The organism is Mesorhizobium sp. M0408 (genome assembly GCF_040321495.1).
Taxonomy (GTDB): domain Bacteria; phylum Pseudomonadota; class Alphaproteobacteria; order Rhizobiales; family Rhizobiaceae; genus Mesorhizobium.
In genome coordinates, this window is the sequence record NZ_JAMYRO010000013.1 from 1 (window position 1) to 56,383 (window position 56,383).

Here is a 56,383-nt window from a genome sequence, read left to right on the forward strand (position 1 = left end):
CTACGACCCTGTTTTCCTGTCCATCGCCCGCTCGGCGATCGGCGGCCTGTGTGTTTTCGGCTGGTGCCGCTGGCGCGGCATTGCGCTGTTCACGCCCGACAAAACCCTCGTCGCTGGCATTCTGGCGGGTGCGCTTTTTGGTCTCGAGTTCCTGTTTCTCTACGTCGGACTCGAGCACACGACGGTTGTGCGCAATACCTTGCTGGTCAACACCATGCCGTTCTGGATGCTGGTTGGCGGTCATTTCCTGCTGGGCGAAAGCATCACGGCACGCAAGCTCGTTGGTCTTCTGCTCGCTTTCGCCGGACTGATCGCGGTGTTTTCCGATAAACTGAGCGCCAATGGCGGCGCAACATTGGGCGGCGATTTGCTCAGTCTCGGTGCCGGCATTCTGTGGGCCGTGACCAATATCGTCATCAAGCGGTCGAAGCTGGTGACGGCCAGCGCCGAAAAGCTGCTGCTCTATCAGCTGGCCGGGGCCGCCGTCGTCGGCATTTTGGTGATGCCTTTTGCCGGGCCGCCCGTCCGCAACTTTACCGTCTTGCCAGCCTTGGCTCTGCTGTTCCAGGCCGTCTACGTTGTCGCGTTCACCTATGTGCTGTGGTTCTGGCTGCTGCGGCGCTACCCTGCATCTGGACTGTCGAGCTTCACCTTCCTGTCGCCGGTGTTTGGTGTTTTGTGCGGCGCCGTGTTCTTGAACGAGCCGCTGACCGTTCGTATCTTCCTGGCACTCGGCCTCATCGCCGCCGGACTCATCATCGTCAACCGGCCGGCCCGAAAACAAAGTCCCGGATGAGCATGCGCGATATATTGAACGACCTCGAAGCTGGAAAGCAGCTCTCTGATCCGGACCCGGTGCGTCGCGCCCAGATCCAGATGAAGACGCCGCTGCCGAAGCGCTTCTACAAGACCGTCGCGGTAGCACCGGTCGAAGACGGTTTTGCCGTCCATCTCGATGGCAAGCCCGTCCGCACGCCGGCCAAGGCGCTGCTGGCGCTGCCGACCGAAAAGGCGGCTGCTCTCGTCGCCGAGGAATTCGCCGCACAGGAGGAGACCATCGATCCGGTGACGATGCCGGTGATGCGTCTGGTCAACACCGCGATCGATGGCGTCGCCAGTGATCCCCAGGCGGTGCTGGAGGACATCCTGCGCTTCGCCGCATCCGATCTGCTCTGCTACCGCGCTGATGCGCCACAGGGCCTGGTCGACCGGCAGAACGAGCATTGGGATCCGGTCATCGACTGGGCGCGCACCGCGCTCGGCGCCCGGTTCCATCTCGCCGAAGGCGTGATCCATGTCGAGCAGCCGCGCGAGACCATCGCGCTGCTTGGGCAGCATCTTGCCCAGCGTGCCGATCCGCTGCGCCTTGCCGCCATCCACGTCATGACGTCGCTGACCGGATCGGCGCTGCTGGCGCTGGCCGTCGACTTCGGCGAGCTCGACGGCGAGGCGGCCTGGGCTGCCGGTCATGTCGACGAGGACTGGCAGGCCGAGCAATGGGGCCATGATGCCGAGGCCGTCGCGCACCGCGCGGCCCGCAAGCGCGACATGATGGCCGCAGTCAGGCTGCTCGAAGCTCTCAAAGGCTGACGGCACCGCCTGCGATTTCGCACTGCACATTAGACCAAAGTCATAATCCCAAAGGCGGTCTGCCTCTGGGCACTGCTTTCTGTCATTTTTTGCACCGATGGCTGCACTGAGTCTGCGTTGCGAGGAAACGCGGACGATGAAGTGCCGCATCGAGGACTGACAGAATCACACGGGAGGATACGCTCATGGCAATGGCATCGACCGCCGGCAAAACAAGCCGCGGCATGACGCGCGAGGAGAAGAAGGTCATCTTCGCTTCCTCGCTCGGCACCGTTTTTGAATGGTACGATTTTTATCTCTACGGCTCGCTGGCAGTGTTCATTGGTTCGACTTTTTTCAGTCCAACCATTCCGGAAGCGACGCGCAATATTTTCGCGCTGCTGGCGTTTGCCGCTGGCTTCCTCGTGCGCCCGTTCGGCGCATTGCTGTTCGGCCGCATCGGCGACCTTGTCGGCCGTAAATACACTTTCCTTGTCACCATGACGATCATGGGCCTGTCGACCTTCCTGGTCGGCTTGCTGCCTGGCTATGCGACTTTGGGCATCGCCGCTCCCGTGATCCTGATCATCTTGCGCATGTTGCAAGGCCTGGCGCTCGGTGGCGAGTATGGCGGTGCCGCCACCTATGTCGCCGAGCATGCACCCGACGATCGCCGCGGCTACTACACGTCGTGGATACAGACGACGGCAACGCTCGGCCTGTTCCTGTCGCTGATCGTCATCCTGATCGTCCAGGGGTCGATGACCAAGGAAACCTACGCCGCCTGGGGCTGGCGCATTCCGTTCATCGTTTCCTTCCTCCTCCTCGGCATTTCGATCTGGATCCGGCTGTCGCTTTCTGAATCGCCGACCTTCCAGCGCATGAAGGACGAAGGCAAAGGCTCCAAGGCGCCGCTGTCAGAAGCCTTCGGTCAGTGGAAGAACGCCAAGATCGCGCTGCTGGCGCTGCTCGGCCTCACAGCCGGTCAGGCCGTAGTTTGGTACAATGGCCAGTTCTACGCGCTGTTCTTCTTGCAGAACGTGCTCAAGGTCGATCCGCAATCGGTCAACATCATGATCGCGATTGCTTTGGCTGTTGGCTCGATCTTCTTCGTCGTGTTCGGCTGGCTCTCCGACAAGATCGGCCGCAAGCCGATTATCATGGCCGGCCTTGCACTGGCGATCGTCTGCACCTTCCCGTTGTTCAAGGCGCTGACCTGGGCAGCCAACCCGGCGCTCGCCACCGCGCAGCAGAACACCCGTGCGACGGTGACCGCGGCACCGGGAGACTGCAAGTTCCAGTTCAACCCGGTGGGCACGGCGAAGTTCACCACGTCCTGCGATATCGCCACCTCGTTTCTGACCAAGAACTCGGTGCCTTATGACGTAGTGGCCACGGCAGCGCCCGGCACTGCTGCGTCGGTCAAAATCGGCAACGAGACGGTTGAGTCGTATGACGCCACCGCAGCCGGCGATCAAGCCAAGGCCAAGGACGCTGTTTTCGCCAAGGCGGTAAACACGGCGCTTCAGGACGGCGGCTATCCGCTGAAACGGGCAGCGGCGAAGGTGCCGGATCAGAAGCTCGAAGCCTTCATCGCGGCCAATCCCGAACTGAAGCTCGATGCGGCCGCCATTCGCGCCGGCGAGAAGGCCATGGTTCCGGCCGACCAGGCGATCAAGGACAAGCTGCTGACTGCCGATGAGGCTGCGGGAGCTCCCGAGGTCACCGTCTACGCCGTACCGGGCGGCGGTCCCTTCGCCATGTTCGCCGACCCGGCGGCGGTCAACTGGCCGATGACGATCGGCATCCTGCTCATCCTCGTGATCTTCGTCACGATGGTCTACGGGCCGATCGCCGCGATCCTGGTCGAGATGTTCCCGACCCGCATCCGCTACACCGGCATGTCGCTGCCCTACCATATCGGCAATGGCTGGTTCGGCGGGCTGCTGCCGGCGACGGTGTTCGCGCTCAGCGCCTACAAGGGCGATATCTACTACGGACTCTGGTACCCAGTGGTGATCGCGGCGATGTCGCTGATCATCGGCATGATCTTTGTCAGGGATACGCTCGGAACGGACCTGCACACCAAACAGTAGCCGGCCTGTCCGGTTCAAAGCAAAGCCCGGTGCGAGCGATCGCGCCGGGCTTTTCCAATCTATCGACTACATGGAGGGGAAGGGCTTAGCTCTTCCGATCCTGGTTCGCTTCCTCGATCGCTGCTTCATGATACCAGGCACTTCCGAAATCCGTTCGGTTGCGCAAAGAAGCAAGTTCTGCCGCGAACTTAGCCTTTCCGCTTAAATTTGAGGCAGACACGCGCGCTGCCACCGGGAACATCAGGATTTTGGCCGACTGACGAGTGGAAGTGATTTCCATTGTCGGTTTCCTTTCTTCGACAGAACCTAGCCGATTCAACCTTTCCCCAAGATAGGTTCAGCAATCGAATTAGGCAATATGATTATAAAAAGATCACTAGTTGCACATTATTTATGCAAACTATGCTTGTGAGTGATCCCAGCGCACCTTGCAGCGGCCCGGCAATTTTGCGCCGATGCGACCTCACTTTGCCGCACCCGTCGCCGGCGAGAATGGCACACGAATTGCTTTTTGATAATCCGGCAGGTCGGCTGCTGGATAGGCCGGCCTGCTCCGGCGCCATCCAGGGTTCGGTGATCAAGCAACGAGAGGCTAGAATGACGAAATACAAGCTCGAGTACATTTGGCTCGATGGATACACCCCGGTTCCCAATCTTCGCGGAAAGACGCAGATCAAGGACTATGCCGAGTTTCCGACGCTCGACCAGCTTCCGCTGTGGGGCTTCGACGGTTCTTCGACCATGCAGGCCGAGGGCCACAGCTCCGATTGCGTTCTGAAGCCGGTCGCCGTCTACCCGGATCCGGCCCGCACCAATGGCGCGCTCGTTATGTGCGAGGTCATGATGCCCGATGGCGTGACGCCGCATGCCTCCAATAAGCGCGCCACCATCCTCGACGACGAGGGCGCCTGGTTCGGCTTCGAGCAGGAGTATTTCTTCTACAAGGACGGCCGCCCGCTCGGCTTCCCCGAGAGCGGCTATCCGGCGCCGCAAGGCCCGTACTATACCGGCGTCGGCTACAGCAATGTCGGCTCAGTCGCCAGGCAGATCGTCGAGGAGCATCTCGACCTTTGCCTTGCCGCCGGCATCAACCATGAAGGCATCAACGCCGAAGTGGCCAAAGGCCAGTGGGAATTCCAGATCTTCGGCAAAGGCTCCAAGAAGGCCGCCGACCAGATGTGGATGGCACGCTATTTGATGCAGCGCCTGACCGAGAAATACGGCATCGACATCGAATATCACTGCAAGCCGCTCGGCGACACCGACTGGAACGGCTCCGGCATGCATGCCAACTTCTCGACAGCCTATATGCGCGAAGTCGGCGGCAAGGCGTATTTCGAAGCGCTGATGGCGGCCTTCGACAAAAACCTGATGGATCACATCGCCGTCTATGGGCCGGACAACGACAAGCGTTTGACCGGCAAGCACGAGACGGCGCCGTGGAACAGGTTCAGCTACGGCATCGCCGACCGCGGCGCCTCGATCCGCGTGCCGCATTCTTTTATCAATAACGGCTACAAGGGCTATCTCGAGGATCGCCGGCCGAACTCGCAGGGCGACCCCTACCAGATCGCCTCGCAGATATTGAAGACGATCGCCTCCGTCCCGACCAGCGCCGAGGTTTCGGCCGCGGCTTGAGCATTCGTCATGGCGTGGACCTCAGGTCTGCGCCGTGACTTTCTCTCCAATCGCATCACAATAAAAACCCCGGCGTCTCTGCCGGGGTTTTTTCTATTGGCTGCAACGATCCGGATCACACCGAATAGTACATATCGTATTCGACCGGATGCGGCGTCATTTCGAAGCGCATCACCTCGGCCATCTTAAGCTCGATGTAGCTGTCGATCTGGTCGTCGTCGAAGACGCCGCCGGCCTTAAGGAAGCCGCGGTCCTTGTCGAGGCTCTGCAAAGCCTCGCGCAGCGAGCCGCAGACGGTCGGGATTTTCTTCAATTCCTTCGGCGGCAGATCGTAGAGATCCTTGTCCATCGGCTGTCCCGGGTGGATCTTGTTCTTGATGCCGTCGAGGCCGGCCATCAGCATGGCGGCGAAGGCGAGATAGGGGTTGGCGCCCGGATCGGGGAAGCGGACCTCGACGCGCTTGGATTTCGGCGACGAGCCGAACGGAATGCGGCACGAGGCCGAGCGGTTGCGTGCCGAATAGGCGAGCAGCACCGGCGCTTCATAGCCCGGCACCAGGCGCTTGTAGGAGTTGGTCAGCGGGTTGGTGAAGGCGTTGATCGCCTTCGCATGCTTGATGATGCCACCGATGTAGAACAGGCAGCTCTCAGACAGGCCGGCATATTCGTTGCCGGCGAAAGTCGGCTTGCCTTCCTTCCAGATCGACTGGTGGACATGCATGCCCGAGCCATTGTCGCCGAACACCGGCTTCGGCATGAAGGTGGCCGTCTTGCCATACGCATTGGCGACCTGGTGCACGACATATTTGTAGATCAGCATCTTGTCGGCGTTGCGGACCAGCGTGTCGAACTTGATGCCGAGCTCGTGCTGGGCGGCGGCCACTTCGTGATGGTGCTTTTCAACGCGCACGCCCATTTCGGCGAGCACGGTGAGCATTTCCGAGCGCATGTCCTGTGCCGAATCGATCGGCGGCACCGGGAAATAGCCGCCCTTGATGCGCGGCCGGTGACCGAGATTGCCGGTCTCGTAGTCGGTGTCGTCATTGGACGGCAGTTCGGTGGAATCCAGCCTGAAGCCGGTGTTGTAGGGATCGGCTTTGTACTTGACGTCGTCGAACACGAAGAACTCGGCTTCAGGACCGACGAAGATCTGGTCGCCGATGCCTTCGGCCTTCATGTAGGCCTCGGCTTTTTTAGCGGTGCCGCGCGGGTCGCGATTGTAGGATTCCCCGGAGATCGGATCGAGGATGTCGCACAGGATGACCATGGTCGACTGCGCGAAGAACGGGTCCATATGCACCGTATCGGAATCCGGCATCAGCACCATGTCGGACTCGTTGATCGCCTTCCAGCCTGCGATCGAGGAACCATCGAACATGACGCCATCGGCAAACATGTCTTCCTCGACCTCGACGACATCCATCGTAACGTGCTGCAGTTTGCCCTTCGGATCGGTGAAGCGCAGATCGACGAACTTAACGTCGTTGTCCTTGATCTGCTTCATGATGTCTTTGGCTGTCGTCATGTCCCTGCTTCCCTATGTGATGACGTTTTGAACATGGCCTTTTAACGGGAAAATTCAGACGGCGTCCATGCCGGTTTCGCCGGTGCGAATGCGCACCACTTCCTCGATATTGGAGACGAAGATCTTACCGTCGCCGATGCGGCCGGTCTGGGCCGCCTTGCGGATGGCTTCGATCGCGGCTTCGACCGCATCGTCGCCGAGCACGACCTCGATTTTCACCTTCGGCAGGAAGTCGACGACATATTCGGCGCCGCGATAAAGCTCGGTATGGCCCTTCTGGCGGCCAAACCCTTTGGCCTCGGTAACGGTGATACCTTGCAGGCCGGCCTCCTGAAGCGCTTCCTTCACTTCGTCTAGCTTGAACGGCTTGATGATCGCTTCGATCTTTTTCATGTAAAAAGTGGCCTCCACTGCCAAAAAAGACGGGTTGTGAGCCCCGCTTGCGCCTCAATCAAGCACGAACTGTGCCAATTGATGGGGCGCCGAACGGCCTCACATGATTTGGATACCATGCCACGCGGGAATGTACATTCGCGTCATTCGCAGCGTTGGATGCGCCATGAATGCCGCGAGCCTACACACCGCCGGTCCTGCCGTCCGCACAAAAATTGGGCAGATCGGGTATTTCATGGGCAGCTGCGCGCCGTCGTCCCGAACGATGTACGCCGCCAAATTGCTTGGGGACCTTCGTTGTTTGCGTCGGATCAAAAACTGGACAATGCTTGGGGATGTGCATGTCGCCCGCATGAGCAATGAACTTCTGTCTCCGTCCGACATGGCCGAGGCCGACCGGCTGGCGATTGCCGCTGGTCCATTCGACGGCATCGGCCTGATGCGCAATGCCGGTGCTGCGGTTGCTGCCGTAGTACTCAAGCGCTACCCGAACGCAACGCGCGTCCACGTGCTTTGCGGCCCCGGCAACAATGGCGGCGACGGCTATGTCGTGGCGCGCATCCTTCGGGAGAGCGCCGTCGACGTTTCGGTATGGGCGTCCGGATCGCCTAAAGGAGGCAGCGATGCAGCAGTCGCTGCCTCGGAGTGTCCGGTTGAAGCTCGGCCGCTGTCGGATTTCGTTGCCGAGACGGGCTCGATCGTGGTCGATGCGCTTTACGGGGCGGGGCTGTCCAAGCCGCTTTCCGGCGACCCCGCCAAGGCGATCGACAATGTGGCGGAGTTGAATTTGCCGGTCGTCGCGGTCGACCTGCCGTCGGGCGTCTCTGGTGAGAGCGGCAATGTCCTCGGTCAGGCTTTCCGCGTCCGAATCACCGTGACCTTTGCGCGAAAAAAGCCAGGCCATCTTTTGTTGCCGGGGCGCGAGCTGTGCGGCGAAATCATGCTCGCTGATATCGGCATAAGCGACAGTGTTGTAGCGCAGCTTGAACCACGAACATTCGAGAACATTCCGGCGCTCTGGCTTGGCCGCTTTCCGGTTCCGGCCGTCGACACCCATAAGTATAAACGCGGCCATGTCGGCGTCTTTTCCGGCGGGCCGTCGGCGACGGGTGCTGCGCGGCTGTCGGCGCTTGCCGCGGCAAGGAGCGGGGCAGGGGCCGTCACCATGTTGTCGCCGGCGAACGCCATCCATGTGAACGCGGCGCATCTGACCTCGATCATGCTGCGCAAGGTAGACACTGTCGCGGATGTGGACGAATTCGTCGGCAGCCGCCGGCCATCGGCCTTCGTGCTCGGCCCGGGATTTGGCATTGGTGAGAAGACGCGCGAATTCGCCCTGGCCGTGCTGAATGGCGCCCATGGGCAGGGCGGCGGGATTGAAGGCTTGGTGCTCGACGCCGACGGCGTCACCTCGTTTCGCGACGCGCCGGATGCCCTGTTCGAAGCCGCCAGCCGGCCGAGCGCGCCGGCTCTGGTGATGACGCCGCACGACGGCGAATTCGCCAGGCTTTTTTCAGATATCGCCGAGGACAAGGACCTGTCCAAACTCGCCAAGGCACGCGCCGCAGCCGAACGGGCCAACGCCACTCTCGTCTACAAGGGTGCCGACTCGGTGATCGCGGCGCCGGACGGCCGGGCGGCGATCAACGCCAATGGCGCGCCTTGGCTGGCCACCGCCGGTTCGGGCGACGTGCTGTCGGGCATCATCGCCGCGCTGCTGGCGCAGGGCATGCCGGCCTTTGAAGCGGCCTGTGCGGCAGTCTGGATCCATGCCGAGGCCGGCAGCCGTTTCGGACCGGGGCTGATCGCCGAGGACCTGCCGCTGGCGCTGGTGCCGGTCCTGCGCGAGCTTATCGAAAGTCGCGGGATAGCTGCCGAATGAACCGCATGTTCACGCTGCTCGTTGCGATCGTCAGCGCCGTATTCATGGCGCAGGCTGCGAACGCCGAAACTCCGCTGACGATCGTCGACGACCCGGCCGTTCTCGCCGCCCTCGACAGCAACGGTTACGGGTTCGCCCGCATTTTCGGCGTCGATGGCAAGGCCGATTTGAAGACGCTTTACGACAAGGCGCCGGCCTATCACGCGATCGTCGAAACGATTGCAAGCGACGTCGCAGCATTGCGGGCCGAGATGAAGGCCGGCGGGCGCACGCTCTACGAGGTGACCGACGGCAATGTTGGCCGTGTCATGGACATGCGCTGGCTGAGGACCGATGCCGCGCGCTTCCGCCTCGTCGGCATCGTCAACCGGCTCGACCGGCGCGACCTCGCCGCGCTGCAAGGCGATACGAGTTGCGGCGAAGTGCGCTTCGTCTATCGCTTATCCTATAGTTTCAAGAAAAACGGCAAGGTTTTGGCCTCGCGCCTGCCGTTCAATTTCAGTGCCGTCTACGATGCCGCGCCGGATGCCGACGGCGGCTGTGTCGGCGTCGCCGGACGCTGGGCACCACAGCTCGACGAGAACGTCGATGCTGGCTGGCTGACCGGTGGCCCGCTGGAAATGTCGGCGCTCACCTTCAAGCAGCTCGAGCTCAATGCGCAAGTGGTGCGCTTCCCGTCCGGCCAGGAGACCGAATTCGGCGGGCAGGCTGCCTATCTCATGCGAATTTTCGGCATCGATGGCGTGGCTGCCAGCGAAATGCCGCTGGAAAACACGCCCGATGCGGCACGCCTTGCCGAAGACGCCGCGCTGAAGGCAAGACTTGCGGACTATGTCCGCACCAGCGTCGCGGCGGTCGATCTCGGCGTCTACCAAATCCCCGATGAATTCTTGGCAAGGAAGGTCATTTCGTGGTCGACCTTCGGCAGTGCAAGGCAGGCCAACCACCCGTTCACGCCACTGTTCCAGCCCGCGGATTTCGCTGGTGTCGATTTCTCCGCGCTGAAGCTGGTGCGCACGCCGGAGGCACTGGTCGAGCGGCTGGACAACGGCGCCTGCCAGGGCTGCCATCAGGCGGGCTCGACCGCCGGCTTCCATTTCATCGGCCTCGACGACAAGACGACCTCGCCGCTCAACCGCATCGAGGTCGGCATCTCGCAGCATCTCCACGCCGACATCCCGCGCCGCGTCGCCTGGCTGCACGCGACTGCCGACGGCAAGGAACCGAACCGCTTCCGCCCGCTGTCCTTCGCGCCGCCGGCGACATGGAACGATGCCGGCGAAATTGCCTATTCGCCGGCCGAAATGGCGATGCCGTGCTTCATGCCGGAAGATGCGGCCCGCTTCGGCGCGACATGGCAGTGCGGCGGCGGCACGGTCTGCACGCAGCTGGCGACCGCGTCCGGCGTACGCACCAAGCTGGCGCAATGCCTGTTGCCCAAGGACAGCGAAGACATGTTTTCCGGCCACCCCTGTTTAACGGGATCCATCGCCAGCAACCCGGCACAGCCTTTCAATGACCGCTATACCATCACCAGTCAGTTCGCCGCGTTCGCACCAAGCATTTCGCGCGCCGCCTACACCTGCCGACCGCCGAAGATCGGTGTGCCGGCGGGTATCGCCTATCGCGGCTGCGACGACCGGGATCGCAGCTTTGCCGCCTTCAAGACGGGCAAGCCGATGCCGAACGAGATTTGCGGGCTGGTCGGCGGCAAGAAATTCGACACCTGCGTGGCGACCAATAATTTCGACCAGTGCCTGGGCGGCGCCGTCAATCGCGGCAATCGTCCTGCCTGCTCGGCCGACCATTTCTGCCGCGAGGATTACATGTGTCAGTCGCTGCCGCCCGATACACCCGGTATCGGCAAAGTGAAGGGCATCGGCTTCTGCTCGCCGACCTATTTCATCTTCCAGATGCGCATCGACAATCACGCCACGCCGTGGTCGGGCGCCGTCCGCGCGACGATGGGAGCCGGGTTCGGCGCGGCGGAAGCGGAATAGGCTGCCGACTCTGGCATTGGCCACAGTAGTTCAAGATGGACAGCTATCGTTCAAGAGCGTCGGCGATGTTCGATGTCCATTCACCATCGAAATGCCGGACGCGTTCGGCGACGATCTCATCGCTCAGCAGGCTCGACAAGGCGGAAACCAGAACTGGTTCTATCTCTGGAGCCGAGCTAAATCCAAGAGCAGTCAAATGTTCGGACCAGGGCGGATGATCCGCGCTTTCGTTATCTGGCGCGTCCCAGGCCTTTTGCGCATATTCTTGCAGGATGGGAAGCCTCGACAGGTGACTGGCGTGTTTGCCGGCAATACTCTCCCAGACAGCCCACAATTTCGGGGCTGATTCCCGAGTAATCCCGTCCACCTTGCTGGGTCCAAAACCGGCGAACAATGTCCCGATCAACAGAACGATGGCCAGCATCGCAGCTGGGATCGCAACAACGCCAGCCGCGATGACGGCGAGCGGATGCCGGTCGAGAAACCAGAACCATAAGACTATTGGGCAGAACAGCGGCAGGGCGAAAAGCAGGACGGCAAACCTGCCGAAACGCGCTCCTACATAGAGGACCAGGCGCGACATCCACCCCTCACAGCGGAATGTTGTCGTGTTTCTTCCAGGGGTTTTGCATGTCCTTGTTGCGCAGCATCCTGAGAGCGCGCGCAATGCGGCGGCGGGTCGAATGCGGCATGATCACCTCGTCGACATAGCCACGCTCAGCGGCAACGAAGGGGGACAGGAAGCGATCCTCGTAAGCTTTTGTGTGCGCTGCGATCTTTTCCGCGTCACCGATGTCCTTGCGATAGATGATCTCGACCGCGCCCCTGGCGCCCATCACTGCAATCTGCGCCGTTGGCCAGGCATAGTTCATGTCACCGCGCAAATGCTTTGACGCCATGACGTCATAGGCGCCGCCATAGGCCTTTCTGGTGATGACGGTGATCTTTGGCACGGTCGCTTCGGCATAGGCGAACAGAAGCTTGGCGCCGTGCTTGATCAACCCACCATATTCCTGCGCGGTGCCCGGCAGGAAGCCCGGCACGTCGACGAAGGTGACGATCGGGATCGCGAAGCAGTCGCAGAAGCGCACGAAACGCGCCGCCTTGCGGCTGGCATCCGAATCGAGCACGCCGGCCAGCACCATCGGCTGGTTGGCGACGAAGCCGACGGTGCGGCCCTCGATACGGCCGAAGCCGGTGACGATGTTTTTCGCAAAATTCTGCTGGATCTCGAAGAAGTCACCCTCGTCGGCAACTTTAAGGATCAACTCTTTGATGTCGTAGGGTTTGTTGGCATTGTCGGGGATCAGCCTGTCGAGCGACAGATCGTGATCGGTGACCGACTGGTAGCATTCGATCTCGGGAATTTCCGCCGTGTTGGAAGCGGGCAGCAGATCGACCAGCCGGCGCATCTGCAGCAGCGCCTCGATGTCATTGTCGTAGGCTCCGTCGGCGATCGAGGACTTCGTCGTGTGGATAGAAGCGCCGCCGAGGCTTTCGGCGGTGACCGTCTCGTTGGTGACGGTCTTCACCACATCCGGCCCGGTGACGAACATGTAGGAGGTTTCGCGAACCATGAAGATGAAGTCAGTCATCGCCGGCGAATAGACATCGCCGCCGGCGCAGGGGCCCATGATCAGTGAGATCTGCGGGATGACGCCGGAGGCCAGTACATTGCGCTGGAAGATCTCGGCATAGCCGCCGAGCGCCGCCACGCCTTCCTGGATGCGGGCGCCGCCGGCGTCGTAAAGGCCGATGATCGGCGCGCGATTGCGCAGCGCCATCTCTTGGACCTTGACCACCTTTTCGGCATGGGCCTCGGACAGCGAGCCGCCGAACACGGTGAAATCCTTGGCGAAAAGATAGACCGGGCGACCGTTGACGGTGCCCCAGCCGGTAACGACGCCGTCGCCGGCGATCTTGGTTTTCTCCATGCCGAAATCGGTCGAGCGGTGCTCGACATACATGTCGAACTCCTCGAACGAGCCCTCGTCGAGAAAGACGTCTATGCGTTCGCGGGCGGTCAGCTTGCCCTTCTTGTGCTGGGCGTCGATGCGGGCCTGGCCGCCGCCCATGCGGGCGATCTCGCGGCGGCGCTCGAGTTCCTTCAGCACGTCCTTCATGACCGGTCCCCGAAACGGAAAGCTGCATTGTGGTAATCATGCCAGCGAGAGAGCGCAAGCGCCGCTTCCTTATGGCTTTTGCTGCGCTGCAGCATCGGGCCCCTTGCATTTCGATGGGAACTGGGCCATATGCGGCGGCATAGGCGCTTGGGCCGGGATAATCCGGCCTTCTCGACGAATGAGACTGGTTGCGTCTGTTTTCCCTCTTCCCGACAGATCGGCAAGGTGGCGAAAAAGCCCCGTGGCATGATGCCTGCGGGCACGACAGCGCAGCCGTGCGGACGATGACGTCCGCCCGCCTTGTCGTTTCATGACAATTTTCGACGGCAGGTTGCGCCCTGCCGCCCATTGATGTTTGCGGCCAGGAGCCGCATGAAAGAAGAATATTTTGACCAATGAAAACACTTTGATCGGTAAGGACGCTGGGGAACTGAACGGTTTCGCCGCACTTGGAATTACCGGCGCACTGCTCAAGGCCACCAATGCCGCCGGCTTTACCGATCCGAAGCCGATCCAGGCCCAGGCGATCCCGCCGCAGCTCGAAGGCCGCGACATTTTCGGCATCGCCCAGACCGGCTCGGGCAAGACGGCGGCGTTCGCGCTGCCGATCCTGTCGAAGATCATCGCACTTGGCACCAAGCGCCGGCCGAAGACGGCCCGCGCGCTGATCCTGGCGCCGACACGTGAACTCGCGGTGCAGATCGAGGAGATGATCAAGCTGCTCGCCAAGGGCGCGCATGTATCGACCGCGCTCGTGCTGGGCGGCGTCTCGCGCTTCAGCCAGGTGAAGAAGGTTGCGCCCGGCGTCGACATCCTGATCGCAACGCCCGGTCGGCTGACCGACCTTGTGCGTGAAGGCGACCTGATGCTTGCCGACACCAAATGGCTGGTGCTCGACGAAGGCGACCGCATGCTCGACATGGGCTTCATCAACGACGTGAAGCGCATCGCCAAGGCGACGGCGCCGGACCGTCAGACGGTGCTGTTCTCGGCGACTATGCCGGCCGAGATCGCCGAACTGGCGAAAGGCCTGCTGAAGAACCCGATCCGCGTCGAAGTCGCTCCTCACAGCACCGCGGCAGCCGAGATCGTGCAGGGTGTCGTCTTTGCCCGCACCAAGCAGAAGCGCCAGGTGCTGGCCAACATGCTTGCCGATGAGGCGATGAAGTCCGTCATCATCTTCTCGCGCACCAAGCATGGCGCCGACAGGGTGACCAAGGATCTCGAGCGCGACGGCTTCAAGGCCGCCGTCATCCACGGCAACAAGTCGCAGAACGCCCGCCAGAAGGCACTCAACGATTTCCGTGAGGGTTCGGTGCGCATTCTCGTGGCGACCGACATTGCTGCACGCGGCATCGACGTGCCCGGCATCAGCCATGTGGTGAATTTCGACCTGCCGGACGAGGCGGAGAGCTATGTCCACCGCATCGGCCGCACCGGCCGCAACGGCATGGACGGCATCGCCATCACACTCTGCGACCCGTCTGAAAACAGCAAGCTGCGTCAGGTCGAGCGCATCATCCGCACCAAGCTGCCGATCGTTGCCGACCATCTCGGCAGCCCCGATCCGCAGCGCAATCCCGCCGAGAAGAACGAGCGCAGCTTCGAACCGGCCAATGATCGCAACGACCACAATGGCCGTCGCGACGGCAGGCGGCCCGGCGGCGCAAACAACGGCTTCGGCAAGAAGCGGTTCGGCGACAAGCCGGCCTTTGCGGGCGAGCGCAAGCCGGAAGGCGCCAAGCCCTTCAAGGGCAATAACAAGCGCCGCTTCGGCGGCAAACGGCCAACAGCGCGGGCCGCATAATCTGACCGTGTTGCGGTCGGCCAAGCCTGGCTTGGTCACACACGATTGAAGAGGGCGACCGGAGCGATGCTTCGGTCGCCCTCTTGCTTGGGGACCTTTGGTTCACCTTACCACCGCCTCGATCCACACGACGGTCCGCTACGCGAGGAAAGCCGTGGTCGATGGCGACAGCGCGTCGCCGGCAATGACGTGGTTGTCCGGGTCGCCGGTATCGTCGACCGGCACCAATTCATGTGCGGCGCCCCAGCGACCCGCAAACACGATCGCTCGCCCATCACCGATCCTACTCGACTGGCGGCTTGCGGTCGAAATTCAGTGGCCGCGCATTCCAGCGGGTGACCGTGCTGATCACCCATCGGCAGAACGGCCTCGGCAGCATCCTGAGCAACTTCAGCGTCCAACTCAGGCGGCGTGGGAAAGTGACTTCGAAGCCGCCGTATTCGATGCCTTGCGCGATGCGGCGCGAGGCCAGATTGACCGGCATCAAGCCCGGCATCGGCAGGAAGTTCTTTTCGGTCAGCCGCGTGTCGACAAAGCCCGGATTAATCACCTGGATGCGGACGTTCATCTTGTCGAAATCGTATTTCAGCGACTCGGCCAGGATATTGACCGCCGCCTTGGTGCCGCCATAGGCGGCGGTGGTGGGCCAGCCGAAATAGGCGGTAACCGAACCGATCAGCACGACATGGCCGCGCGAGCGCACGCGCATGCGTTCGATGACTGGCAGCAGGCCATTGATGATGCCAAAATAATTGACTTCGAAAGACCGACGGAAATTGCGCGCCACAAGATCCTCGCCCGGCGTTGCGATATAGCTTCCAGCGTTGAACACTGCCAACACGATCGGACCGAGATCTTTCTCGATCGCTGCAACCGTCTTCGCCATGCGTTTTTCGTCGGTCACGTCGCAAGGATAGGCTGCGACACGGCCCGCCATCTGCGCCGTTTCGACGATGAGAGTATCGATCGGATGGTCATCTGGCGCAGTCACCGCGACGACATAGCCCCGAGCGGCAAGATCCTTGGCCAGCGAACGGCCGATACCGCTGCTGCCGCCCGTAATCCAGGCGACGCCATGCTTCGGATTGGCCCGATAGAGTGTCATGTTGCGCCCCGCCGGCTCTTCTTAGCCTGTGCTCTACCGGTGAAGAAATCGAATGAAAAGAGTGCTTTTCGGTACATGGTTGAAATGAATACCGGTAGGGCGCTCCTGGCTGCAGGAATTGCAGTGTGCGAAATGCGACTGGACCAGGCAAATTCTTGCCTTGAAACCGAAGCTTCGGGTTTCTAGGGTTTCGCCGCACCCACAAAGGAATCTCCATGCCCCGTTCTGTGATCGACGTGATCGGCAACACGCCCCTGATCCGCCTCAACAAGGCCTCGGAAGCAACCGGCTGCGAGATCCTGGGCAAGGCCGAATTCATGAATCCCGGGCAGTCGGTAAAGGACCGCGCCGGCCTGTTTATCATCCGCGATGCGGAGCAGCGCGGGCTGCTGCGGCCCGGCGGCGTCATCGTCGAGGGGACGGCCGGAAATACCGGCATCGGATTGACACTGGTTGCCAAGGCGCTCGGCTACCGCACGGTGATCGTCATTCCCGACACCCAGAGCCAGGAGAAGAAGGATACAATCAAACTGCTCGGCGCCGAGCTGATCGAAGTGCCCGCCGTGCCTTACAAGAACCCGAACAACTACGTGAAGCTGTCGGGCCGGCTGGCCGAGCAGATGGCGAAGAGCGAGCCGAATGGCGCGATCTGGGCCAACCAGTTCGACAATGTCGCCAACCGTGACGGCCATATCCGCACCACGGCCGAAGAAATCTGGAACCAGACCGACGGCAAGGTGGATGGTTTCGTGTCGGCGGTCGGTTCCGGCGGCACTCTGGCAGGCGTCGGTTTCGGGCTGAAGGCCAAAAACAACCAGGTCAAGATCGCGCTGGCCGATCCGCTGGGGGCAGCGCTCTATTCCTTCTACACCAGCGGCGAGCTGAAATCCGAGGGCAGTTCGATCACCGAAGGCATCGGGCAGGGGCGGATCACCGCCAACCTCCAAGGCTTTACACCCGATTTTGCCTTCCAGATCCCCGACGAGGACGCGCTGCCGATCGTATTCGACCTGATCCAGGAGGAGGGGCTTTGCGTTGGCGGTTCGACGGGCATCAACATTGCCGGCGCCATTCGCCTGGCGCGCGAGCTAGGCCCCGGCCACACCATCGTGACCATGCTTTGCGACTACGGCACGCGCTACCAGTCGAAGCTGTTCAATCCTGAATTCCTGCGCGAAAAGAAGCTGCCGGTGCCGGGCTGGATGGAGCAACAGAGCACGATTTCGGTACCGTTCGAAAGGGTTGCGTGATGGCGCACAAGACCGAAGCGCTGTTTCGTGACGACGCCTATCTGGGGACGGCCGACGCCACCGTCGTCGCAGTCAATGATCGCGGCGGCATCATTCTGGACCGGACGGTGTTTTACGCCACATCGGGCGGGCAGCCGGGCGACACCGGCAGCCTCGAACGCGCCGACGGCACCGGCATAGCGATTGCCGCTACGATCACCGGCGAAACCAAGGACGAGATCATCCATGTGCCGGCGCCGGAGCAGGCAGTTCCAAAGGTGGGCGAGCGCATGAGGCTCGCCATCGACTGGCCGAGGCGGCAGTTGCTGATGCGCATGCATTCTGCCTGCCACCTGCTTACCGTCGTCTGTCCGTTCCCGATCACCGGCGCCGCGGTTTCCGAGGACGACAGCCGTATCGATTTCGACATCCCGGACGCCGGCTTTACCAAGGAAGACGTGACGGCCAGACTGATGGAGCTGGTGCGAGCCGACCACCCGATCTTCACCCGGCTCATTTCCGACGAGGAACTGGCATCCAATCCGGGCTTGGTGAAATCCAAGAATGTGCGGCCCCCGGCCGGCACGGGAAGGATCCGATTGGTCTGCATCGGCGAGAACGCTTCGATCGACAGCCAGCCTTGCGGCGGCACCCATGTAAAGAGCACCAGCGAAATCGGCGAGATCCATATCGGCAAGATCGAGAAGAAGGGCCGCGAGAACCGGCGCTTCCGCATTCGCTTTGGTCCTATGCCGCCAGCCTGATATAGGACTGCGACGGACGGGACAGGAGAGAAAAGATGGCCGACGACAGTCCTTTCACCATCGATGCCGATTGGTTACAGAAGCGGCTCGGCGAACCCGGCCTGACGATTGTCGACGCGTCCTGGTATCTGCCGGCGCAAAAGCGTGACGCGCGCGCCGAGTACGACGTAGCGCATATTCCAGGCGCCCGCTTCCTCGACCAGGATGCGGTTTCGGACCCCGACGCGGCTCTGCCGCACACGCTGCCGTCGCCGCAGCATTTCGCGCAATATGTCGGCGCGATGGGTATTTCGGCCGATGACACGATTGTTGTCTATGACGGGCCAGGGTTCTTTTCTGCACCGCGCGCCTGGTGGTTGTTTCGCGTCATGGGCGTGTTCCAGGTCTATATACTCGACGGCGGCTTCGATCGTTGGAAAGCCGCCGGACGGCCGGTGACTGCGGAGCCGACGAAGATCGCGCCTTGCGTGTTTTATGCCAACTTCGATGCCGCCCGCGTCGCCAGCCTTGCCGACATGCGCCGGATCGTCGAGACGGGGGAGAGCCAGATCGCCGACGCGCGCTCGCCTGGCCGTTTTGCCGGCACCGAGCCGGAGCCGCGCCCCGGCATCCGCTCCGGCCATATGCCGGGCGCGCACAACGTGCCGTTTTCGGCGCTTTCGGAAAACGGCGAATTGTTGCCGAAGGACAGGCTGCGCAAAGTGATCGAAGGAGCCGGCATCGACCTGTCGAAGCCGGTCGTCACCTCCTGCGGGTCGGGCGTCACCGCGGCAGCCGTCACGCTAGCTTTGGAGACGCTTGGCCATGCCGACAACAGGCTTTATGACGGTTCATGGACCGAATGGGGCGGGCTTTCCGACACGCCTGTCGTGACGGGCAAGGACTGACGGTGATGGAAGACGGATCGCTGGAAGACATCGATGTCACCGTGACGTTTCTCGAAATGCATGTGCCGCCTGCCTATTCGCCGCCGCTGCCGTACAACCGCCAGATCGCGCTGCTCAAGACCAAAGACATTCCCCTGCATTTCTACCGCTATTTGATGGATCGGGTCGGCCGCAAATGGCACTGGGTCAATGTTTTGAGGCTGAGCGACGAGGAGCTTGCGGCGGGCATCCACCGCGAGGACCGCGACATCAGGGTGCTTTATCTGGATGGTGCGCCGGCCGGCTTCTTCGACCTCAAGCCGCATTTGCCGGAGGAAGTGGAACTCGCTTATTTCGGAATGATGGAGCACGCGACCGGGCAAGGCATCGGCCGCTGGTTCCTCGGTGCGGCAATCGCCGCAGCCTGGTCGCACGGGCCAAAGCGGGTGACGGTGCAGACCTGCACCCTCGATCACCCAGCAGCACTGCCGCTCTATCAAAAACTCGGCTTTACGCCAGTGGCGCAAAAAAAGGAGGTCGTACATCCGATGTCTTTTGCCGAGCGCGCGGCCAGCGTCATGCGGCCCTGATTTTCAGGCCCGTTCATCCGAGCTTCAGCTTGTCTTTGCAATGTCCCAGAGTCTCTGGATCAACACTCAAAGGCGAGCCCGACTTGAATGAGCTTGGCTCTTTCCATATCGCTATCGTCTAAAAACCGATGGGTGATGGAGGATCGCACGATGGCAATACGCGTGGTAATGGCCGGCGCGACCGGCTGGGTCGGCAAAGCGCTGGTTCCGGCGATCGGGGCGCAAGGCGACATGGCGCTGGCCGGGGCTGTATCACGCAGCGGCGCGGGGCAGGATTCCGGTCTGCTGGTTGGTATGCCGGCTAATGGTATTGCCGTTTCGGCCTCGCTGGCCGAGGCGCTGGAGGCGCCGTCGGACGTGCTGGTCGACTTCACCAAGCCGCATGTCGTGAAAGACCATGTGCTGCTCGCCATCGACAACGGACGGCACACGGTGATCGGCACGTCGGGACTGGGAGCTGCCGACTATGCCGAGATCGACGCCGCGGCGCGCGCCAATGGCGTCGGCGTTGTTGTCGCTGGCAACTTTTCCATCACCGCCACGCTGATGAAGCGGTTTGCACTTATGGCGGCAAAATACGTGCCGGATGTCGAGGTCATCGATTATGCTAGTGCAAAGAAGCCCGACGCGCCCTCCGGAACCGCACGAGAGCTTGCTGAAGCGCTGGCCGACATCCGCAAGGCCTCAACGGCAAAGCCGGTCTCCGAGGTCTCCGGCGTGCCGGCCACACGCGGTGGTGCGGTCGGCGCAGGCGAGGGGGTGCAAGTGCACGCGCTTCGCCTGCCGTCCTACATCCTGTCCTGCGAGGCGCTGTTCGGTCTGCCAGACGAGCGGCTGACCATACGCCACGACGCCGGCTCGTCCGCGGCGCCTTACGTGGCGGGCACGCTGCTCGCCATCAGACGGGTACAGCAGATCAAAGGTCTGGTTCGTGGTCTCGACGCGCTGATGGATTGATCCATTTCGGCAGGAATCGGGTGGGAAGCTCTGCCTTGCGAGCATAATTTCCGGTCGACGACACCGGAGATTTTGCCATGACGCTAAAATTCAAAGCATTGCCAACCAATGCTGTCCGGGCACTTCAGCGCGGCGGGCCGGATGCTTATGGCTTGAAGCCAGAGCGGCAACTTTCGGATGGCGACGGCGTGCCTTGCCGTCATTGCTTGAAAAATATTGCTGTGGGAGAAGCCTATCTTGTTTTGGCCTATCGGCCTTTTCCGGAGCTGCAGCCTTATGCCGAAACGGGGCCGATCTTTCTGCATGCGAAAGAATGCGAACGCGCCGCCGAGGGGAAAATGCTTCCCGAAATGCTCGAAAGCAGCGATTACATTGTGCGCGGTTATGGCAAGGACGACCGCATCGTTTACGGCAGCGGCGGCGTCATTCCGACCGACGCAATTGCCGCACGGGCAGAGACGTTGTTCGAACGCGACGACATCGCTTACGTCCACATCCGCTCGGCGCGCAACAATTGCTATCAGTGCCGGATCGACCGCGCGTAACCGGACAGGCTGCACCGGCTTGGGGCTGTCGTACTCCCGTCGCATACAAGCGGTAGAAACACACTGTCGATCGATTTGCCGACCGCGGATGAACCGGCGGGAATTTTCGACAACCGAGGAAGCGGGGCTTTGGCTCCGCTTTTTTGTTGTCCGGTTATTCCGCGCGCCCGACACTTTTCAGTTTTTCGACATAAGAAAAAACCCGTCGGACGAATCCGACGGGCACTGGAGAGGCAGATTCGGACAGCTCAGGCGGCGAGAACGGCCTTCGGCTCGACCAGGTCGTAACCGAGCGCTTCGGCCACTGCGCGATTCGTGATCTTGCCCTTGTGGACGTTCAGCCCGTTGCGCAGATGGTGGTCGTCTACCAGCGCCTTGAGGCCCTTGTCGGCGAGCTGCAGGCCATAATGCAGCGTCGCATTATTGAGCGCGTGGGCCGAGGTGACCGGCACCGCACCCGGCATGTTGGCGACGCAATAGTGGATGACGCCATCGACCTCATAGGTCGGCTCGGCATGGGTGGTGGCGTGCGAGGTCTCGAAGCAGCCGCCCTGGTCGATGGCGACGTCGACCAGCACGGCGCCTTTCTTCATGCCCGACAGCATTTCGCGCGTCACCAGCTTGGGCGCTGCTGCCCCCGGGATCAGCACGGCGCCGACGACGATGTCAGCCGAAAAACATTCTTCCTCCAGCGCCTCGACGGTCGAGTAGCGGGTGTGGACGCGGCCGCCAAAGATGTCGTCGAGCTGACGCAGGCGCGGGATCGAGCGGTCAATGATGGTGACGTCGGCGCCAAGGCCGGCGGCCATCCGTGCAGCATGCAGGCCGACGACGCCGCCGCCGAGCACAGTGACCTTGCCGGGGAGCACGCCGGGCACGCCGCCAAGTAGCACGCCGCGGCCACCATTGGCCTTTTGCAGCGCCGTTGCGCCCGCCTGGATCGACAGGCGGCCGGCGACTTCCGACATCGGTGCTAGCAGCGGCAGACCGCCGCGCTCGTCGGTGACCGTCTCGTAGGCTATCGCGGTCACGCCGGAGGCCAGCAGGCCCTTGGTCTGCTCCGGATCCGGGGCAAGATGCAGATAGGTATAGAGGATCTGGCCGTCGCGGAGCTGAACCCATTCGTTGGGCTGCGGCTCCTTGACCTTCACGATCATGTCAGACTTGGCAAAAACGTCGGCGGCCGTTTTGGCAATCGTGGCGCCGGCGGCGCGATACGCGTTGTCATCGGCGCCGATGCCGGCGCCGGCGCCGGTCTCGATCAGCACTTCATGGCCATGCGCGACATATTCACGGACCGAACCCGGTGTCAGGCCGACGCGGTATTCATGGTTCTTGATTTCCCGGGGGCAACCGACGCGCATCTTTTTCTCCTGATCCGGCCCTTTGGGGCTCGTTCCCTGTCTAGAGATAGTGAACCACGAATCGTTCGGCAAGTGTTTGCGAATGCGCTTGCCAGAGAGGCCACTGTTCGATAATCGTTGCGCAAAACATTAGAATTATCGCAGGAACCCGCAAAAATGCCGCTCGACAGGATTGATATCGCCATTCTCGAGACGCTGCAGAAAGACGGGCGGATACCCAACGCAGCGCTCGCCGAGAAGGTTGGCCTGTCGCAGTCGGCCTGTTCGCGGCGGCTGGACAATCTGGAGAAATCCGGAACCATCCGCGGCTATCACGCACGGCTGTCCAACGCTGCACTTGGGCACCAGATGACGGCGATCGTACATATATCGCTGTCCGGGCAATTCGAGAAGACGTTGTCGGATTTCGAGGCAGCGATAAAGCGCTGCCCGAACGTCCTGTCCTGCCATTTGATGTCGGGCGAATATGACTACATCCTGCGCATCGCGGCAAAGGATCTCGTCGACTACGAACGCATCCACAAGGAGTGGCTGTCGGCAATGCCGCATGTGACGAAGATCAATTCGTCTTTTGCCTTGCGCGAAATCGTCGATCGCACGGCCGTGGGAATGAAGCCTGAACTCGCCTAGGCCCCGAACTCGCCTAGGTGTTGACTGCCTCGGTCACCACACGGTCCATCCGAATGTCGTGCGGCTGCGGGTAGATGGTGACGATGCGCTGCAGTTCGTAGCCGACGCCGATGACCAGCGGTTTGAAGGGCATCGCGGCAAGCGTGCGATCGAAGAAGCCGCCGCCATAACCCAGGCGAAACTGCCCGGGATCGATGCCGACGATCGGCGAAATGACGATGTCGGGCAACACCGGATCACCCTCGGCCGGTATCGGGATATTCCAGACGCCCTTCTCCAGCCGGTCTCCGTGGGTATAGGCGCGAAAGACAAGCGGCCGGTCTTTCTCGACGACGACGGGCAACGCCGTGCGCCCGCCCCGCGCGTTAACGGTTTCCATCCACGGGCGCAGGTCCGGCTCGCCGCGAAACGGCCAGTAGAGGCTGACCATGCGGCCGGCGATGTCGCCGATCACCGCGTCGAGCCCTTCGGCAATGCGCTGCGACATAGCTGCGCGCGTGTCGGCCGAAACGGCAAGGCGGGATACGATCAACCGCTCGCGCTCGGCCTTGCGCCAGCGCCTTACGTCGGTCCAGTCGGATAGCGGCGCTTGGAACTCCGGATCAAGCTCGTGCATAAAACAAGGCGGCGAGGCGTACTGCGCTGAGTCTTCATCTTCATTCCTAGCCATGCTTCACCTGCAATATACTGTTCCGACCAAGTCGTATCCGGGACGTAAGCTATATCCGGGAATGAGTCTGCAGCATGCGTATTCACGACATCAAGAGACGAGTCCCAGGCAGTTGCAGCGCAGGCATTGCTGCACTGCACAAGGATACTTACATCAGCCTTGGCGAGAGGGATGAGTGAGATGAACATAGCCAACCATCACGTCGTCGTCGTAGGCGCCGGTTTCGGCGGCCTCGAATTCACCCGCGCACTTGCCGGCGCGCCGGTGCGCATCACCATGATCGATAGGCGCAATCATCACCTCTTTCAGCCGCTGCTCTACCAGGTGGCGACGACGGCCCTGGCCACCTCCGAAGTGGCTTGGCCGATCCGCCATCTCCTGCGCAGGCGCAAGGACGTGACGACGCTGCTTGCCACTGTGACTGGCATCGACCGCACCGGCAAGCGGGTGCTGCTGCAGGACGGCGGCACGGTCGCTTACGACACGCTGGTGCTGGCCACCGGCGCGCGGCACGCCTATTTCGGCCATGACGAATGGGAGCCATTCGCCCCGGGCCTGAAGACGCTGGAGGACGCCACGACCATTCGACGGCGTATTCTTTTGGCTTTCGAGCAGGCCGAGCGGGAAACCGATCCCGCCCAGCGCCAGGCATTGCTGACGCTGGCGATCGTCGGCGGCGGGCCGACCGGCGTGGAATTGGCCGGCACCATTGCCGAACTGGCGCACGACACGCTGCGCGGCGAGTTCCGCAACATCGACACGCGGCAGACGCGTGTGGTGCTGATTGAGGCCGGCGACCGCGTTCTTGCCAATTTCGCGCCGGAACTCTCCGATTATGCAATGAAGGCGCTCGAACGGCTCGGCGTGACCGTCGAACTCGGCCGAGCGGTTACGCGCTGCGATGCTGAGGGTGTCGTCTTCGGCGACAGGCATTTGCCGGCCAGGACAATTCTTTGGGCGGCGGGCGTAGCCGCTTCGCCGGCCGCCGAATGGCTCGGCGCGGCAGCGGACCGCGCGGGCAGAGTGCTTGTCGAGCCCGACCTGAGTGCGCCGGGAAACCCGGAGATTTTCGTCATCGGTGACGCAGCGCACGTCCTGCGGCCGGATGGCCGGCTGGTGCCGGGCGTCGCGCCCGCCGCCAAGCAGCAGGGACGGCACGTCGCCACGGCGATCAAGGCAAGGCTTGCCGGTGACGCGACACCGCGTCCTTTCAGCTACAGGCATGACGGCGATTTGGCGACGATAGGCAAGCGCGCGGCGGCCATCGATTTCGGCTGGATCAAGCTTACCGGCCGGCTTGCCTGGTGGCTATGGGGCTTGGCGCATATTTACTTCCTGATCGGCTTTCGTAACCGGCTTGCGGTTTCCCTGAGTTGGCTATGGATCTACTTCACCGGTCAGCGCAGCGCGCGGCTGATCACCCAGGGCGACGACGATAAGGGCTGATTGTTCGCTGCCGGACATTCATCGGCGCGTCACCTCCTCTTGATGGAATCGGCTTCTGGACTCGGCTGGATTTCGGCGCGAAGCTTTGCTTCGGGCAGGACTTGTCACGTCGTGGAAGGAAGAGAGAACGAATGTCCCAATTGCGCCACCTCGTCTCACGCCGCGATTTCCTCGCCGGCGTTGCCGCCAGCGGAGCGCTGATCATGCTGCACCCGTTCTCCGCCCGGGCTCAAGCCAATCAGGCGCATCTGAGGATTATGGAGACGACCGACATCCACGTGAATGTGCTGCCTTACGACTACTACGCCGACAAAGCTAACGACACGATGGGGCTGTCGCGAACGGCATCGTTGATTGAAGCCGTGCGCAAGGAAGCAACCAACGCGATGCTGATCGATAATGGCGACCTTCTGCAAGGCAACCCGATGGGCGACTACATCGCCTACGAGAGGGGGATGAAGGATGGCGATCTGCATCCGGTCATGAAGGGCATGAACCTGCTCGGCTACGAATGCTCGACGCTCGGCAACCACGAGTTCAACTATGGCCTGTCGTTCATGGACAAGGTGCTGGCCGGTGCCAATTTCCCGTTTGTCTGCGCGAACCTGATCCGCGGCACGGAGCTCGCCGCGAACCCGCGCGACGACAAGCTTTATCTCAAGCCTTACGTCATCCTCGAAAGGAACATCAAAGACGGGTCGGGCGCCGAGCAACCGATCAGGATCGGCATCATCGGCTTCGTGCCGCCGCAGATCATGGTCTGGGACCTGAAAAACCTCGAGGGCAGCGTCAAGACGCGCGACATCGTCGAGGCGGCCAAGGCGTGGGTGCCGCAAATGAAGGAAGAAGGCGCCGACATCGTCATTGCGCTCTCCCATTCCGGCATCGATGTGAAGCAAAGCGACATGATGGAGAATGCCTCCTTCTTCGTTGCCGGTGTCGAAGGTATCGATGCGGTGTTCACCGGCCACCAGCATCTGGTCTTCCCCGGCAAGAAGGACTTTCAGTCGCTGGACGCCGTCGATACGGCGAAAGGCACATTGCAAGGCAAGCCCGCCGTCATGGCCGGCTTCTGGGGCTCGCACATGGGGCTGATCGATCTGTTGCTGGAGCGCGACGGATCGACGTGGAAAATCGTTTCGACGACCTCTGAGGCCAGGCCGATTTTTGAGCGGGTCGACAAGACGAACAAGCCGACCGTCGCGGACGACCAGCGCATCGTCGACGCGCTCAAACAGGACCACGAGGCGACGCTTGCCTATGTGCGCCGGCCGGTCGGCAAAACCTCGGCGCCGCTCTATTCCTATTTTGCGCTGGTCGCCGACGATCCATCGGTGCAGATCGTCAGCCAGGCGCAGACCTGGTACTTGAAGGACATCCTGAAGAACACAGAGTGGAAGGATATGCCGCTGTTGTCGGCGGCGGCACCGTTCAAGGCGGGCGGGCGCAACGGCGCCGACTATTACACCGACGTGCCGGTGGGCGATATCGCCATCAAGAACGTCGCCGACCTCTACCTCTATCCAAACACGGTGCGCGCCGTCGAAATCACCGGGGCAGAGGTGAAGGAATGGCTGGAAATGTCGGCCGGCATCTTCAACCGGATCGAACCGGGCAAAGCCGACCAGGCGCTCATCAACACCGACTTCCCGTCTTATAATTTCGACGTGATCGACGGCGTCACATACAAGATCGATCTGTCGCAGCCACCGAAATATGATTCGAAGGGCGGGCTGGTGAATGCTGGCTCGACCCGCATCATTGACTTGATGTTCGACGGCAAACCAATTGGCCCCATGCGGAAATTCGTCGTCGCCACCAACAACTACCGAGCCGGCGGCGGGGGCAATTTCCCGGAGATCAATGCCTCGAAGATCATCTACGAAGCGCCCGACACCAACCGCGACGTGATCGTGCGCTATATCGTCAGCGAAGGCACCATCAACCCGTCGGCGGATGCTAACTGGTCGTTTGCGCCGCTGCCGGAAACCAGCGTCGTGTTCGAGACCGGCGCCAAGGCGAGAGAGTTTATTGCGCAAGTGAAGTCGCTGAAGATCGAGCCGGCGGGCGAGGGCGAAGCGGGGTTTTCCAAGTACCGCATCACTCTTTGAGGCGAGGATTTGAGCGTCGGCTCCAACTGTCTCAGGGTTAAGACAGTGTGCCGATACGGCCAATCCGTTTGAGACAGGGGGCCTCTTCAAGCAGGTGGTGCGAAACGCCGCTTGACGGCAGGCATGACCAGATCCAGCGCGTCCGTCGAAATCCCACCGGAATAATCGTGTGGCAGTTGGTCGATCGAGGCGGGAAGCGGTCGTCGAAGCCGAGCGGGGTTATCTTTCCAAGGCGCCCTGCAGCGGTAGCGCCATTCTGGCCAGCAAGCATCGCAGCGGACAGACCAAAGGCCGTTAAATTCGGGGAGAGTCCCAGCAGGGCCGGAATCGCTATGGTTGCAACCGTCCATATGCGCTAGTTTTAGTCATGCGTTATGTCATCGTCATCACGACCGTCACCTTTTTCCTGATCTGGGACGGCATTTACAACCAAGGCCGCTACCTCGACAGGACGGTCAGGGAGGTGACCCGCATCGTGCACTATGTAACCAGCATGGTGTAGTTTCTCTTCGCTGCTACGGTTCGCAGACGCGACAAACCTGCCGATTGACGGCACGCTCCCGCTGACACAAAAGAACGCCGGTCCAACGGTCGAGGAGGCTGGGTTGATCCGGCATATCGTTTTCTTCAGCGCACGGCACAAAGCGGATGTCGAGGCAGTGCGCACGGGCCTCCTGGCGCTTGGCAAGATACCTCATTCGCGTCATTTCGAGGTAACGCTCAACACCAAGGTCGACCCGCTCTCGGATGAGATCGATGTGGTCGTCTACGCCGAGTTCGAGGACGAAGCGGCGCTCGCCGCCTACAAGGCGCATCCGCTCTATGCAGAGACGACCAGCCGGGTCAAACCTCTGCGCGAATTGCGTTATTCGGCCGACATCGTTGCAAGTTGACGAGCCGCCGTCCCCTACGGGCTGAGGTGGTCTTGCCGCTGAGACGTCGGCCAAGCCCTTGAACCATTTTCAGGAATGAGGCACATCGCGCGGGACATGACCGAGAACACCCCCGCAAGGCCTCATCCGCTCGATCACCTGGTGCTGCCGACAGCGAGCCTCGATGTTGCGCGGGCGCGCTTGACCTCGCTCGGCTTTACCGTTGCGCCGACAGGTATCCACCCTTTCGGAACGGAAAACTGCTGTGTCTTCCTCACCGACGGCACCTATCTCGAGCCGCTCGCTGTCGCCGACAGACAGACTGTGGCAACGGCGATCGCGAACCGCAATGTCTTTGTCGGGCGTGATCTCACTTATCGCGAAAAAAACGGCGATGAAGGATTTTCTGCCGTGGCGCTGGGCACCGACAGCGCCGCCGCGGACCACGCGCGCTTCATCGAAGCCGAACTGTCGGCGGGAGACATGCTCAGTTTTTCGCGCGCCTTCGCTGATGCGACAGGAAAGAGCGACACCGCATCGTTCAAACTGGCCTTCGCGGCTACAGGCAAGACAACGGACGCTTTTCTCTTCGCCTGCGAGCGGATCAATGCGCCGAACGTCGACCGTACTGCGTTGCAGGCCCACGCCAATGGCGCAACCGGCATTGTCGAAATCGTGGCAGTCAGTGGCGAACCTTTCGAACAAGGCCATTTGATTTCGATCGTAGCCGGAATCGAGGCGCAGGGCGGCGGCACTGTCTATGAGTTGCCGAATGCCGTCGTGACCGTTCTGGATCCTGCAGCCTATTCGGCACGCTTTGGCATTCCTGCCGAGGCGCAATCTGAACTCCGCTTTGCTGGGATCGTCTTTTCGATTAGGCATGGCGATGCCGTCGCCAAGTTGCTTGCAGCCAATTCCGTCGAACACCACATGCGCGGCGGTGATACCATCGTGCCGCCGGCGCCAGGGCAGGGCGCAGCCTTCATTTTCCGGGAGATCGCATGAACAAGCTCAATCCCCTGATGCCGAACTCTTCCGTTGCGGTCGGCAAGGTCATTTTCGGCAACAGCGCGCCCCTGTCGCTGATCGCCGGTCCATGCCAGTTGGAATCGCGGCAGCACGCTTTCGACATGGCCGGTGCGCTAAAGGAACTGACCGAAAGGCTCGGCATTGGGCTCGTCTACAAGACCAGTTACGACAAGGCCAATCGCACCTCGCTTGGCGGCACGCGCGGTGCGGGACTTGAAGCGGCAATGCCGATCTTCGACGATTTGCGCAAGAATTTTTCGCTGCCGATCCTGACTGACGTCCATACCGAGGAACAATGCGCGATCGTCGCGCCGCATGTTGATATCCTGCAGATTCCTGCCTTCCTTAGCCGGCAGACCGATTTGCTGATTGCTGCGGCAAGAACCGGCAAGGTGGTCAATGTGAAGAAGGGGCAATTCCTCGCGCCGTGGGACATGAAGAACGTCGTCGCCAAGATCATCGGCTCCGGCAACGCCAATGTCTTGGTCACCGAGCGCGGCGCATCCTTTGGTTACAACACCCTGGTGTCCGACATGCGGGCGCTGCCGATCATGGCCGAGATCGGCGCGCCGGTGATTTTCGATGCCACCCATTCCGTGCAGCAGCCGGGTGGGCAGGGCGGTTCGTCTGGAGGTGACCGGCGCTTTGTCGAGACGCTGGCGCGCGCGGCCGTCGCGGTTGGCGTAGCCGGCGTCTTCATCGAGACGCACCAGGACCCCGACAACGCGCCTTCCGACGGTCCCAACATGGTGCCGCTGAAGGATCTTCCCGCATTGCTTGAACGGCTGATGGCGTTCGATCGCATCGCCAAAAGCGTGGGTTGAACCAGCAGTTGCGCCACAGCAGCGCGGCCAAGAAAACTTTGAAGAATTTCGAACCCGCCTGGAACCTTAGCCCGCGGCCCTCATTGTCAAAATCTAATGTCAACGACGACGAGGAGCACACCATGACGACCCAGACGGGACACACCGAAGCCATCGCCGCTTCGCGGGTTATCGGCACATCGGTCTACAATACGGAAGGCACTCATATCGGCGACATCGAGGATGTCATGCTCGACAAACTGTCGAACGGAATCATGTTTGCCGTGATCGGTTTTGGCGGATTTCTCGGCATCGGCGAGAAATACCACGCCATTCCGTGGGCGAGCCTTGACTATGATGAGAACAAGGGCGGCTATGTCGTGCCGTTCACCAAAGACCAGCTGATGGCCGCTCCTTCCTATTCGATCAACGAGCTGACCGGCGCCGACGGCGAGGCCGCGCGTGACGCCTCATACAACTACTACAAGGTCGAGCCTTACTGGCACTGACCTTACTGGCACTGACTAAGTCTCCTGGAATCAAAAAGGCCCCCGGGAAATCGGGGGCCTTCGATGTGGCGGGATGCTACTGCGCAATCTGCACGGCCGGCAAAGGCGACGATCCCTGCGGGGGTTGCTGATTGTCGCACGACGTCAGGAACGCAGCCGCGATCAGGAACAAACTCACAATACCGCTCAACTGGGACATGGCGAAACTCCTCCTGTTTCGCCCCGCGCGACAACAGCCATAAACCAGAAACCGGCATGCCGCGTATGACAAATGATGACAGCGCTTCGTGCTTCGTGAATCCCGTAGCGCACGGGCAATATTTGCAAGTGCCCCGATTGCGTTTTGCGGCGCTTTGGCTAAGAGGTGCGCGACGCTTCAATCGATCAATCGGGGACATCGCAATGACGGCCATCATCGACATTGTCGGGCGTGAAATCCTGGACAGCCGCGGAAATCCGACCGTCGAGGTCGACGTCGTGCTCGAAGACGGCTCGATGGGTCGCGCCGCGGTGCCGTCCGGCGCCTCGACCGGCGCGCATGAGGCGGTCGAACTGCGCGATGGCGGCCCCCGCTATCTCGGCAAGGGCGTGCTCACGGCGGTCGAGGCGGTGAACGGCGAGCTGTTCGAGGCGATCGGCGGCATGGAGGCAGAGAATCAGATCCATATCGACCAGACCATGATCGAGCTCGATGGTACGCCCAACAAGAGCCGGCTCGGCGCCAATGCCATCCTCGGCGTGTCGCTGGCTGTGGCCAAGGCCGCGGCCGAAGCGGCCGACCTGCCGCTCTATCGTTATGTCGGCGGCACCAAGGCCCATGTGCTGCCGGTGCCTATGATGAACATCATCAATGGCGGCGCGCATGCCGACAACCCGATCGATTTCCAGGAATTCATGATCCTGCCGATCGGCGCGCCGACGCTGCGCGACGGCGTGCGCTGGGGCTCGGAGATCTTTCATACGCTGCGAAAGAAGCTGAAGGACGCCGGCCATAACACCAATGTCGGCGACGAGGGCGGCTTTGCCCCCAACCTGAAGAGCGCGCCGGCCGCGCTCGACTTCATCATGGAATCGATCGAGCAGGCTGGCTTCAAGCCCGGCGAGGAGGTTGCGCTAGGCCTCGACTGCGCGGCGACCGAATTCTTCAAGGATGGCAACTACGTCTATGAAGGCGAGAGGAAAACCCGCGACCCGAAGGCGCAGGCCAAATATCTAGCCAAACTCGCTGCCGACTACCCGATCATCACCATTGAGGACGGCCTGGCCGAGGATGACTGGGACGGTTGGAAAATACTGACTGATCTCATCGGCAAGCAAACGCAGCTGGTTGGCGACGATCTGTTCGTCACCAACACGGCGCGGCTGCGCGACGGCATCCGCATGGGTGTCGCCAATTCGATCCTGGTCAAGGTCAACCAGATCGGCTCGCTTACCGAAACGCTCGACGCCGTCGAGACCGCGCACAAGGCCGGCTATACCGCGGTGATGTCGCACCGCTCGGGCGAGACCGAGGATTCGACCATCGCCGACCTCGCCGTTGCCACCAATTGCGGGCAGATCAAGACGGGCTCGCTGTCGCGCTCGGATCGCATGGCCAAGTACAACCAGCTTATCCGCATTGAGGAGGAGCTCGGCAAGCAGGCGCGATATGCCGGCAAGTCGATCGTGAAAAGCTGATTTCGAGAGAAAATCCGTGGCGACGAGGGCGGGGACATTCCCGCCCTTTTTTGCTTCCAGGCTCTGAATCCAACAGGCTGTAACCGTCCATTAAGCACAATCGGGCGACAAAGGCGGCGTAGAGGATTCGGACCATGTGGACACGCCAGCACAAGCAAAGAAACACCGGCCGGCTGATCATCCCCTCGCTCTGCGTGGTGTTCCTGACTTATTTCGGTTTCCATGCCTATCATGGCGAGTTCGGCATCTATTCCAAGTATCAGCTCGAAGCTGAGACTGCCGAATTGCAGGGCAGGCTCGATGCCGTCAGGGCGCGCCGGATCGATCTCGAGCGCCGCGTTCAGCTGATGCATGAGGGCACGCTGGAGAAGGACATGCTGGACGAGCAGGCGCGCAAGGCGCTTAATCTGTCCCACGCCGACGAGATCACCATCATGCTGCCGGTCGCAAGATAACCTGATCTCAGTTAATCAGCGATATTTGCAATGATTTTAATTGCTTAGATGCATGACAGCCATGCGTTTTCGGCATGGCGAAAGCCTTCCCTGCATGTTAGCCTGCCTCAAATCGGTGGGAGAACTGATCTCCCTCGCTGTCCGCCAAGAGACGCCAACAGGGAGTGATGCATGGCCACCGCCACCAGAAAAGCGCCTGCCAAATCCAAATCAGACGGCAAGATGCCGGGCCTTTCCACCCCGAAGCCTGTTGAATTCACCAAAGACCAGGAGCTTGCCGCCTACCGGCACATGCTGCTCATCCGCCGCTTCGAGGAAAAGGCCGGCCAGCTTTACGGAATGGGCTTCATCGGCGGTTTCTGCCACCTCTACATCGGCCAGGAAGCGGTCGTTACCGGCATGAAGATGGCGCTGATCGACGGCGACCAGATGATCACCGCCTATCGCGACCATGGTCATATGCTGGCCATGGAGTTGTCACCGCGCGGCGTCATGGCCGAACTGACCGGGCGCCGTAGCGGCCTGTCGAGAGGCAAGGGCGGCTCCATGCACATGTTCTCCAAGGAGAAGCATTTTTACGGCGGCCACGGCATCGTCGGCGCGCAAGTGTCGCTCGGCACCGGCATTGCCTTCGCCAACCGCTATCGCGGCAACAACAATGTGACGCTGACCTATTTCGGCGATGGCGCGGCGAACCAGGGCCAGGTCTACGAAAGCTTCAACATGGCCTCGCTGTGGAAGCTTCCGGTGATCTACATCATCGAGAACAACCGCTACGCCATGGGCACCTCGGTCTCGCGCTCGTCGGCCGAGACGGATTTCTCGCACCGCGGCGCGTCCTTCAAGATTCCAGGCATCCAGGTCGACGGCATGGATGTGCGCGCTGTAAAGGCAGCCGGCGACCTCGCCGCCGAATGGTGCCGCGCCGGCAACGGGCCGCTCATTCTCGAAATGCAGACCTATCGTTACCGCGGCCATTCGATGTCGGATCCGGCAAAATACCGCTCCAAGGAAGAAGTGCAGAAAATGCGCTCCGAACGTGACCCGATCGAGCAGGTCAAAGCGCGGCTGCTCGACAAGAAATGGGCAAGCGAGGACGAGCTCAAGGCCATCGACAAGGAAGTCCGCGACGTTGTCGCCGACGCCGCAGAATTTGCCCAGAACGACGCGGAGCCGGATCCGTCCGAGCTCTGGACCGACATCGTACTTTAACGAGAGGGCAAGGACATGCCGATCGAAATTCTCATGCCCGCCCTCTCGCCGACCATGGAAGAGGGTAATGTTTCCAAGTGGTTGAAGAAAGAGGGCGACAAGGTCGCGGCGGGTGACGCCATTGCCGAGATTGAGACCGACAAGGCAACGATGGAAGTCGAAGCCGTGGACGACGGCACGCTTGCCAAGATCGTGGTTCCTGCCGGCACCGAAGGTGTCAAGGTCAACACGCTGATCGCTGTGCTGGCCGTCGATGGCGAAGACATCGACGAGGCAGGCGAAGGTATCGGCGAGGAGGCTGTTGAGGCGCAAGCAGCAGCGCCCGCTGCCGCTCCGGCCCCCGCGGCTGCTGCGGCCAAGAGCGAAGCGGCAGCACCTGTTGCCGCTGCGCCCAGGTTGGAAATTGCCGCCGATCCGGACATCCCGGCCGGCACCGAAATGGTCTCGACCACAGTGCGTGAAGCCTTGCGCGACGCAATGGCGGAGGAAATGCGCCGCGACGGCGACGTCTTCGTCATGGGCGAGGAAGTCGCCGAGTACCAGGGCGCCTACAAGATCACACAGGGCCTGTTGCAGGAATTCGGTCCGAGACGCGTGGTCGACACGCCGATCACCGAGCACGGCTTTGCCGGCGTTGGTGTTGGCGCGGCGATGGCCGGCCTGAAGCCGATCGTCGAATTCATGACCTTCAACTTCGCCATGCAGGCGATCGACCAGATCATCAATTCAGCCGCCAAGACGCTCTACATGTCCGGCGGCCAGATGGGCGCCCCGATCGTCTTTCGCGGCCCGAACGGCGCTGCTGCCCGCGTCGCCGCGCAGCATTCGCAGTGCTATGCCGCCTGGTACAGCCATATTCCTGGATTGAAGGTGGTGATGCCTTATACCGCCGCCGACGCCAAGGGTCTGCTCAAGGCGGCGATCCGCGACCCGAACCCGGTCATCTTCCTCGAGAACGAAATCCTCTACGGCCACTCCTTCGACGTGCCGAAGATGGACGATTTCGTGCTGCCGATCGGCAAGGCGCGCATTCACAAATCCGGCAAGGACGTGACCATCGTCTCGTTCGGCATCGGCATGACCTACGCGCTCAAGGCGGAGGCGGAGTTGCGCGGCATGGGCATCGATGCCGAGATCATCGACTTGCGCACCATCCGCCCGCTCGACTTCGACACCATCGTCGCCTCGGTCAAAAAGACCAATCGCCTCGTGGTGGTCGAGGAAGGCTTTCCGCAGAACTCGGTCGGCGACCATATCGCCAATCAGGTCTCGCAGCGCGCCTTCGATTTCCTCGATGCACCGGTCATTACAATTGCCGGCAAGGACGTGCCGATGCCCTATGCGGCGAACCTCGAAAAGCTGGCGCTGCCCAATGTCGGCGAGGTCGTCGAGGCGGTCAAAGCCGTCACGTATCGCTGAGCAGGGCGGGAGGACAAAATGCCGATCAACATCACCATGCCGGCGCTGTCGCCCACAATGGAAGAGGGCAATCTTTCCAAGTGGCTGGTCAAGGAAGGCGATAAAGTTTCGCCCGGCGACGTGATTGCCGAGATCGAGACCGACAAGGCGACGATGGAAGTCGAAGCCGTCGACGAGGGCACGGTCGCCAAGCTGGTGGTTCCGGCCGGCACAGAAGGCGTCAAGGTCAATGCGCTGATCGCGGTGCTGGCTGCCGAGGGCGAGGATGCTGCTTCTGCCGCCAAAAGCGGTGATGGCGCTGCGCCGGCCAAGGCTGAGGCTCCGAAAGCGGAAGCCCCCAAAGCTGAAACATCAAAGCCCGAAGCGTCGAAGCAGGAGCCTGCCGCACCTGCGCCTAAGGCGGAAGCGGTGCCGGTCGCCAACGGCCACGCAAGCGGTGAGCGCATCTTCGCCTCGCCGCTGGCCCGGCGCATTGCCAGGGAAGCCGGCGTCGATGTCGCGGCGCTGACAGGCTCCGGCCCCCGCGGCCGCGTAGTAAAGGCCGATGTCGATGCCGCAATTTCCAGTGGCGGCGCCAAGGCGGCACCAGCAGCAAAAGCGGCGCCCGCCGGCGCTCCGGCACCTGCGGCCGCAGCACCCAAGGCGATGTCGGACGAGCAGGTGCTCAAACTGTTTGCCGAAGGCTCCTACGAGCTGATCCCGCACGACAATATGCGCAAGACCATTGCGAGGCGGCTGGTCGAAGCCAAGACCACCATCCCGCATTTCTATCTGACGCTCGACTGCGAGCTCGACGCACTTCTGGCCCTGCGCACGCAGATCAATGCGGCCGCGCCGGTGAAGAAGACCGAGAAGGGCGAAACGCCGGCCTACAAGCTGTCGGTCAACGACATGGTCATCAAGGCTCTTGCCATGGCGCTGATGGCGGTTCCGGATGCCAATGCGTCGTGGACAGAAAACGCCATGATCAAACACAAGCACGCCGATGTCGGCGTTGCCGTATCGATCCCCGGCGGCCTGATCACCCCGATCATCCGGCGTGCTGACGAAAAGACGATGTCCGTCATCTCCAACGAGATGAAGGATCTTGCCGGCCGCGCCCGCAGCCGCAAGCTGAAGCCGGAAGAATATCAGGGCGGCACCACGGCGGTGTCCAATCTCGGCATGTTCGGCATCAAGGATTTTTCTGCCGTCATCAACCCGCCGCATGCGACGATCCTTGCGGTCGGCGCCGGCGAGCAACGCGCAGTGGTCAAGAACGGCGAGATCAAGATCGCCACAATCATGTCGGTGACGCTGTCGACCGATCACCGCGCCGTCGACGGTGCGCTCGGCGCCGAGCTGCTCGTCGCCTTCAAGCGTATGATCGAAAATCCAATGGGCATGCTGGTTTAAGAGAAGGGAAACAGGGCGGTGCGGAAATTCTTCACCAGCCTTTTTGCCTTCTTTCTTTCCGGTTTGGCCGGCGGATTGGTGGTGCAGTGGCTCGCCGTCGCCACCAAGGCCGACGTGGAGTACATCCTTGTATTCATGATCTCGGCTCTCGTCACCATCTTCGCGACGCTCGCATTCTTCATCGCACAATTCATGTCGGACCCACGACGGGCAACAAAACTGACCGCGACCATAGGGGTAGCATCTTTTGTGCTCGTTGGAGTTTCCCTGATCGGCTGGACTTTCTCCCAGCCGCCGGGCAAGCGCGAGTGGTCGGGCGATCTTCCTATCGTCGCCGGTCTCGTCCTGCCAGGCATCGCTACGGTGCTGGTCCAGTGGCTTTTCGTGCGCTGGCGATTGGCGCGCTCGCAACCAGGTTTCGGCGGGGCAGGCACATGAAGACGGTCCTCTGCTACGGCGATTCGCTTACCTGGGGCTATGACGCGGCAAACCTCGGCCGGCATCCGCTGGAAGATCGCTGGCCGAGCGTGCTGCAGGCGGCATTGGGCAGCGGCGTCGAGGTCATCGCCGAAGGCCTGAATGGCCGAACCACCGCCTTTGACGATCACTTGGCCGGAGCGGACCGCAATGGCGCAAGGCTGTTGCCAACAATCCTGACGACGCATGCGCCGATCGACTTGATCGTCATCATGCTCGGCGCCAACGATATGAAGCCGTGGATTCACGGTAATCCGGTCGCGGCCAAACAAGGTATGCAACGCCTGATCGATATCGTGCGCGGTCATGATTACCCGTTCGATTGGCCGGCGCCGCAGATCCTGATCGTCGCGCCGCCCGTAGTCAGCCGCACGGAAAACGCCGAGTTCAAGGAAATGTTCGCCGGCGGCGATGACGCGTCAAAGCGGCTGGCGCCGCAATATTCCGCCCTTGCCGACGAGGCCGGCTGCGGCTTCTTCGATGCCGGCACGGTGGCCAAAACCACGCCGCTCGACGGCGTCCACCTGGACGCGGAAAACACGCGGAACGTCGGGCAAGCGCTGGCGCCGCTCGTGCGCCTCATGTTGGAATTGTGAAGGAGAAAGCCGTGGCTGAGAACTACGACGTCATCATCATCGGCTCCGGCCCCGGCGGCTATGTCACTGCAGTGCGTTCGGCCCAGCTTGGCTTCAAGACGGCGATCGTCGAGCGCGAGCACTTGGGCGGCATCTGCCTCAACTGGGGCTGCATTCCGACCAAAGCGCTGCTGCGCTCCGCCGAGATCATGCACTATTCGGATCATCTGAAGGACTACGGCCTGAAGATCGATGGCAAGGTCGGCGTCGACACAGCCGCCGTCGTCGATCGCTCGCGAAAGGTCTCGCTGCGGCTCAACGGCGGCGTCGGCTTCCTGATGAAGAAGAACAAGGTCGACGTCATCTGGGGCGAAGCCAAGCTGACCAAACCTGGCGAGATCGTCGTGTCGAAATCGTCGAAGAAGCCGATGGAGCCGCAGCCGCCGGCGCCCAAGGGCGTCAAGGGCGAGGGCACCTATAGCGCCAAGCACATCATCCTGGCGACCGGCGCCAGGCCGCGCGCGCTGCCCGGCATCGAGCCTGACGGCAAGTTGATCTGGACCTATTTCGAGGCGATGGTGCCGAAAGAGATGCCGAAATCGCTGCTGGTGATGGGCTCGGGCGCCATCGGCATCGAGTTCGCCTCGTTCTACCGCACCATGGGCGCCGAGGTGACGGTGGTCGAACTGCTGCCGGCTGTGATGCCGGTCGAGGACGCCGAGGTCTCGAAATTCGCGCAGAAGCAGTTCGAGAAGCAGGGCATGAAGATCATCTTAGAAGCCAAGGTGACCAAGGTCGAGAAGGGCACTAACTCGGTCACCGCGCATGTCGAGATGAAGGACGGCAAGGTCGAGAAGATCACCGCCGACCGCATGATCTCGGCCGTCGGCGTACAGGGCAACATCGAGAATCTCGGCCTCGAGGCGCTCGGCGTGAAGACCGAACGCGGCTGCGTCGTCGTCGACGGCTACGGCAAGACCAACGTGCCCGGCATCTATGCCATCGGCGATGTCGCCGGACCGCCGATGCTCGCCCACAAGGCCGAGCATGAGGGCGTGGTGTGCGTGGAAAAGATCGCCAATTTCCCCGGCGTGCATGCCATTGACAAGCTGAAGATCCCGGGCTGCACCTATTGCAATCCGCAAGTCGCCTCGGTCGGACTGACGGAAGCCAAAGCGAACGCCGATGGCAAGGACATCCGCGTCGGCCGCTTCCAGTTCGCCGCAAACGGCAAGGCGATTGCGCTCGGCGAGGACCAAGGCTTCGTCAAGACCATTTTCGACAAGAAGACCGGCCAGTTGCTGGGTGCCCACATGGTCGGCGCAGAAGTAACCGAACTGATCCAGGGCTTCGTCGTGGCGATGAATCTGGAGACCACCGAGGAAGAGCTGATGCACACGATCTTCCCGCACCCGACGCTGTCGGAGATGATGAAGGAGAGTGTACTCGACGCCTATGGCCGCGCACTGAATGCATGATAAATTAGTTGGGCGAGTCTCACACGGAAGACACAAAGGAACTCGACGGCAGAGCAATTCGTTTCGCAGGCATCATCCATCATACAAGGAGAGGGCATATGGAAATGAACGGCGTGGGCTGGGTTGCAGCCATCATCATCGGCGGCCTGGCGGGATGGCTCGCCGAGATGGTCATGAAGAGCAATACCGGCATCCTCATGAACATCGTTCTCGGCATTGTCGGCGCAATCGTGTTGAATGCCATCTTGCAGGCCCTGAACATCGGCATCTTCGGCGTCGGCTGGATCGCCTATCTGATCACCGGCTTCATCGGTGCCTGCATTCTGATTGCGGTCGGACGACTGGTACGCCGCTAACCTCTGTCGGCACTTGCTATGCGAAAAAGGCCACCGCGGCATGCGTGATCGCGGCCTTTTTCTTTTCGCCGAAAAGTCCTAGATGACGTGGGTAGAGCGAGCGCTGGACAAGCGCTTGCCAATGAGCCGGGTTTCACATGGTCACCGTCCTCGACACGATTGCCAATGCGCCGCGCCTGCGGCATCCCGAAAAGGCGCACAAGCCGGATCAGGACGTACTGCGCAAGCCTGACTGGATCCGCGTCAAGGCGCCGATGTCGAAAGGCTATGCCGAGACGCGCGAAATCGTGAAGTCTCACAAACTGGTGACGGTTTGCGAAGAGGCGGGCTGCCCCAATATCGGCGAGTGCTGGGAGAAGAAGCACGCCACCTTCATGATCATGGGCGACATCTGCACGCGGGCCTGCGCCTTTTGCAATGTCGCCACCGGCATCCCGACCGCACTCGATCCCGACGAGCCGGCGCGTGTCGCGCATGCGGTCAAGCAAATGGGCTTGAGCCATGTCGTCATCACCTCCGTCGATCGCGACGATCTCGCCGATGGCGGGGCCCAGCATTTTGCCGATGTCATCCGTGCGATCAGGGCAGCAACCCCGTCGACGACAATCGAAATCCTGACGCCCGATTTCCTGCGCAAGGACGGTGCACTGGAGATCGTCGTGGCGGCCAAGCCGGACGTTTTCAACCATAATCTCGAGACCGTTCCGTCGAACTATCTGACTGTTCGGCCGGGTGCGCGCTATTTCCACTCGATCAGGCTCTTGCAGCGGGTCAAGGAACTCGATCCCTCGATCTTCACCAAGTCCGGTATCATGGTCGGCCTTGGCGAGGAGCGGAACGAAATCCTGCAGCTGATGGACGATTTGCGTTCGGCCAATGTCGACTTCATGACCATCGGCCAATATCTGCAGCCGTCGAAGAAGCACCATCCGGTGATCCGCTTCGTCACGCCGGAGGAATTCAAGTCCTTTGAGACGATCGGCAGGACCAAGGGCTTCCTGCTGGTAGCGTCGAGCCCGCTGACGCGCTCGTCGCACCATGCCGGGGACGACTTTGCTAGGTTGCGCGCGGCGCGCGAAGCGTTTCTCAGGAAGTCCGCCTAACACACTGGTTTCATGCCACAATTCGAAGCCCATAGCCGCGTTGCGCATACGCCGGAACAGATGTTCGCTCTGGTTGCCGATATCGAATCCTATCCGCAATTCCTGCCGCTTTGCGAGGCACTTACGGTTCGTTCGCGCAAGGAACGCAACGGACGCACCCTGCTCATCGCGGACATGAGCATCGGCTACAAGGCGATCCGCGAGACTTTCACCACGCAGGTGCTGCTGAAGCCTGACGAGAACGCCATCGACGTCAAATACATCGACGGCCCGTTCAAATATCTCAGCAATGTCTGGCGCTTCGACCCGGCGGACGGCGGCGGTTGCAACGTCTGTTTCTTTATCGACTATGAGTTCAAGAGCCGCATTCTGGGTGCGCTCATGGGAACCATGTTCGACCGCGCCTTCCGCATGTTCTCCGAGGCGTTCGAGAAACGTGCCGAAATCATCTACGGCGCGCCATCGGCAGCCTGATCCGCGGCGAGCGCGCGTAGACCCAGTTCAAGCGCATGTCGGACCGTCTCCCGGCGGATGAAATCACGGCCCTTGTCGGCGAACAGCTGGCATTCGCTGACTACCGGCCGGCCAGCCACGGCAACGCCGAACCAGACCAGGCCGACAGGTTTTTCCGCAGAGCCGCCGTCCGGACCGGCGATGCCGGTCACCGCCAGGGCGAGCCCGGCCGGCGAATGCGTCAAGGCTCCGGCCGCCATCTCCACCGCAGTCTCGCGCGAGACCGCGCCGTGCGCCTCGAGCGTAGCGGCCGAGACGCCGAGCATCTCGGTCTTGGCCCGGTTGGAATAGGTGATGAAGCCGCGATCGACCACCGCGGAAGAGCCGGCGATGTCGGTCAGCGCGGCGATGATCATGCCGCCGGTGCAGCTCTCCGCCGTCGCCAGCATCATGCCGCGCTGCTGGCAGGCCTTAAGCAGGACATCTGCGAGACCGCTATTGCTCATTCAGGGACATCCCCTGGAAACACAACGCTGGCAGTCGCGATGGCCGCTATGCCTTCCTCACGGCCGACGAAGCCGAGCTTCTCATTGGTTGTCGCCTTGATCGAGATGCGATCGCGCGAAATTCGCAGCATTGCCGAAAGCGCTTCGGTCATGGCCTCGCGATGTGGGCCGACGCGCGGCGCCTCGCAGATCAGGGTGATGTCGGCGTTGGCAATGCGCCCGCCGCCCTCGCGCACCAGCTTCACCGCGTGTTCGACGAAGATGCGTGAAGCGGCCCCTTTCCACTGCGGGTCGGAGGGCGGGAAATGCGTGCCGATGTCACCGGCGCCGCAGGTGGCCAGCAGGGCGTCGGTCAAGGCGTGGAGACCGACATCGGCATCCGAATGGCCGGACAATTTCTTGCCGTGCGGAATAGCTACACCGCACAGGGTGACATGGTCGCCGGGCTCGAAGGCATGGACGTCATAGCCATTGCCGGTTCGGATGTCCGGAAAACGTGCCCCCCCGGAAAGCCGCTGATCCGCCATCGCAATATCCCTTGCCCAGGTCAGTTTGACATTGTCCGGCGAGCCGGGAACGATCTTCACCGGAATATGCGCCCATTCGGCGATTGCCGCATCGTCCGTGAAATCCGCTTTGCCCAGATGATGAGCCTTTTCGTGCGCAGCCAGGATCGGCCAGAACGGAAAGCCTTGCGGTGTCTGTGCGGCATGAAGCCCGGCCCTGGACACGGTTTCGCCGATCATGCCTTCGGCCGTTTCGCGCTTGAGCGTATCGGCAACGGGCAAGGCAGGCAGTGCTCCCTGGCGCTCGCCAATGGCGGCGATCGTGCGGTCTATCAGTTCCGCGTCGACAAACGGCCGAGCCGCATCATGGATCAGCACCCGGCCCGGCGCATGGCTTCTTAACGCCAGCAGTCCAAGCCGGACGGACTCCTGCCGTGACGTACCGCCGGTCACCGCGACGACACGGTCGGCGTTCGCACCCGCCGCACGGCGAAAAAGCGCGCCGTCGTCGGCATGGATAGCAACGACGACAGGTCCAATCTTCGGATGCGTCAGAAAGGCGTCGAGCGTGCGTGCGATAACGGCGCCGCCGCCAATCTGCTGGTACTGCTTCGGCCCATTGGCCTGTCCGGCGCGCGCGCCGCGGCCGGCGGCAACGATGACCACCGCGACCTTGTCGTCCGCAGCTTGCTTTTCGCTCACATCTCTCATGCCGAGACGCTTAGCGCATGATCCCGAAAAGTGGTATCGCTTTCGGAAGACCTAGGATTGATGCTATCCGGCGATCCTTTTTTTCCCAAATGCGCCTTAATGTCACGACATTGCGCGTTGCACATTGCCGTCGTTCTGGCTAGAGAATGTGCAGCAACCGAAGGTGCTTGGTTTTTGTGCATGCCTGATGTGACCAAATTGGCTTCGCCGCTGGATGTGGGTGGCGTGAGAATCCGCAACCGCGTGTTTCTCGCGCCGATGTCGGGCATCACCGACGAGCCGTTCCGGCAGCGCGCCCATGCCCATGGCGCCGGGCTGGTCGTGTCGGAAATGGTGGCGAGCGGTGAGCTTGCAAAGGGCAGGGCTGGCTCGGGCCTGCGCATCCGTCATTCCGGGCTGCCTGTCCACATGGTCCAGCTTGCCGGCCGCGAGGCGATGCACATGGCCGAGGGCGCGCGAATCGCGGTCGGCGAAGGCGCCGACATCATCGACATCAACATGGGCTGTCCGGCCAAAAAGGTGACGGGCGGCTATGCCGGTTCGGCACTGATGCGAGACCTCGACCACGCGCTGTCGCTGATCGAAGCGGTAGTCGCCGCGGTCGACGTGCCGGTCACGGTCAAAATGCGGCTCGGCTGGGACGAAGGCGCGCTCAACGCGCCGATGCTGGCGCGACGCGCCGAGCAGGCCGGGGTGATGATGGTGACGGTGCATGGCCGCACACGTTGCCAGTTCTATCAGGGCACGGCCGACTGGCGTGCCATCGCACGCGTCAAGCAGGCCGTCTCGATCCCTGTGGTTGCCAATGGCGATGTCGGCTCGCCGGCAGAGGCTGCGTCGATCCTTGACCAATCCGGCGCCGACGCGGTGATGATCGGCCGTGCGCACTATGGCGCGCCGTGGACCGCCGGCAGCATTGTAGCGGCCGCGCTGGCCGAGCCAGTATCCGGCATGCCGGAAAGCCCGCAAGCGCTGACCGATTACGTCATTGCCCATTACGAAGACATGCTGACGCTCTATGGCGTGGAAAGCGGATTGCGCCAGGCGCGCAAGCATCTCGGCTGGTATCTCGACCGCCACGCCGCCACAAGCGACGACCGGCGCAAGGCCATACTCACGTCTTTCGAGCCTGGGCGCGTCATTGCGTTGCTGCGCGACATGTTTTCAACCGCTCCCGAAGCGGCGAACCTGCGGAGTGCGGCATGAACGCCACCGTCACACAGAGCACGGATATGGCGGACGCCGCGCATATTGTGCTCAACACCATTCGTCGGCCGGTGATCATGGTCGATCCGCAAGGCTTCATCACCTTCGCCAATGCCGATGCCGAGGATTTTTTCCGTTCGAGCGCCACGATGCTCGCGCGCAACACGCTGCACAAGCTCATTCCTTTCGGCAGCCCGCTGCTGACGCTTGTCGACCAGGTGCGCGAGCGCCGGGCGCCAGTCAACGAATACCGGGTGGACGTGTCGTCGCCGCGGCTCGGCATCGAGAAGGTGGTCGATCTCTACGTCGCGCCTGTGACGGAATTTCCAGGCTCCGTCGTGGTAATGTTCCAGGAACGCTCAATGGCCGACAAGATCGACCGGCAGATGACGCATCGCGGTGCGGCGCGCTCGGTCACCGGCCTTGCCGCGATGCTTGCCCATGAGATCAAGAACCCGCTGTCCGGCATTCGTGGTGCCGCGCAGCTGCTTGAACTGTCGGCGTCCGACGAGGATCGCGCACTGACCAGGCTGATCACCGACGAGACCGACCGCATTGTCTCGCTGGTCGACCGCATGGAGGTGTTTTCGGACGAGCGGCCGATCGACCGCTACCCCGTCAACATCCATGTCGTGCTCGACCATGTCAAAGCAATCGCCAAGAACGGTTTTGCCAAGAGAATCAAGATATTAGAGGATTATGATCCATCATTGCCTCCGGTCTTTGCCAATCGCGACCAGCTCATCCAAGTGTTCCTCAATCTGGTAAAAAATGCCGCCGAGGCGATCGGCAGCGATCCGCAGGGCGAGATCATGCTGTCGACCGCCTTCCGCCCGGGCATCCGTGTTTCCGTGCCCGGAACGCAGGACCGCGTGTCGCTGCCATTGGAATTCTGCGTGCGCGACAACGGTTCGGGTGTCTCCGAGGATATCCTGCCGATCCTGTTCGATCCTTTCATCACCACCAAGCCGAACGGCTCCGGTCTCGGTCTGGCGCTGGTCGCAAAGATCGTCGGCGAGCATGGCGGCATCATTGAATGCGAATCGACGCCGCGCGGCACCACCTTCCGTATTCTGATGCCGGCGTGGAAAGAAACTCAGTTTGGCACCGACGACGACGGTGAAGGAGACCGCAAATGACCGTTCGCGGCAATATTCTCGTCGCTGACGACGATGCGGCCATCCGCACAGTCCTCAACCAGGCGCTTTCGCGCGTCGGCCACGACGTGCGTGTCACCTCCAATGCTTCGACGCTGTGGCGCTGGGTTGCGGCGGGCGAGGGCGATCTGGTTATCACCGACGTTGTCATGCCTGACGAGAACGCCTTCGACATGCTGCCGCGCATCAAGAAGGCGCGACCGGAACTGCCGGTCATCGTCATGAGTGCGCAGAACACGTTCATGACTGCGATCCGGGCCTCCGAAACCGGAGCCTATGAATATCTGCCGAAACCGTTCGACCTGACGGAGCTGCTCAACATCGTCAACCGCGCGCTTTCCGAGCCGCGGCGGCCCAAGATCGATACGCGTGCCGACGAGCCGCCTGAAACCATGCCGCTGGTCGGCCGCTCGGCGGCCATGCAGGACATCTACCGCATGCTGGCGCGCATGATGCAGACCGACCTGACGGTGATGATCTCGGGCGAATCGGGTACCGGCAAGGAACTGGTGGCGCGCGCGCTGCATGAATATGGCCGTCGTCGTGGTGGCCCCTTCGTCGCCATCAACATGGCGGCGATCCCACGCGACCTGATCGAATCGGAACTATTCGGGCACGAGAAGGGCGCCTTTACCGGCGCACAGAACCGCTCCACTGGCCGTTTCGAGCAGGCCGAAGGCGGCACGCTGTTCCTCGACGAGATCGGCGACATGCCGATGGAAGCGCAGACGCGGCTGCTGCGTGTGCTGCAGCAGGGCGAATACACCACGGTCGGCGGCCGCACGCCGATCAAGACTGACGTGCGCATCGTCGCTGCCACCAACAAGGACCTGCGCACGCTGATCAATCAGGGGCTTTTCCGCGAGGACCTGTTCTACCGCTTGAACGTTGTGCCGCTCAGGCTGCCGGCGCTGCGCGAGCGATCGGAGGACATTCCGGACCTCGTCCGGCACTTCTTCAAGCTCGGCGCCAGTGAAGGCCTGCAGACCAAGCGCATTTCCACCGGCGGCATCGAGCTGATGAAGCGCTACCCATGGCCGGGCAACGTGCGCGAACTCGAAAACCTCATCCGCAGGCTGGCTGCACTGTATTCGCAGGACGAGATTTCTGCCGAGATCATCGAGGCGGAGTTGAAGACCGGCGAAAGGCCTGTCGTTCCAGGTGGCGGCAACCTCATTCCCGATGACCTTTCCATCGGCCAGGCGGTGGAGCATTTCCTGCAACGCTATTTTGCCTCGTTTGCCGGCGACTTGCCCCCGGCCGGGCTCTATCAGCGAATCCTCTCCGAGGTCGAATACCCGCTGGTCCTCGCCTCGATGACCGCAACGCGCGGTAACCAGATCAAGGCTGCGGAATTGCTGGGGCTCAACCGCAACACGCTGCGCAAAAAGATTCGCGAACTCGGCGTCAACGTCTACAAATCGTCCAGGCAGGTCTAGACGAATCCCTTTACGAGCGCTTTCCAGGGGATCGATTGCCGAAAGATTTCCGTCTCGGCCACACTTGTTGCATAATCGCCACAATGCGTTGCATACATCCGACGCAATCACTGGCTCTAGACGGCGACATGGCCCTGCACGCACCGACACTGAGCAAATCGCTTTTCAGCAATACGGGCGCGCGAGACGGTCGCCGGCTGCTTGCGCTGCCGGGCGTGATCGCCGTTGCCGGTGCGCTGGTGACGGCGGCGATCTCCTTCGCCATTCTGGTCGGCGCGACGCCGATCACGCCCGACGCGAGGACGACGCTGGCGCTGATTGCGCTTAATGCGGCGTTCGTCCTGTTTCTGATCTTGCTGGTCGGCCGCGAGGTGCATCGCATCCTGATGGCACGACGGCATGGCAAGGCTGCGTCGCGCCTGCATGTGCGCATAGTGGCGATGTTTGCGCTGGTCGCCGCCATCCCCGCGATCATGGTGGCGATCATCGCGTCGATCACGCTCGACATCGGCCTCGACCGCTGGTTCGAGATCCGCACCAAAACGATCGTCAATTCGTCGTTGTCGATCGCTGACGCCTATGTGCAGGAAAACGCACGAAATCTTCAGGGCACGACGTTGTCGATGGCTTACGACCTCGACGCTTCGCGCACGCTTTACGGCCTCGATCGTACCGGTTTTCTCGACCTCATGAACAAGGAGGCGGTGGGACGCTCGCTGGCGCACGCAGCACTCATCAAGCCCGATGGTTCCTTCGTTATGAGCGCCAAGACCGACGCGGACTTTGCCATGCCGGAGCCGCCTGAGGGCGCCGTGGCAAGCGCTGCCGACGGCAAGCCGGTGCTGATAGAACCGCGCACCCGCAACATCATGGGTGCCATCGTCAAGCTGCGCGAGATCGACGGCCTCTATCTCTACACCATCCGCCTCGTCGATCCCGAGGTGATCAAGGCGCGGCAGATCGTCAAATCCAACACCGCCGAATATCGCGGTCTCGAAGACAATCGCCGCACCTCGCAAGTGGCTTTCGCGCTTCCCTATCTGTCGCTGACGCTGATCATCATCCTGTCCGCCATCTGGACCGGCATTGCGGTGGCCGACCGCCTGGTGCGGCCGATTCGTCAGCTCATCGGCGCGGCCGATGAGGTCGCTACCGGCAATCTCGACGTAGCCGTGCCTGTCCGCCCCTCCGACGGTGACGTCGCCTCGCTCGGCGACACCTTCAACAAGATGCTGATGGAGCTGAAATCGCAGCGCAACGAGATCCTGTCGGCCAAGGATTTGATCGACGAGCGGCGGCGCTTTTCGGAGGCGGTGCTTGCCGGCGTCACCGCCGGGGTCATCGGCGTCGATCCATATGGCATCGTCACCATCGTCAACCGTTCGGCCGAAACGATGCTGGCCATATCCGCCACGGCAGCGCTTGGGCAGAACCTTTCCGCCGTGCTGCCGCATGTCGGCCGCGTCTTCGAGATCGGCCGCAAATCGGGCAAGCCGGTCTATCGCGAACAGGTCACCTTCTATCGTGCCGGCACCGAACGGACCTTCAACGTGCAGATCACGATTGAAGCCGGCGACGACGGTTCGGAGGATAAATCCTACGTCGTGACAGTCGACGACATTACCGATCTGGTCCAGGCACAGCGTTCCTCTGCATGGGCCGACGTGGCGCGGCGCATCGCCCACGAGATCAAGAACCCGTTGACGCCGATCCAGCTTTCGGCCGAGCGCATCAAGCGCCGTTATGGCAAGGTCATCACCGAGGACCGTGAGGTTTTCGATCAATGCACCGACACCATCATCCGGCAAGTGGAGGACATCGGCCGCATGGTCGACGAGTTCTCGGCGTTCGCCCGCATGCCGAAACCGGAAATGAAGGCCATCGATCTGCGCGATTCGTTGCGCGAGGCCTCGTTCCTGGTCGAAGTGAGCCGCGCCGACATCACCTTCGAGCGCGTCTTCGGCAATGAGCCACTCAAAGGCACGTTCGACAGCCGGCTGATGGCGCAGGCGTTCGGCAACGTCATCAAGAATGCTGCCGAAGCCATCGACGGACTTGATGCAGAGGATCGTCCGCACGGCATAATCCGGATTCAAGCCGGGCGTCAGAATGGCGCGATTCGAATCGACGTCATCGACAACGGCAGGGGCTTGCCGCGCGAAAACCGGCAGCGCTTGCTCGAGCCTTACATGACGACACGCGAGAAAGGCACCGGGCTTGGCCTCGCTATCGTCAAGAAGATCGTGGAGGACCATGGCGGGCGACTCGAATTGCACGATGCACCAGCGGACTTCCACGATGGGCGGGGTGCAATGATCAGCATCATCCTGCCGGTTGCCGCCACCGTTCCGATACGCGGCGAGGGCAAGACGGAACACGAAAAAGAAACTGAAAAGGTCGGAAATGGCGTCTGATATTCTCATCGTCGATGACGAGGAAGACATCCGCGAACTCGTCGCCGGTATCCTGAGCGACGAAGGTCACGAAACACGCACGGCGTTTGATGCCGACAGCGCGCTGGCGGCGGTCGCCGACCGGGCACCCAGGCTGGTCTTCCTCGACATCTGGCTGCAGGGCTCGCGGCTCGATGGCCTGGCCTTGCTGGACGAGATCAAGACGATGCACCCGAACCTGCCGGTGGTGATGATCTCGGGCCATGGCAATATCGAAACGGCAGTCTCGGCCATTCGCCGCGGCGCCTATGATTTCATCGAAAAGCCATTCAAGGCCGACAGGCTGATCCTCATTGCCGAACGGGCGCTCGAAACCTCCAAATTGAGACGCGAGGTTTCGGATCTCAAGCTGCGCAGCGGCGAGACTTTCGACCTCATCGGCATGTCATCGGCAATGAGCCAATTGCGCCAGACCATCGAGCGCGTCGCGCCGACCAACAGCCGCGTCATGATTATCGGCCCCTCCGGCTCGGGCAAGGAACTGGCGGCGCGCGCCATCCACGCACTGTCGGCGCGCAAGAGTGCACCGTTTGTGACGCTGAGCGCCGCCAACATCACCCCAGAGCGTATGGAGATCGAGCTGTTCGGCACCGAATCGAACGGCGTCGAACGCAAGGTCGGCGCGCTGGAGGAAGCCCATCGCGGCATTCTCTACATCGATGAAGTGGCCGACATGCCGCGCGAGACGCAAAACAAGATCCTGCGCGTGTTGGTCGAACAGCAGTTCGAGCGGGTAGGGGGCACCAAGCGGGTCAAGGTCGACGTGCGCATCGTCTCGTCGACCTCGCAGAACCTGGAAGCCATGATCGCCGACGGCCGTTTCCGTGAGGACCTTTATCATCGCCTGGCCGTGGTTCCGGTCATGGTGCCGGGACTGGCCGAGCGTCGCGAGGACATTCCTTATCTGGTCGACAATTTCATGAAGCAGATCGCTCGCCAGGCCGGCATAAAGCCGCGCCGCATCGGCGACGACGCGCTGGCGGTGCTGCAGGCGCATAACTGGCCGGGCAACGTTCGCCAGTTGCGCAACAATGTCGAGCGGCTGATGATCCTGGCGCGCGGCGACGATGTCGATGCGCCGATCACCGCCGATCTCCTGCCTGCCGAGATCGGCGACGTCATGCCGCGCACTCCAAACAAATCCGATCAGCACATAATGGCGCTGCCGCTGCGGGAAGCGCGCGAACAATTCGAGAAGGACTATCTGATCGCCCAGATCAACCGTTTTGGCGGCAATATCTCGAAGACGGCAGAGTTTATCGGCATGGAACGCTCTGCATTGCACCGCAAGCTGAAGTCGCTGGGCGTCTGACAGCCAAACCAGTCGTGGCCCACCCAATTATCGGTTACGGCGGTCTTGGAATCGCATAAGAAAGCTGGACTTCTTTCAGGGATTAGCCATGCCGCGCATTGCGTATGTGAACGGGCGCTACGTCGCTCACGCCGAAGCTTCCGTGCATATCGAGGACCGTGGCTATCAATTCGCCGACGGCGTCTACGAGGTCTGCGAGGTGGCACGAGGCTTCATCGTCGACATGCCGCGCCATCTCGCCCGATTGAACCGCTCACTTGCCGAACTCTTGATCGATTGGCCGATCACGCGCGGCGTGCTGCCGCTCGTCATGCGCGAGGTGGTGCGCCGCAACCATGTCGTCGACGGCCTGGTCTATGTCCAGGTGACACGCGGCGTCGCCAGCCGCGAGTTTTTCTTCCCGCCGGCGGACACGAAGCCGTCGCTGGTGGTGACTGCCAAAAAAGCCGATCCTGCAGCTGCCGCGAAGCGGGCCGAGAGCGGGATCCGGGTTATCACGGTGCCGGAGAACCGGTGGGATCGGGTCGATATCAAGTCGGTCGGCCTGCTGCCGAACGTGCTGGCCAAGCAGAAAGCCAAGGAAGCCGGCGCTCAGGAGGCCTGGTTCGTCGATGTCGACGGCACCGTCAAGGAAGGTGGATCGTCGAACGCCTGGATCATCACCGGGGATGGCGTGCTGGTGACGCGGCCGGCCGAGCACGGCATCCTGCGCGGCATCACCCGTACGACGCTGTTCGACGTGGCCGCCAAGCTCGGCCTGAAGATCGAGGAGCGCGGTTTTTCGGTGGCCGAAGCCAAGGCCGCGCGCGAGGTTTTCATCAGCTCCGCGACCACGATTGCCATGCCGGTGGTGGCGATCGATGGCGCTCCCGTCGCCAACGGCCACCCGGGCTCGATAACAGTTTCATTACGGCAGGCCTTTTTTGACGTTGCGGAAAAAAGTCCAGCCTGATAACCGCACAGATGGAATGAACATCAATATATCTCGTTCTGCTTGTCGTTACTGACGGCAAGATGGTGTTTGCGTGCTTGACATGTGCCGGCTAATTTGGCGCATTGGCCTGCAAACCGAAGGGGATCGGCGAAAGACAAGAACAATGGCGGAACGATCGCAAAATCTTCAGGACCTGTTCCTGAATTCAGTTCGCAAGAGCAAAAATCCACTCACCATCTTTCTCATCAACGGCGTGAAGCTGACCGGCGTGGTCACTTCGTTCGACAATTTCTGCGTTCTGCTGCGTCGCGACGGCCATTCCCAGCTTGTCTACAAGCACGCTATTTCCACGATCATGCCGAGCCAGCCGGTTCAGATGTTCGATGGTGAGGAAAGCCAGGGCGCCTGATTGGCACGTGAGAAAGACGCGGACCGCAGCGTTCGCGGAAAACCAGCACATCAGACCGGGACAGAGGCCAACGGCCCGACCCGGGCGGTGGTTATCGTGCCGGTGCTTACCCGGCAGCCTCGTGGCGACGACGACACCAACCGCCCCCGCCTGAGCCGTTCCGCCGAGGCTCGTCGCGACGAGGCCGTCGGCCTCGCCAGCGCAATCGACCTCGACCTGGTCCACACGGCGGTGGTGACCGTCAACGATCCACGCCCGGCGACCTTGCTCGGCAGCGGCAAGGTGGCGGAGTTCGCTGAGATCGTCAAAGAGGGCCACGCGGAAGTGGTCATTGTCGATCATCCGCTGACCCCGGTACAGCAGCGCAACCTCGAAAAAGAGTTGAACGCCAAGGTGCTCGACCGCACCGGGCTGATCCTGGAGATTTTCGGCGAGCGCGCCCGCACCAAGGAAGGCACGCTGCAGGTCGATCTTGCCCATCTCAACTACCAGAAAGGCCGCCTTGTGCGGAGCTGGACCCACCTCGAGCGCCAGCGTGGCGGCGCCGGCTTTCTCGGCGGCCCTGGCGAGACCCAGATCGAGTCGGATCGGCGTGTGCTGCAGGACAAGATCACCAAGCTGAAGCACGAGCTCGAAACTGTGCGCCGCACCCGCGACCTGCACCGCGCCAAGCGCAAGAAGGTGCCATTTCCGGTGGTGGCGATCGTCGGCTACACCAATGCCGGCAAGTCGACTCTGTTCAACCGGATGACCGGAGCAGGGGTGCTGGCCGAAGACATGCTGTTTGCCACGCTCGACCCGACGCTGCGCCGCGTGCGCCTGCCGCACGGCACGCCGATCATCCTTTCCGATACGGTCGGCTTCATTTCCGACCTGCCAACGCATCTGGTCGCGGCCTTCAGGGCGACGCTGGAGGAAGTGGTCGAGGCAGACCTCGTCATTCATCTGCGCGACATCTCCGATCCCGATACGGCCGCGCAGGCCGAAGATGTCGAGCGCATCCTTGCCGATCTCGGCGTCGATGCCCGCGATAGCAAGCGCGTCATCGAAGTATGGAACAAGATCGACCGGCTCGACGAGGGCAACCGGGCGCGGCTGCTTGCCGATGGTGCTGACGGCAAGAAGGCACCGCCGATCGCCATATCGGCGGTAACCGGCGAGGGCATCGATGCGCTGAAGACGATCATCGAGACGATGATGTCGGGCGAACTGGAGACGTTCACCGTCACACTTAAGCCCGACCAACTCGGCGTCGTCGACTGGCTTTACCGCAACGGCGACATCGTCTCGCGCGACGACAATGAGGATGGCAGCGTGACCGTCGCGCTCAAGGCTACACACAGCGCTCGGCAGGAGATCGAAAGCCGATTGCGCCGTCAAAACAACGGGTAGAGGCGTTTACTTCGCGCTTTTTGCCTGCTGCCAGAGCGCTTCCATCTCGTCCAGCGTCGCCTCTTCGAGGCTGTTTCCCGACGCTTGCAGCGTCCGCTCGACATAGTGGAAGCGCGATCGGAATTTTTCGTTGGTGCCACTGAGTGCCGCTTCGGAATCAATTTTGAGGTGCCGGCCGAGATTGACGACCGCAAACAGCATGTCGCCGAACTCGTCCTTGATCGGCGCAGTGTCGGCTTTGGCCAGCGCCTCGCGTAGTTCGCCGATCTCCTCCTCGATTTTGTCGAGGATCGGCGCCGCCTCGCTCCAGTCGAAGCCGACGCGGGCGGCCTTTTCCTGCAGCTTGAGCGCCCGGGGCAGCGCGGGCAGGGCGACCGGCACACTGTCGAGAAAGCCCTTGCCATGGTCTTCCGGGTCGAGCCCACGGGCGAGGCGCGCACTGCGCTTCTCCGCCTTTTCCTCTGCCTTGATCTTTTCCCACATGCCCTTGGCCATGCCGGCGCTGCGCGCCTTGTTGTCGCCGAAGACATGGGGGTGGCGGCGGATCATTTTTGTGGTGATGGCCTGGACCACATCGCCGAATGAAAATTCGCCGGCCTCCTCGGCCATTTGCGCGTGGTAGACCACTTGCAGCAGGAGATCGCCGAGTTCATCCCGCAGATCGTCGAGGTCGCCGCGCGCAATGGCGTCCGCCACTTCGTAGGCTTCCTCGATCGTGTATGGCGCGATTGTCGAAAAGTCCTGCTCGATATCCCACGGGCAACCGGTTTCCGGCGCCCGCAGCGCTGCCATGATCTCGATCAGCCGGGAAATGTCTTTCGAGGGTTTCATCTGGGAAACGCTATCCTGTACATGGCTGTGCGGCCAACGGCTTCAGCCGGTGAGGGCGCCTTGTCCACAGATGGGCGGCCAGACCATGATCCGAAAGTGGAAGCCGGTTTCCGGAAAAGATCCTAACTAGCAAAAAGTATCAGTCGAGCACGGAGACTATCGCCTTGGCGAGCGCATCCATGCCGTCCTCGGGCAGGCCGGCAACGTTGATGCGGCTGTCGCCGACCATGTAGATGGCATGCTCGGCGCGCAGCCGCTCGACTTGCGCTTCCGACAGGCCAAGCCGGGAAAACATGCCGCGATGGCTGGCGACGAAATCGAAACGGTCGGAGTTGGACTGCCGCCGCAGCGCCTCGGCGAACTGGACGCGCAGCCGCAGCATGCGCAGCCGCATCTCTTCAAGCTCTGCTTCCCAGTCGGCACGCAATGCGGGGTCTTCAAGCACGATGCGCACCGCCGCCGCGCCGTGGTCCGGCGGCATCGAATACATGGCGCGCGCCGCCGACAGCATCTGGCCCATCGCCAAATCCGCCTGCGCGCCACCTTTCGCCATGATCAGCGCTGCACCGACTCGGTCGCGATAGACGGCAAAGTTCTTCGAGCAGCTCGAGGCAACGACCATTTCCGGAACTTTTGCCGCCAGAAGGCGCAAGCCGGCGGCATCCGCATCAAGTCCCTCGCCAAAGCCCTGATAGGCGATGTCGACAAAGGGCAGCAGGCCGCGCTCAACGACAAGATCGGCAATGGCAGCCCATTGCGAGATGTCTAGATTGGCGCCTGTCGGGTTATGGCAACAGCCATGCAACAATACGACGTCGCCAGGATTCGCGGTTCTCAATGCATTCAGCATGTCGTCGAAGCGAACCGCACCAGAAGCAGCGTCGAAATAGGGATATTCGCGTGTCTGCAGGCCAGCGGCGCGCATCACCGGCATGTGGTTCGGCCATGTCGGATCCGATAGCCAGACCATCGCGTCGGTGCGGGTCCTTTTCAGCAGCTCTGCTACCAGCCGCAGCGCGCCGGAGCCGCCTGGCGCCTGCGCCGCACGAATGCGCGTCATGTCGGCGGCTGGGCCGAACACCAACCTGGCCATCGCCGCGTTGAAGGCAGTATCGCCGGCAAGGCCGAGATAGGTCTTGGTATCCTGGCCCTGCAGCAGCCGCTTTTCGGCTTCGCGCACCGCGCGCATCACCGGCGTCTTGCCGTCGCGATCCCTATAAACGCCGACCCCAAGATCGACCTTGTCGGGACGCGGGTCGGCGCGATAGAGACCGATCAAGGCCAGGATCTTGTCGGCAGGCGCGGGCTGGAGATTTTCGAACATCGATAAGGTTCCGTTGGCGGCGGAGTGATACGCAAACCGGCCGTACTTTGCCAGCAGTTTCATATGCGCCAACTCGGCGCCGGTTTGCCTCGAGGGCGGCCAATACTATCTGGCGGGCGAGAGCGGGCCCGATATCTCCCAGGACGAGAACGCGGCGAGCCGTAAGAAAATTTCGGGGAGAGCGGGATTAACATCCCGACCTGCTCCGTAAACAGGACATGAAACGGCCGATGCCACGCTTCGATATTCTGGGACAGCTCGGTTCGCTGCGCCGCTATGCACGCTCGCTGACGCGCGACAGCGCCGATGCAGAGGATCTGCTGCATGATGCGCTGGTGCGTGCCTATGAGCGACGCGGCAGCTTCCGCTCCGGCGGAAATCTTCGCGTATGGCTGCTGTCGATCGTCCATAATGCATTCATCGACGGTCTGCGGTCCCGCAAATCCGAAGCAATGCGCATCGAACAGGCCGGCTATCTCGCCGAGGCGAATGTCCAGGCTCCGCAGGAACATTCGGTCCGTCTGGCGCAGGTGCGCGAAGCGTTTTTCGAATTGCCGGAGGAGCAGCGTTCGGCGTTGCATCTCGTCGCCATCGAGGGGCTTAGCTACAGCCAGGCCGCTGAGGTGAGTGGCGTGCCGCTTGGCACGCTGATGTCGCGCATCGGCAGGGCGCGTGCGGCCCTGCGCGAGATGGAGGACGCGGTGCCGGCACGCGCGAAAGGCCATCTGAAGATCGTCGGAGGTGGATCATGAACCAACTGCGCGATCCCGTAACCGGCGCCGATCTCGACGCCTATGTCGACGATCAGCTGGACGTGGCTCGTCGCATCGAGGTCGAGGCGTTCCTTTCGGCCCGCCCGGACGCGGCCGCGCGGGTGATGTCCGACTTACGGATGCGTGACGAATTGCGCGTGGCGCTTGCCGGATCGAAAGGCATGGCGCGGCCCGCGACGGCCGATGCTGCACGACGGCTGGAGCGGGGATTGGCGCGCGGCCGCGTCCTTGGTGCTTTGCAGCGAGTTGCGGCAGTCGCTGTCTTCGTCGCTGCCGGCTGGCTTGCGAACGGGCTCATCGGACCGAT

At 61.8% G+C, this 56,383-nt stretch carries 55 protein-coding genes and 1 pseudogene (1 of these 56 cut by a window edge); 42 read left to right on the plus strand and 14 right to left on the minus strand.

Annotation, left to right across the window (positions count from 1 at the left end; all coding sequences use genetic code 11):
• The 3 genes from NKI67_RS16655 to NKI67_RS16665 all read left to right on the plus strand — a co-directional run.
• Positions 1-796: DMT family transporter (locus NKI67_RS16655; protein ID WP_352646031.1), on the plus strand; the 796-nt coding region annotated here is incomplete at its 5' end.
• 2 nt (positions 797-798) lie between these two features.
• Positions 799-1,590 (plus strand): ATP12 family chaperone protein, encoded by a 792-nt coding sequence (locus NKI67_RS16660; RefSeq protein ID WP_023675119.1) that lies wholly within the window; start codon positions 799-801, stop codon positions 1,588-1,590.
• Positions 1,591-1,775: 185 nt separating this feature from the next.
• Entirely contained in the window at positions 1,776-3,665 is a 1,890-nt protein-coding gene (locus NKI67_RS16665; protein WP_023675118.1) for an MFS transporter, read from the plus strand.
• An 85-nt stretch (positions 3,666-3,750) separates the two neighbouring features.
• On the opposite strand, the gene NKI67_RS16670 is transcribed toward NKI67_RS16665, so the two are convergent.
• Complete coding sequence (locus tag NKI67_RS16670; RefSeq protein ID WP_023675117.1) at positions 3,751-3,945, minus strand: DUF2735 domain-containing protein; 195 nt, start codon at positions 3,943-3,945, stop codon at positions 3,751-3,753.
• A gap of 317 nt (positions 3,946-4,262) precedes the next feature.
• Between NKI67_RS16670 and NKI67_RS16675 the strand changes: the two genes are divergently transcribed.
• Positions 4,263-5,303 carry a glutamine synthetase beta-grasp domain-containing protein gene (locus NKI67_RS16675; protein WP_352646035.1) on the plus strand — a complete coding sequence of 347 codons (1,041 nt, stop codon included), beginning with the start codon at positions 4,263-4,265 and terminating at the stop codon, positions 5,301-5,303.
• A 115-nt stretch (positions 5,304-5,418) separates the two neighbouring features.
• Here the strand turns inward: NKI67_RS16675 and glnA are convergent, their stop codons facing one another.
• Together glnA and NKI67_RS16685 are read right to left on the minus strand one after the other, a co-directional pair.
• On the minus strand, positions 5,419-6,828 hold the full coding sequence (glnA, locus tag NKI67_RS16680) for a type I glutamate--ammonia ligase (RefSeq protein ID WP_352577835.1): 1,410 nt from the start codon (positions 6,826-6,828) through the stop codon (positions 5,419-5,421).
• A gap of 54 nt (positions 6,829-6,882) precedes the next feature.
• Positions 6,883-7,221, minus strand: coding sequence for a P-II family nitrogen regulator (locus NKI67_RS16685; protein WP_019857988.1), 339 nt, complete (start codon positions 7,219-7,221; stop codon positions 6,883-6,885).
• 352 nt (positions 7,222-7,573) lie between these two features.
• Between NKI67_RS16685 and NKI67_RS16690 the strand changes: the two genes are divergently transcribed.
• Both NKI67_RS16690 and NKI67_RS16695 read left to right on the plus strand, forming a co-directional pair.
• Entirely contained in the window at positions 7,574-9,103 is a 1,530-nt protein-coding gene (locus tag NKI67_RS16690; RefSeq protein WP_352457513.1) for an NAD(P)H-hydrate dehydratase, read from the plus strand.
• On the plus strand, positions 9,100-11,103 hold the full coding sequence (locus NKI67_RS16695) for a hypothetical protein (RefSeq protein WP_352646037.1): 2,004 nt from the start codon (positions 9,100-9,102) through the stop codon (positions 11,101-11,103). The genes NKI67_RS16690 and NKI67_RS16695 overlap by 4 nt, the downstream gene beginning before the upstream one ends.
• A 43-nt stretch (positions 11,104-11,146) precedes the next feature.
• On the opposite strand, the gene NKI67_RS16700 is transcribed toward NKI67_RS16695, so the two are convergent.
• Both NKI67_RS16700 and NKI67_RS16705 read right to left on the minus strand, forming a co-directional pair.
• Complete coding sequence (locus tag NKI67_RS16700) at positions 11,147-11,686, minus strand: hypothetical protein (protein WP_352646039.1); 540 nt, start codon at positions 11,684-11,686, stop codon at positions 11,147-11,149.
• Positions 11,687-11,693: 7 nt separating this feature from the next.
• A complete protein-coding gene (locus NKI67_RS16705; protein ID WP_352646041.1) occupies positions 11,694-13,226 on the minus strand; it encodes an acyl-CoA carboxylase subunit beta in 1,533 nt (510 codons plus the stop codon).
• A gap of 388 nt (positions 13,227-13,614) precedes the next feature.
• On the opposite strand from NKI67_RS16705, the gene NKI67_RS16710 reads away from it, so the two are divergent.
• Positions 13,615-15,033, plus strand: coding sequence for a DEAD/DEAH box helicase (locus tag NKI67_RS16710; RefSeq protein WP_352646043.1), 1,419 nt, complete (start codon positions 13,615-13,617; stop codon positions 15,031-15,033).
• A gap of 138 nt (positions 15,034-15,171) precedes the next feature.
• On the opposite strand, the pseudogene NKI67_RS16715 reads toward NKI67_RS16710, so the two are convergent.
• Positions 15,172-15,288 (minus strand): annotated as a pseudogene (locus NKI67_RS16715) (alpha/beta hydrolase); the annotation flags it as partial.
• 28 nt (positions 15,289-15,316) lie between these two features.
• Complete coding sequence (locus NKI67_RS16720) at positions 15,317-16,138, minus strand: SDR family oxidoreductase (RefSeq protein WP_352457508.1); 822 nt, start codon at positions 16,136-16,138, stop codon at positions 15,317-15,319.
• A gap of 215 nt (positions 16,139-16,353) precedes the next feature.
• Between NKI67_RS16720 and NKI67_RS16725 the strand changes: the two genes are divergently transcribed.
• From NKI67_RS16725 to NKI67_RS16750, 6 genes are all read left to right on the plus strand, one after another.
• Complete coding sequence (locus NKI67_RS16725; RefSeq protein WP_023675106.1) at positions 16,354-17,388, plus strand: cysteine synthase A; 1,035 nt, start codon at positions 16,354-16,356, stop codon at positions 17,386-17,388.
• Positions 17,388-18,131: an alanyl-tRNA editing protein gene (locus NKI67_RS16730; protein ID WP_023675105.1), complete on the plus strand. Its 744-nt coding sequence runs from the start codon at positions 17,388-17,390 to the stop codon at positions 18,129-18,131. The genes NKI67_RS16725 and NKI67_RS16730 overlap by 1 nt, the downstream gene beginning before the upstream one ends.
• A 35-nt stretch (positions 18,132-18,166) precedes the next feature.
• A complete protein-coding gene (gene sseA, locus NKI67_RS16735; RefSeq protein WP_023675104.1) occupies positions 18,167-19,018 on the plus strand; it encodes a 3-mercaptopyruvate sulfurtransferase in 852 nt (283 codons plus the stop codon).
• A gap of 5 nt (positions 19,019-19,023) precedes the next feature.
• Entirely contained in the window at positions 19,024-19,587 is a 564-nt protein-coding gene (locus tag NKI67_RS16740; protein WP_352448953.1) for a GNAT family N-acetyltransferase, read from the plus strand.
• 150 nt (positions 19,588-19,737) lie between these two features.
• A complete protein-coding gene (dapB, locus tag NKI67_RS16745) occupies positions 19,738-20,544 on the plus strand; it encodes a 4-hydroxy-tetrahydrodipicolinate reductase (RefSeq protein WP_352646045.1) in 807 nt (268 codons plus the stop codon).
• A 77-nt stretch (positions 20,545-20,621) separates the two neighbouring features.
• Positions 20,622-21,089: a DUF1203 domain-containing protein gene (locus NKI67_RS16750; protein ID WP_023675101.1), complete on the plus strand. Its 468-nt coding sequence runs from the start codon at positions 20,622-20,624 to the stop codon at positions 21,087-21,089.
• A gap of 248 nt (positions 21,090-21,337) precedes the next feature.
• Here NKI67_RS16750 and ald read toward each other — a convergent pair whose 3' ends face one another.
• On the minus strand, positions 21,338-22,453 hold the full coding sequence (gene ald, locus NKI67_RS16755; protein ID WP_023675100.1) for an alanine dehydrogenase: 1,116 nt from the start codon (positions 22,451-22,453) through the stop codon (positions 21,338-21,340).
• Positions 22,454-22,609: 156 nt separating this feature from the next.
• On the opposite strand from ald, the gene NKI67_RS16760 reads away from it, so the two are divergent.
• Entirely contained in the window at positions 22,610-23,083 is a 474-nt protein-coding gene (locus NKI67_RS16760; protein WP_023675099.1) for an Lrp/AsnC family transcriptional regulator, read from the plus strand.
• A gap of 13 nt (positions 23,084-23,096) precedes the next feature.
• Here the strand turns inward: NKI67_RS16760 and NKI67_RS16765 are convergent, their stop codons facing one another.
• Positions 23,097-23,753, minus strand: coding sequence for a 5-formyltetrahydrofolate cyclo-ligase (locus NKI67_RS16765; protein ID WP_023675098.1), 657 nt, complete (start codon positions 23,751-23,753; stop codon positions 23,097-23,099).
• A 180-nt stretch (positions 23,754-23,933) separates the two neighbouring features.
• On the opposite strand from NKI67_RS16765, the gene NKI67_RS16770 reads away from it, so the two are divergent.
• The 7 genes from NKI67_RS16770 (at position 23,934) to NKI67_RS16800 (ending at position 30,523) form a co-directional block, all read left to right on the plus strand.
• On the plus strand, positions 23,934-25,199 hold the full coding sequence (locus NKI67_RS16770; protein WP_352568592.1) for an NAD(P)/FAD-dependent oxidoreductase: 1,266 nt from the start codon (positions 23,934-23,936) through the stop codon (positions 25,197-25,199).
• 131 nt (positions 25,200-25,330) lie between these two features.
• A complete protein-coding gene (locus NKI67_RS16775; protein ID WP_352646046.1) occupies positions 25,331-27,310 on the plus strand; it encodes a bifunctional 2',3'-cyclic-nucleotide 2'-phosphodiesterase/3'-nucleotidase in 1,980 nt (659 codons plus the stop codon).
• A gap of 367 nt (positions 27,311-27,677) precedes the next feature.
• Positions 27,678-27,812 carry a hypothetical protein gene (locus NKI67_RS16780; RefSeq protein ID WP_292655342.1) on the plus strand — a complete coding sequence of 45 codons (135 nt, stop codon included), beginning with the start codon at positions 27,678-27,680 and terminating at the stop codon, positions 27,810-27,812.
• A gap of 103 nt (positions 27,813-27,915) precedes the next feature.
• Complete coding sequence (locus tag NKI67_RS16785) at positions 27,916-28,203, plus strand: Dabb family protein (protein WP_254817185.1); 288 nt, start codon at positions 27,916-27,918, stop codon at positions 28,201-28,203.
• A gap of 96 nt (positions 28,204-28,299) precedes the next feature.
• Positions 28,300-29,187: a VOC family protein gene (locus tag NKI67_RS16790; RefSeq protein ID WP_352568594.1), complete on the plus strand. Its 888-nt coding sequence runs from the start codon at positions 28,300-28,302 to the stop codon at positions 29,185-29,187.
• Positions 29,184-30,035 carry a 3-deoxy-8-phosphooctulonate synthase gene (gene kdsA / locus NKI67_RS16795; RefSeq protein WP_352568595.1) on the plus strand — a complete coding sequence of 284 codons (852 nt, stop codon included), beginning with the start codon at positions 29,184-29,186 and terminating at the stop codon, positions 30,033-30,035. Before NKI67_RS16790 ends, kdsA begins: the two co-directional genes overlap by 4 nt.
• Before the next feature lie 122 nt (positions 30,036-30,157).
• The gene (locus NKI67_RS16800) at positions 30,158-30,523 is read left to right on the plus strand and encodes a PRC-barrel domain-containing protein (protein ID WP_023675091.1); all 366 of its coding nucleotides are present in this window, start codon (positions 30,158-30,160) and stop codon (positions 30,521-30,523) included.
• Between the two features lie 76 nt (positions 30,524-30,599).
• Here NKI67_RS16800 and NKI67_RS16805 read toward each other — a convergent pair whose 3' ends face one another.
• On the minus strand, positions 30,600-30,722 hold the full coding sequence (locus tag NKI67_RS16805) for a hypothetical protein (protein WP_023675090.1): 123 nt from the start codon (positions 30,720-30,722) through the stop codon (positions 30,600-30,602).
• 203 nt (positions 30,723-30,925) lie between these two features.
• Here NKI67_RS16805 and eno point away from each other — a divergent pair, with 203 nt between their 5' ends.
• The 11 genes from eno to NKI67_RS16860 all read left to right on the plus strand — a co-directional run bounded on the left by eno (position 30,926) and on the right by NKI67_RS16860 (position 41,144).
• Positions 30,926-32,200: a phosphopyruvate hydratase gene (gene eno / locus NKI67_RS16810; RefSeq protein ID WP_023675089.1), complete on the plus strand. Its 1,275-nt coding sequence runs from the start codon at positions 30,926-30,928 to the stop codon at positions 32,198-32,200.
• 134 nt (positions 32,201-32,334) lie between these two features.
• A complete protein-coding gene (locus tag NKI67_RS16815; protein WP_023675088.1) occupies positions 32,335-32,655 on the plus strand; it encodes an FtsB family cell division protein in 321 nt (106 codons plus the stop codon).
• Between the two features lie 222 nt (positions 32,656-32,877).
• A complete protein-coding gene (gene pdhA / locus NKI67_RS16820) occupies positions 32,878-33,867 on the plus strand; it encodes a pyruvate dehydrogenase (acetyl-transferring) E1 component subunit alpha (protein WP_245274631.1) in 990 nt (329 codons plus the stop codon).
• A 15-nt stretch (positions 33,868-33,882) separates the two neighbouring features.
• Entirely contained in the window at positions 33,883-35,286 is a 1,404-nt protein-coding gene (locus NKI67_RS16825) for a pyruvate dehydrogenase complex E1 component subunit beta (protein WP_023675086.1), read from the plus strand.
• An 18-nt stretch (positions 35,287-35,304) separates the two neighbouring features.
• Entirely contained in the window at positions 35,305-36,681 is a 1,377-nt protein-coding gene (locus NKI67_RS16830) for a pyruvate dehydrogenase complex dihydrolipoamide acetyltransferase (protein WP_023675085.1), read from the plus strand.
• Between the two features lie 18 nt (positions 36,682-36,699).
• Entirely contained in the window at positions 36,700-37,119 is a 420-nt protein-coding gene (locus tag NKI67_RS16835) for a hypothetical protein (RefSeq protein ID WP_023675084.1), read from the plus strand.
• The gene (locus tag NKI67_RS16840) at positions 37,116-37,754 is read left to right on the plus strand and encodes an SGNH/GDSL hydrolase family protein (RefSeq protein ID WP_023675083.1); all 639 of its coding nucleotides are present in this window, start codon (positions 37,116-37,118) and stop codon (positions 37,752-37,754) included. The genes NKI67_RS16835 and NKI67_RS16840 overlap by 4 nt, the downstream gene beginning before the upstream one ends.
• Positions 37,755-37,765: 11 nt before the next feature.
• Positions 37,766-39,211 carry a dihydrolipoyl dehydrogenase gene (lpdA, locus tag NKI67_RS16845; RefSeq protein WP_023675082.1) on the plus strand — a complete coding sequence of 482 codons (1,446 nt, stop codon included), beginning with the start codon at positions 37,766-37,768 and terminating at the stop codon, positions 39,209-39,211.
• 98 nt (positions 39,212-39,309) lie between these two features.
• Positions 39,310-39,567 carry a GlsB/YeaQ/YmgE family stress response membrane protein gene (locus tag NKI67_RS16850; protein WP_023675081.1) on the plus strand — a complete coding sequence of 86 codons (258 nt, stop codon included), beginning with the start codon at positions 39,310-39,312 and terminating at the stop codon, positions 39,565-39,567.
• Between the two features lie 137 nt (positions 39,568-39,704).
• Complete coding sequence (lipA, locus tag NKI67_RS16855) at positions 39,705-40,670, plus strand: lipoyl synthase (protein ID WP_023675080.1); 966 nt, start codon at positions 39,705-39,707, stop codon at positions 40,668-40,670.
• 12 nt (positions 40,671-40,682) lie between these two features.
• Positions 40,683-41,144, plus strand: a complete 462-nt coding sequence (locus NKI67_RS16860) for a type II toxin-antitoxin system RatA family toxin (protein ID WP_023675079.1) — start codon at positions 40,683-40,685, stop codon at positions 41,142-41,144.
• Here the strand turns inward: NKI67_RS16860 and NKI67_RS16865 are convergent.
• Positions 41,120-41,629 (minus strand): CinA family protein, encoded by a 510-nt coding sequence (locus NKI67_RS16865; RefSeq protein ID WP_352593871.1) that lies wholly within the window; start codon positions 41,627-41,629, stop codon positions 41,120-41,122. The genes NKI67_RS16860 and NKI67_RS16865 overlap by 25 nt on opposite strands.
• A complete protein-coding gene (locus NKI67_RS16870; protein WP_352636699.1) occupies positions 41,626-42,846 on the minus strand; it encodes a bifunctional 2-C-methyl-D-erythritol 4-phosphate cytidylyltransferase/2-C-methyl-D-erythritol 2,4-cyclodiphosphate synthase in 1,221 nt (406 codons plus the stop codon). The genes NKI67_RS16865 and NKI67_RS16870 overlap by 4 nt, the downstream gene beginning before the upstream one ends.
• 180 nt (positions 42,847-43,026) lie before the next feature.
• Between NKI67_RS16870 and dusB the strand changes: the two genes are divergently transcribed.
• The 8 genes from dusB to hflX all read left to right on the plus strand — a co-directional run bounded on the left by dusB (position 43,027) and on the right by hflX (position 53,148).
• The gene (gene dusB, locus NKI67_RS16875; RefSeq protein WP_352636700.1) at positions 43,027-44,052 is read left to right on the plus strand and encodes a tRNA dihydrouridine synthase DusB; all 1,026 of its coding nucleotides are present in this window, start codon (positions 43,027-43,029) and stop codon (positions 44,050-44,052) included.
• Positions 44,049-45,191: a two-component system sensor histidine kinase NtrB gene (locus NKI67_RS16880; protein ID WP_023675075.1), complete on the plus strand. Its 1,143-nt coding sequence runs from the start codon at positions 44,049-44,051 to the stop codon at positions 45,189-45,191. The genes dusB and NKI67_RS16880 overlap by 4 nt, the downstream gene beginning before the upstream one ends.
• Positions 45,188-46,648 (plus strand): nitrogen regulation protein NR(I), encoded by a 1,461-nt coding sequence (gene ntrC / locus NKI67_RS16885; protein ID WP_023675074.1) that lies wholly within the window; start codon positions 45,188-45,190, stop codon positions 46,646-46,648. Before NKI67_RS16880 ends, ntrC begins: the two co-directional genes overlap by 4 nt.
• Positions 46,649-46,776: 128 nt before the next feature.
• Entirely contained in the window at positions 46,777-49,062 is a 2,286-nt protein-coding gene (locus tag NKI67_RS16890) for a sensor histidine kinase NtrY-like (RefSeq protein ID WP_023675073.1), read from the plus strand.
• Positions 49,052-50,413: a nitrogen assimilation response regulator NtrX gene (gene ntrX, locus NKI67_RS16895; protein WP_023675072.1), complete on the plus strand. Its 1,362-nt coding sequence runs from the start codon at positions 49,052-49,054 to the stop codon at positions 50,411-50,413. The genes NKI67_RS16890 and ntrX overlap by 11 nt, the downstream gene beginning before the upstream one ends.
• A gap of 88 nt (positions 50,414-50,501) precedes the next feature.
• On the plus strand, positions 50,502-51,365 hold the full coding sequence (locus NKI67_RS16900; RefSeq protein WP_352646051.1) for a D-amino-acid transaminase: 864 nt from the start codon (positions 50,502-50,504) through the stop codon (positions 51,363-51,365).
• Between the two features lie 145 nt (positions 51,366-51,510).
• Positions 51,511-51,756 carry an RNA chaperone Hfq gene (gene hfq / locus NKI67_RS16905; RefSeq protein ID WP_006202172.1) on the plus strand — a complete coding sequence of 82 codons (246 nt, stop codon included), beginning with the start codon at positions 51,511-51,513 and terminating at the stop codon, positions 51,754-51,756.
• Positions 51,757-53,148: a GTPase HflX gene (gene hflX / locus NKI67_RS16910; RefSeq protein WP_023675070.1), complete on the plus strand. Its 1,392-nt coding sequence runs from the start codon at positions 51,757-51,759 to the stop codon at positions 53,146-53,148.
• Between the two features lie 6 nt (positions 53,149-53,154).
• On the opposite strand, the gene mazG is transcribed toward hflX, so the two are convergent.
• Both mazG and NKI67_RS16920 read right to left on the minus strand, forming a co-directional pair.
• A complete protein-coding gene (gene mazG, locus NKI67_RS16915) occupies positions 53,155-53,979 on the minus strand; it encodes a nucleoside triphosphate pyrophosphohydrolase (protein WP_352646054.1) in 825 nt (274 codons plus the stop codon).
• A 139-nt stretch (positions 53,980-54,118) separates the two neighbouring features.
• The gene (locus tag NKI67_RS16920) at positions 54,119-55,303 is read right to left on the minus strand and encodes an amino acid aminotransferase (RefSeq protein ID WP_023675068.1); all 1,185 of its coding nucleotides are present in this window, start codon (positions 55,301-55,303) and stop codon (positions 54,119-54,121) included.
• A gap of 218 nt (positions 55,304-55,521) precedes the next feature.
• Between NKI67_RS16920 and NKI67_RS16925 the strand changes: the two genes are divergently transcribed.
• Both NKI67_RS16925 and NKI67_RS16930 read left to right on the plus strand, forming a co-directional pair.
• Positions 55,522-56,055: a sigma-70 family RNA polymerase sigma factor gene (locus NKI67_RS16925; protein WP_023675067.1), complete on the plus strand. Its 534-nt coding sequence runs from the start codon at positions 55,522-55,524 to the stop codon at positions 56,053-56,055.
• A protein-coding gene (locus tag NKI67_RS16930) for an anti-sigma factor family protein (RefSeq protein ID WP_023675066.1) crosses the window boundary here: on the plus strand, positions 56,052-56,383 show its 5' end (the start). Its footprint extends 442 nt past the window's final position; the window shows 332 of its 774 coding nt (coding positions 1-332); its start codon is at positions 56,052-56,054; its stop codon lies beyond the right edge, outside the window. Before NKI67_RS16925 ends, NKI67_RS16930 begins: the two co-directional genes overlap by 4 nt.

What these genes read in the sequence shown, in the direction of transcription:
- NKI67_RS16660 (WP_023675119.1), top strand. Translation starts at nt 799, where the DNA reads ATGCGCGATATATTGAACGACCTCGAAGCTGGAAAGCAGCTCTCTGAT.
- NKI67_RS16665 (WP_023675118.1), top strand. Translation starts at nt 1,776, where the DNA reads ATGGCAATGGCATCGACCGCCGGCAAAACAAGCCGCGGCATGACGCGC.
- NKI67_RS16670 (WP_023675117.1), bottom strand. Translation starts at nt 3,945, where the DNA reads ATGGAAATCACTTCCACTCGTCAGTCGGCCAAAATCCTGATGTTCCCG.
- NKI67_RS16675 (WP_352646035.1), top strand. Translation starts at nt 4,263, where the DNA reads ATGACGAAATACAAGCTCGAGTACATTTGGCTCGATGGATACACCCCG.
- glnA (WP_352577835.1), bottom strand. Translation starts at nt 6,828, where the DNA reads ATGACGACAGCCAAAGACATCATGAAGCAGATCAAGGACAACGACGTT.
- NKI67_RS16685 (WP_019857988.1), bottom strand. Translation starts at nt 7,221, where the DNA reads ATGAAAAAGATCGAAGCGATCATCAAGCCGTTCAAGCTAGACGAAGTG.
- NKI67_RS16690 (WP_352457513.1), top strand. Translation starts at nt 7,574, where the DNA reads ATGAGCAATGAACTTCTGTCTCCGTCCGACATGGCCGAGGCCGACCGG.
- NKI67_RS16695 (WP_352646037.1), top strand. Translation starts at nt 9,100, where the DNA reads ATGAACCGCATGTTCACGCTGCTCGTTGCGATCGTCAGCGCCGTATTC.
- NKI67_RS16700 (WP_352646039.1), bottom strand. Translation starts at nt 11,686, where the DNA reads ATGTCGCGCCTGGTCCTCTATGTAGGAGCGCGTTTCGGCAGGTTTGCC.
- NKI67_RS16705 (WP_352646041.1), bottom strand. Translation starts at nt 13,226, where the DNA reads ATGAAGGACGTGCTGAAGGAACTCGAGCGCCGCCGCGAGATCGCCCGC.
- NKI67_RS16720 (WP_352457508.1), bottom strand. Translation starts at nt 16,138, where the DNA reads ATGACACTCTATCGGGCCAATCCGAAGCATGGCGTCGCCTGGATTACG.
- NKI67_RS16725 (WP_023675106.1), top strand. Translation starts at nt 16,354, where the DNA reads ATGCCCCGTTCTGTGATCGACGTGATCGGCAACACGCCCCTGATCCGC.
- NKI67_RS16730 (WP_023675105.1), top strand. Translation starts at nt 17,388, where the DNA reads ATGGCGCACAAGACCGAAGCGCTGTTTCGTGACGACGCCTATCTGGGG.
- sseA (WP_023675104.1), top strand. Translation starts at nt 18,167, where the DNA reads ATGGCCGACGACAGTCCTTTCACCATCGATGCCGATTGGTTACAGAAG.
- NKI67_RS16740 (WP_352448953.1), top strand. Translation starts at nt 19,024, where the DNA reads ATGGAAGACGGATCGCTGGAAGACATCGATGTCACCGTGACGTTTCTC.
- dapB (WP_352646045.1), top strand. Translation starts at nt 19,738, where the DNA reads ATGGCAATACGCGTGGTAATGGCCGGCGCGACCGGCTGGGTCGGCAAA.
- NKI67_RS16750 (WP_023675101.1), top strand. Translation starts at nt 20,622, where the DNA reads ATGACGCTAAAATTCAAAGCATTGCCAACCAATGCTGTCCGGGCACTT.
- ald (WP_023675100.1), bottom strand. Translation starts at nt 22,453, where the DNA reads ATGCGCGTCGGTTGCCCCCGGGAAATCAAGAACCATGAATACCGCGTC.
- NKI67_RS16760 (WP_023675099.1), top strand. Translation starts at nt 22,610, where the DNA reads ATGCCGCTCGACAGGATTGATATCGCCATTCTCGAGACGCTGCAGAAA.
- NKI67_RS16765 (WP_023675098.1), bottom strand. Translation starts at nt 23,753, where the DNA reads ATGGCTAGGAATGAAGATGAAGACTCAGCGCAGTACGCCTCGCCGCCT.
- NKI67_RS16770 (WP_352568592.1), top strand. Translation starts at nt 23,934, where the DNA reads ATGAACATAGCCAACCATCACGTCGTCGTCGTAGGCGCCGGTTTCGGC.
- NKI67_RS16775 (WP_352646046.1), top strand. Translation starts at nt 25,331, where the DNA reads ATGTCCCAATTGCGCCACCTCGTCTCACGCCGCGATTTCCTCGCCGGC.
- NKI67_RS16780 (WP_292655342.1), top strand. Translation starts at nt 27,678, where the DNA reads ATGCGTTATGTCATCGTCATCACGACCGTCACCTTTTTCCTGATCTGG.
- NKI67_RS16790 (WP_352568594.1), top strand. Translation starts at nt 28,300, where the DNA reads ATGACCGAGAACACCCCCGCAAGGCCTCATCCGCTCGATCACCTGGTG.
- kdsA (WP_352568595.1), top strand. Translation starts at nt 29,184, where the DNA reads ATGAACAAGCTCAATCCCCTGATGCCGAACTCTTCCGTTGCGGTCGGC.
- NKI67_RS16800 (WP_023675091.1), top strand. Translation starts at nt 30,158, where the DNA reads ATGACGACCCAGACGGGACACACCGAAGCCATCGCCGCTTCGCGGGTT.
- NKI67_RS16805 (WP_023675090.1), bottom strand. Translation starts at nt 30,722, where the DNA reads ATGTCCCAGTTGAGCGGTATTGTGAGTTTGTTCCTGATCGCGGCTGCG.
- eno (WP_023675089.1), top strand. Translation starts at nt 30,926, where the DNA reads ATGACGGCCATCATCGACATTGTCGGGCGTGAAATCCTGGACAGCCGC.
- NKI67_RS16815 (WP_023675088.1), top strand. Translation starts at nt 32,335, where the DNA reads ATGTGGACACGCCAGCACAAGCAAAGAAACACCGGCCGGCTGATCATC.
- pdhA (WP_245274631.1), top strand. Translation starts at nt 32,878, where the DNA reads ATGCCGGGCCTTTCCACCCCGAAGCCTGTTGAATTCACCAAAGACCAG.
- NKI67_RS16825 (WP_023675086.1), top strand. Translation starts at nt 33,883, where the DNA reads ATGCCGATCGAAATTCTCATGCCCGCCCTCTCGCCGACCATGGAAGAG.
- NKI67_RS16830 (WP_023675085.1), top strand. Translation starts at nt 35,305, where the DNA reads ATGCCGATCAACATCACCATGCCGGCGCTGTCGCCCACAATGGAAGAG.
- NKI67_RS16840 (WP_023675083.1), top strand. Translation starts at nt 37,116, where the DNA reads ATGAAGACGGTCCTCTGCTACGGCGATTCGCTTACCTGGGGCTATGAC.
- NKI67_RS16850 (WP_023675081.1), top strand. Translation starts at nt 39,310, where the DNA reads ATGGAAATGAACGGCGTGGGCTGGGTTGCAGCCATCATCATCGGCGGC.
- lipA (WP_023675080.1), top strand. Translation starts at nt 39,705, where the DNA reads ATGGTCACCGTCCTCGACACGATTGCCAATGCGCCGCGCCTGCGGCAT.
- NKI67_RS16860 (WP_023675079.1), top strand. Translation starts at nt 40,683, where the DNA reads ATGCCACAATTCGAAGCCCATAGCCGCGTTGCGCATACGCCGGAACAG.
- NKI67_RS16865 (WP_352593871.1), bottom strand. Translation starts at nt 41,629, where the DNA reads ATGAGCAATAGCGGTCTCGCAGATGTCCTGCTTAAGGCCTGCCAGCAG.
- NKI67_RS16870 (WP_352636699.1), bottom strand. Translation starts at nt 42,846, where the DNA reads ATGAGAGATGTGAGCGAAAAGCAAGCTGCGGACGACAAGGTCGCGGTG.
- dusB (WP_352636700.1), top strand. Translation starts at nt 43,027, where the DNA reads ATGCCTGATGTGACCAAATTGGCTTCGCCGCTGGATGTGGGTGGCGTG.
- NKI67_RS16880 (WP_023675075.1), top strand. Translation starts at nt 44,049, where the DNA reads ATGAACGCCACCGTCACACAGAGCACGGATATGGCGGACGCCGCGCAT.
- ntrC (WP_023675074.1), top strand. Translation starts at nt 45,188, where the DNA reads ATGACCGTTCGCGGCAATATTCTCGTCGCTGACGACGATGCGGCCATC.
- NKI67_RS16890 (WP_023675073.1), top strand. Translation starts at nt 46,777, where the DNA reads ATGGCCCTGCACGCACCGACACTGAGCAAATCGCTTTTCAGCAATACG.
- ntrX (WP_023675072.1), top strand. Translation starts at nt 49,052, where the DNA reads ATGGCGTCTGATATTCTCATCGTCGATGACGAGGAAGACATCCGCGAA.
- NKI67_RS16900 (WP_352646051.1), top strand. Translation starts at nt 50,502, where the DNA reads ATGCCGCGCATTGCGTATGTGAACGGGCGCTACGTCGCTCACGCCGAA.
- hfq (WP_006202172.1), top strand. Translation starts at nt 51,511, where the DNA reads ATGGCGGAACGATCGCAAAATCTTCAGGACCTGTTCCTGAATTCAGTT.
- mazG (WP_352646054.1), bottom strand. Translation starts at nt 53,979, where the DNA reads ATGAAACCCTCGAAAGACATTTCCCGGCTGATCGAGATCATGGCAGCG.
- NKI67_RS16920 (WP_023675068.1), bottom strand. Translation starts at nt 55,303, where the DNA reads ATGTTCGAAAATCTCCAGCCCGCGCCTGCCGACAAGATCCTGGCCTTG.
- NKI67_RS16925 (WP_023675067.1), top strand. Translation starts at nt 55,522, where the DNA reads ATGAAACGGCCGATGCCACGCTTCGATATTCTGGGACAGCTCGGTTCG.